A 56,428-nucleotide genomic window follows, 5' to 3' on the forward strand; every position below is an offset into this window, starting at 1 on the left:
TACCGGGCATGCAGTGACCGCGGCCGGGACCACCATCCGGATGCGTGATGCGATCCGAATGGCCTCCCACGCGGAGCAGTACCTCGCGCTCTTCGACGACGACGGCCGGCCCCTGCACCTGGCCCGCACCAAACGACTCGCCTCCGCTGATCAACGCATCGTGCTCATCGCCGCCGACCGCGGCTGCAGTTTCCCCGGCTGCACCCGTCCGGCGACGCGATCGCAAACCCACCACATCGAAGAATGGGCGCAGGGCGGGCGCACCGACATCGGGGATCTGACATTCGGCTGCGATATCCACCACCCACTGGTCGGGCCGGGAGACAACGAGTGGGCGACGACGAAAGCCGGACCCGATCACCCCTATCCCGGGCGGACACTGTGGCATTCACCGGTCTCGGTCGACCCCCAGCGCCGCGGGCGGGTCAATCACTTCCACCACCCGGGGGAGTACATCGTCTCCTCCGACACACCCCTACCCGGACTCGAAAACCACACGACCCACACCACCCGCATCACCGACACGACCGGCACCACTCGAAACGGCACCATCCGACCCCAGGACGGACAACCCACACACCCACCCACACCGAGCACCCCCACACCGAGCACCCCAACACCAAGCACCCCCACACCAAGGACCCCTGAAGCGAGCCCACCGGAACAGGACCCACCACCAGGTCGATGACCACCAGCAGGCTGCCAGCGACACCCACGCTCCGCGTGTGCCGCGCACAGCCATGCCCGCAACAGCAAGGCCGAACGAACGGGGGCGCAGTTCGAGGCGTAAGAGCATACGGGCGGAGCGGCGGCCAGTACAGTCAGCGAGTCGAGCCTGGCGGGCAGCAGTGCTGTTCCAGCAAGCAGTGGGTCTACCAGACCGGCAGTAGCAGAATGCAGCTGCTGAGACAGGCGCATTTTCGTCGACGGGCGGCCATAATCGGAGGCTATGCAGGCAGCTGGTCGGGCGGTGACCGTGGTGGTGCTGACGCTCGCGGCGACGGCGCTGGCACCCCAGCTGGCGCCGGGTGGGTTCGACGCTGTTCAGCCTCCGGTTGCGTTGCCTCCGGCACCACCACCAGCGCCCGCGGGGCCCCCGCTCACACCGGGGCAGTTGTCCGCCCGCGTGGATCCGACGGTGGTCACGATCTCCGCCGAGTTCGGCACGTACGGAGTGGCCGGAACGGGATTCGTCGTCGGCGCGGACGGGTTGGTTCTGACGAACTTCCACGTCGTCGAACAGGCGACGGATGTGACTGCCGTGCACATGGGCAACGGCCTGATCTACGACGCGTCGGTGCTGGGCTACGACAAGTCCCGTGACCTTGCGGTGCTGGAGTTGGCGACCGCGTCGGATCTCCCGCCGGCGCCCATCGGGTCCTCGGCGGACCTCGCGGTCGGTGACGCGGTCACAGCCGTGGGGAATGCGGCAGGCGGCGGAGTTCTCGTCCCGGCGCCGGGGAGAATCGTCGCACTGGATCGGGTTGTCACCGCGCAGAACTCGGTCGACGGAACCAGCAACGAGCTGACCGGGATGATTCAGATCGACGCCGACGTTCGCGCCGGCGACTCGGGCGGACCGCTCGTCGACGCATGGGGAGACGTCATCGGAGTGGACGCGGCCGGGCTCTCGGACGACGCCAGAGCCACGCAAGCTCCGGAGGCGTACGCCATCCCGATCGACGACGCCATGGCCGTCGTCGAACAGGTGCGGACCGGGCGCTCGGGTGGGACTGTCCACGTCGGCCCGACGCCGTATCTCGGGGTGTCGATCCGGGACGTGTCGGCTTTCCGTTCGGCGGGCCCGTCGCAGGGAGCTGCGGTGACGTCTGTTCGGAACGACTCTCCCGCAATGAGAACCGGCCTGGCCGACGGCGATGTGATCGTCTCCGTCGACGGCAGACCTGTTCGATCCTCGAAGGACATGTCGGCGGAGATGATCGGGCGCAGGCCGGGGGAGACGATGCGTCTCGAGTGGGTGACCGAGCAGGGTATTCGTCAGGAGCAACCCGTGACGCTCGAGCTGGGAACCCCCACCGCCTGATTCGCACCCGCAGTGTTCACGCCTGCAACACGGACAGGATGTTGCCGGACGGGTCGGTGAACCAGGCGATCAGCGGTCCGCCGTGGCGGAAGATCCCCTTCTCGTCGGTTCCCATGTCCGGATACTGCTGAAAGACAACTCCTTCGGCCGTCAACGCGTCGACGGCGGCGTCGATGTCCGCGACCGGAAAGTTGAGAATGGTGTACGGCGCGGGTTCGTGCCGCTCCCGCGGGTAGATCAGAATCTCGACGGCGTCGCTCAGGCGAAGGTGGAGCATGCCCATCTCACCTGTCTCGACGGTCAGCCCGAGCGTGTCCGCGTAGAACGCTCGGGCCGCCTCCATGTCGTCGACGGCGAATCCGGAGAACGGTGGTCCTGTGAGTTCGAGTGTCGGCATGGTCCGATTGTTCACCCGATGCACGTGTTCTGCAGCGAAAACCTGCTTCAGACCCGTTCCAGAATCGTCGCGTTCGCGAGCCCGCCTGCTTCGCACATCGTCTGCAGACCGAATCGGGCATCGTTCTGCTCCATGGCGTTGACCAACGTCGTCGTGATTCGTGCTCCGCTTGCCCCGAGTGGGTGGCCGATCGCGATGGCTCCGCCGTTGACGTTCACCCGGGACGAGTCTGCACCGGTTTCCTTCTGCCATGCCAGAACCACCGAAGCGAAGGCCTCGTTCACCTCGAACAGATCGATGTCGGCCAGGCCCAGGCCCGCCCGCTTCAACACCTTCTCGGTCGCTGGAATGACGCCGGTGAGCATGTACAACGGATCGGATCCGACGACAGCGACGCTGTGCAGGCGCGCGAGAGGCTTCAACCCCAAGCGCGTGGCGATCTCGCTCGTCGTGATCAGCAAAGCGGCGCTGCCGTCGCTGAGCGGACTACTGTTCCCGGCGGTGACGGACCAGTCGATCTGTGGGAAGCGTTCACCTACTGCATCATCGACGAATGCCGGCCGTAGAGCAGCCATCGATTCCAGCGTTCCGCCGCTACGGATGATCTCGTCGTGATCCAACTCCGCCAGGGGTGCCAATTCTTTCGAAAACCTGCCTCCGGTGGCGGCGGCGTAGGCCTTGGCATGACTGTTCAATGCGAACTCGTCCTGAGCGGTCCGGTCGAATCCCCACTTCGCTGCGATCAGCTCGGCGCTGTGACCCTGCGCCACAAGCCCTTCGGCGTATCGTTCGCTGAAGCCGATCCCTCGCGGATCGGAACCCGGCCTGATGTTGGAACCCATCGGCACACGTCCCATGGATTCGACGCCGGCAGCAACGACGATGTCGTACGCACCGGACATGACACCCTGCGCGGCGAAATGCACTGCCTGCTGGCTGCTTCCACATTGGCGGTCCACCGTAGTGCCGGGCACGGACTCGGGGTAACCGGCAGCCAGCAGTGCCGTCCGAGCGATGTTGAAGGCTTGTTCGTCCACCTGTGTGACCGCCCCGGTGATGACGTCGTCGATCATCGCCGGGTCGATCCCGCTTCGTTCGACGACGGCCCGGAGGCTGTGCGCCAGCAGATCGGCTGGATGCACACCGTGCAGCGCCCCGCTGGCCTTGCCTTTACCGACCGGAGTACGGACCGCTTCGACGATGACTGCGTCGCGGCCGAATGTGTGTGACATGGCAAGACCCCTTCGACTGGCTTTGGTTTACCCTAGCTAGCCTGACTATATCTTTGCATAGTCAACTCGTCCAGGTGGCATACGTCACCGACGGGAGTAGCGTTCAGTACGTGACTATTCGTCTCGGTTACCAGATGCCCAATTTCAGCTACGAAGGTTCCGTCAAGGAACTGTTCCCCACGGTCATCGCGCAGGCGCGCGAGGCAGAAGCCGCGGGATTCGACACCGCGTTCGTCATGGACCACTTCTACCAACTCCCCGGAATCGGCAAGCCGGACGAGCCGATGCTCGAGGCGTACTCCGCCCTCTCGGGGCTGGCCAGTGCCACGGAGACCATCCAGCTGTCGGCCCTCGTCACCGGCAACACCTACCGGAACCCGGCAATACTCGCCAAGACCGTCACCACGCTCGACGTCGTCAGCGGCGGACGCGCGATCCTCGGCATCGGTGCGGGCTGGTTCGAACTGGAGCACACCAGTTTCGGGCTCGAGTTCGGCACGTTCACGGACCGTTTCGAGCGTCTCGACGAAGCCCTCCAGATCATCGAACCCATGCTTCGCGGTCAGCGACCGACGTTCGACGGCCTCTGGTACCAGGTCGAGAACGCGATCAACGAGCCTCGCATCCGCGACGATCTGCCCATCATGCTCGGCGGCGGCGGCGAGAAGAAGACGTTCGGTCTCGCGGCGCAGTTCGCGGATCACCTCAACATCATCTGCAACGCAAGCGAATTGCCGCGCAAGGTCGCAGCCGTCGAAGCGCGCTGCGAAGAGGTGGACCGCGATCCCAAGGATCTCGAAACCAGCTTCCTCGCGTTCGTCATCATCGACGAGGACGGCGACAAGGCAGTGAAGCTGAGGAACGACTACCTGCTCTCCACCGGCGTCGACGTGTCCAACCTGTCCGACGACGATGCCGCGGCCGCCACCGATCGCATCTTCTGCGGCACTCCCGACGACATCGCCGGGCAGATCCAGAAGCGCGTTCTCGACCACGGTATCGACGGAATCATCATCAATCTGGTCACCAATGGACACGAGCCCGGCGTCGTCGAACTTGCAGGTAAAACCCTGAAGCCGCTCGTCGGGTAAAGCTGGCACGGGGGAACTGCGCGTGGCATAGTTCCCCCGTGGCTCAGCTGACTTTGAACGGGCACCGAGTGCTCGTCGCGAATCTGAACGGTGACTCGCTGCGCGCGATCACCGGATCGATGGTCGCGTACGAGGGCGACGTCGCCTTCAAGAACGCCGGAATGGGCGGTGGTGGAGGTCTGCGCGCTGCGCTCAAGCAGAAGGTGACGGGCGAATCCCTCTCTCTGATGGAGGTTTCCGGTAAAGGCACCGTCTATTTTGCCGTCGACGCCCAGGACGTCACCATCGTCGACATCTCCGGTGACTCCATGCACGTCGAAGCGTCGCAGCTACTGGCTCTCACCGGTCAGCTGAAGACCGAGGTCAAGTTCTCCGGCCTCCGCGGAGCGTCGTCGGGCCAAGGACTGTTCACGACGGTGGTCAGCGGAACCGGCCAGGTCGCACTGCTGTCGGCGGGCGGGCCGCTCATCGCGCTGGCCGTCGACCCGCAGTACCCGCTCGTCGTCGATCCCGACGCGTTCGTCGCCCACCGCGGGCAGCTGAACCAGAGCTTCGTGACGGACGTGACCTGGCGATCCGCCATCGGAGGCGGCAGCGGCGAAGCCTTCTCGCTGCGTTTCGACGGCCACGGCGTCGTCTACATCCAGCCCGAGGAGCGCTGACATGCCGCTGGAACTCGTCAACAGCAAAGTCGTCAAGTCGACCCTCGCACCGGGCCAGAACGTGTTGGCGCGCAAGGGTTCCATGCTCTACTACACCGGCGACGTCCATTTCATCCCGCACTCGATGGGTGGATCGGCGGGTGCCATGCCGTCCATGGGTGGCGTGGCGGGGATGGCGGGGAGGATGATGTCCGGCGAGCACGTCGCGATGATGGCGGCCGAAGGCCAGGGTGAGGTCTTCTACGGCCACGCGGGCCTGTACGTCGAAGTGATCCACCTCGACGGGTCGTCGATGCTGACCGTCGAAGCCGATCGACTGCTGGTGCACGACGGTTACCTCCAGAGCTCGATCGTCGCGCTCACCTCACAGGGTGGTGTGCGCGGAGCAGTTCGAGGAGCGATGACCGGCCAGGGCTTGTTCACCACTCAGCTGACCGGGCAGGGCAGCGTTGCCGTTCTGTCTCACGGCGGGGCCATTCCACTGCAGGTCGGGCCGGAGCACCCCCAGGTGGTGGTCGATCCCCAGGCGTACGTCTGTCACATCGGCAACATCGATGTCGACATCTCGGCCAACGTCGGATGGCGTGACGCAGTCGGTAAAGGCAGCGGCGAGGCCATCCAGTTGAAGATGACGGGCTTCGGGACCGTCTGGGTCCAGGCCTCCGAGCAGAAGTTCTAGGAGCTGACATGAGCCTCGAGATCCACACCCCACACACGCTCCCGGTCAACGACAACGTCCCCGGCAACGACTATGCCTTCTGCGTCGAACTCGCCGGCCAGCCCTGGTTCACGTCGAAGGGCGCAATGATCGCCTATTACGGCAACGTGCGCTTCGAACCGCTCGGCCAGACGTCGATGCCTGCCATCGTCGCCGCGCGATTCTCCTCGCCGCTGTACTCGAACGACTGGGTGCTCGCACAGGGTCAGGGCAAGCTGATCCTCGGCGACCGCGGCTTCAACATCAACTCCTACGACCTCGACAACGGCAATCTGACCATCCGGGCGTCGAACCTCCTGGCGTTCGAGCCGACCCTCGATCTGAAGCAGTCGATCGTTCCTGGATTCCTGACCTTGCTGGGTACCGGCAAGTTCCTGGCGTCGTCGAACGGGCAGGTCATGTTCGCCGAACCTCCACTGCGCATCGACCCGGAAGCTCTCGTCGGATGGGCCGACTGCCCGTCGCCATCGCATCACTTCGACGCAGGCTGGATGCAGAACTTTCTGGGCGCAGCGCGCGGATTCCTCGGCGCGAACAGTGGTGAAGAACGCCAGTTCGACTTCACCGGCGCAGGCACCGTGCTGATCCAGTCCAGCGAAAAGGTCCTCGACGACGGTCACCTGCTGCGCCACATCGAGTCGCAGACCGTCACCCTCGGTCAGAACAGTCTCCGGGCCCTGCACAACACGATCGGTGCACGGCTTCAGCAGTAACTCCGCAGCAGGCGCACACTGGAGACATGACCAACAACGGACCGTTCAACATCGACCCCGAAGACTTCGATCGCTTCGCCAAGGAAGCGAGCGACGGACTGCGTGACGTCGTCGGCCAGGTCGGCAAGATCATCGGCCAATCCGGTGCGATCGGGCCATGGGGTGCATTCTTCGGTGAGGCGGCGGCGCCGACGAGGAAGCCCGCTCCGGAGCCCGAGACCACCGGCGACAAAGGCGACGGCGTCTGGACCATCTACACCGTCTCCGACGACGGTGCTGCCATCGACCAGGTGTTCGCCACCGAACTCGACGCTCTGCGAGCACACAAGGACAACACCGACCCGACGAGAAAGGTGCGTTTCCTGCCCTACGGAATGAGTGTCAGCGCGCTGGACTAGACCCCTCGACCGCATCGGCCGCCTTGTCGATCCCACCGCATCCGCGGACCTCGGCACCGATGTCGGCGAGGCGTCGGCGCATGTCCGCGGAGTCTGCGACCTTCCCGACGGCGTTGCGCAGCGATTCCACCGTCACCTCGTCGTTCTGGAGCTGGACGCCGACGCCGAGTTCCTCGAGCAACGACGCGTTTCCGAACTGATCCACCGCCTGCGGGATGGCGACCGTGGGGACCTCGAACCACAGTGCCTCCGTGCAGCCGCCCATTCCTGCGTGGGTGACGAACACCGACGCGGCACGCAGGACCGCGAGCTGCGGAACGCGCGCATGGATCTCGATGTTCGACGGCACGTCTCCTAATTCCGCTGCGTCGACACGGTTTCCGATGGAGATCACCACGTGCCAGTCCGTTCTGCCGAACGCCTCGATGCAAGTGCGGTAGAACTCCGGCCGCTCGTTGAACCCCGTACCGAACGAGATGTAGAGAACGCGTGCATTCGGGGCCGTCCAGCCTGTCTCGGCAAGACGCCCGGCATCGAGACACGGACCGACGAACTGCACCCGGTCCGGTACCCGGTCCGCATTGGGCTGCATCGCACGCGGAATCAGCGACAGAACGTGTTCGGGATGGGAGATCCAGTCCCAGGCGTCGACGTGAATATCGTTGTCGGTGAGCCATGTCGAGTACGCGGCGTGGTACTTCTGCCCCGTCTCGGATGCTCGTAGTGGACCGAGCATCTCGGACAGATCGTCCTCGTATCCATCCCATGCGACCATCGCGGGTGAGAGTTGGACGGCCTTGACGTCGTAGCGACGACCCAACACCGGTGCCGCCAGACCGCCGATGTCGTACAGGAACAGATCCGGGCGGTCCTCGTCGTAGAACGCCGTCAATCCGGCGAAGGATTCCAGCGCCTCGTCCAGGAACACGTGCATCGCCGACGCCGGGTCGTCCGGCCAGTCGTCCTCACCCTGCGGGAGGATGGAGGAGAACGAAACCACCTCCACCCCAAGGGGTTCGACCAGCCCGGCCAGCTGTTCACCGACGGCGTACGTGACCCGATGCCCGCGGCGCACCAACTCGGCGATCAGGCCGAGAGAAGGGTAGATGTGGCTCGGCGCCGTCGTGCCGATCATCGCGATGTGCATGTCGACGACGCTAACGCGTGCTCTCGCGCGGTGCTACCCGATTTACGGTGACTCGTTGGCGATGAGGTCCAGCAGGCCGGGGAACCGCTCGTTCAGTTCCGGCCTGCGCAGCGTGACCTTGCGACTGTTGCCCCGATCGACCTGGAACACCAACCCGGATTCGCGCAGAACCCGAAAATGATGCGTCAGAGTCGATTTGGTGACGCCCAAATCGAACGACATACACGTTCGCTCGGCGCCGTCGTCGTCGCCGACAAGCTCGGTGATCACCTTCCTCCGCAACGGATCTGCCAACGCGGACATGACTTTGCCCAGTTCCATCTCCGACACCTCGGGGTGCCCGTTCTCGTCCATGGTCCCACTTCCCTATGTGAGTGGTACGGCTTGCGCCGTACCTTTGTTTCTGCTTGTCTGGTACGGCAATCATCGTACCTAGGGGGAGCCGGTGCAATCCAAGAACACTCTCGTCGTCGTTCTCGCGGCGCAATTCGTCGTACCTATGTCGATCGCGGGAACGGCCATCGCACTACCGGACATCGCGGGCGACCTCGGCGACGCCCCCGGTCCGCTGCACTGGGTCGTCAACGGGTTCAACCTCGCATTCGCGCTGTTCACGGTTGTGTGGGGCGCAGTGTCGGACCGCATCGGGCACCACATCTCGTTTCGGCTCGGTGTCGCGCTGACCGGCCTGGCCGGCATCGTGAGTGCCGCCGCTCCCTCGGTGGAGATCCTCGACGCCGCCCGGGTTCTCGCCGGAATCGGCGCCGCGGCTGTGCTCGTCGGATCGACATCGATCCTGTCGCATCTCTACACCGGTGCCGACCGCGCAACGGCTTTCGCCGCGTTCGGCACAGTCAACGGGCTCGGACTTGCGCTCGGCCCCACGATCTCCGGCTTCCTCGTCGGCGGAATCGGCTGGCGAGGAGTCTTTCTCGCGCAGGCAGCGGTGTTGATCGTCGCGCTGGCGGGGACGGTCGTACTGCCGCGCGTCCGGCCCGAACGCGTGGGCTCGGCCCCTATTCTCGACGTCGGCCTCCTACGCAACCGCACCTTCCTCGGCCTGTGCCTGGTGCCCGTCGCGGGCGCGATCGGATTCGTCACCCTCCTGACCTACCTGCCGAATGCACTCAGCGGCATCACATCGATGGATCCGACGTCCGCGGGCCTGTTCATGCTGACGATGACGGTCCCCGTTCTGCTCGCACCTGCCGTCGTGGCCAAGCTGATCACGACGGGGTCGGTCACGCCGAAGACGGTCATCGGCGTCAGTCTCGCCGCTCTCGTTCTGGGCGATCTCGGGATGCTCGCGCTGCGGCCCGACGCTTCCCTGTGGTGGATCGTGGTGCCGATGGTGGCCGTCGGACTGGGGTTCGGTCTGCCCATCGGTTTGGTCGACGGAGAAGCTCTCGCGGCGGTTCCCCCGGAGCAGACCGGCACGGCTGCGGGCGTCCTCAACCTGTTCCGCATCGGCGGCGAGGCTCTGCTCGTCGCCGGCTATGCGTGGACGCTCACCGCGTTCGTCACGGCCTCGATGCCCGACAACCCCGTCGCCGACGCCACCGCGGCCGGGATTCCCGGCCATCCGCACGAGTACGCGGCGGCATTCCACGATGTCGTGGTCGTCCTTGCGCTGCTGGTCGCGGTGACAGCCGCTGCGGTCGTGCTGCTCACCCGCTCGCGCAAGCGCACTGACGTATCGTCGGCCGCGTGACTTTCCTGCAGCCGGTGACGTTGACCAACGACGTCGTGACGCTCGAACCGCTGAGCCACGACCACCTCGAAGGACTTTCCGACGCCGTTCGCGACGGTGAACTCTGGAACCTCTGGTACACCTCGGTGCCGAGGCCGGAGAACATGGCCGCCGAGATCGATCGGCGACTCGGCCTGCTCGACGCCCAGTCGATGCTGCCGTTCACGGTGCGCCGTAACGACACGGGGCAGATCATCGGCATGACGACGTACATGAATGCCGACGCCGCGAACCGCCGACTGGAGATCGGGTCCACCTGGAACGCCGCCTCCGCTCAGCGCAGCGGAACCAACACCGCGAGCAAATTGCTGCTGCTCACTCATGCGTTCGAGGAAATGCACTGCATCGCAGTCGAATTCCGTACCCATTGGATGAACCTGCAATCACGCACCGCCATCGCACGGCTCGGCGCCAAGCAGGACGGCATCCTGCGTAACCACCAACGCATGCCCGACGGCTCCCTGCGCGACACCGTCGTGTTCTCCATCGTCGAGTCCGAATGGCCCGCTGTTCGTAACGAGCTGGTGCGTCGCCTGGCGCGGTAGTCGGCCGGTCGGCGGCACCGCCACGGTAAGTTGGCGCACGTGCGAGTCGACGGGCGGGACATTCCGGTCACCGGGAGTCTGTTGCAACCGCTCGTCCGACGGACAAGCGACATCCTGCGTGTGGTGCTGTCCGTGCTGCTGCTCGCGACGGTCATCGCGGGCTCGCTCATCACCCGTAATCAGTGGGACGCCCTCGAGATGTCGGTGTCGAACATCCTGGGTGTACTGAGCCCCGATCAGTCGAATCTGGTCTACCTTCTGTACGGCGTCGCGATTCTGGCACTGCCCTTCGGCATCCTCATCGGGTTGATCGCCGGACGGAAATGGAAGCTCCTCGCGGGGTATGCGGCGGCAGGACTCATCGCGGGCCTGTCCCTGTCCATCACCGGGACCGGTATCTCGACCCCGGACTGGCACCTCGACGTACCGGACCGTCTCGACACCTTCCTGTCCCAGTTCCTCGACGACTCCCGTTGGATCGCGATGCTGGCTGCCGTCCTCACGGTGTCCGGCCCGTGGCTACCCGCGCGGTGGCGTCGGGTGTGGTGGTTCCTGCTGCTCGCCTTCGTGCCGATCCACCTGTTCGTCAGTACCGTCGTGCCGGCTCGGTCGATGCTCGGTCTGTCCGTCGGGTGGTTGGTCGGCGCACTGATCGTTCTCGTCGTCGGCACGCCTGCGCTCGAGGTTCCGCTCGACGCCGCCGTCCGGCTCCTCGCCAAACGCGGTCACACCGTCATCTCGCTGGAAGTACTGAAGCCTGCGGGGCCAGGCCCGCTGGTTCTCTCGGCGGCAGCGGAAGGACCGGAGCCGGAGATCATCGTCGAGATGTACGGGCAGAACCAGCGCAGCGGGGGAGCCCTCCGGCAGGTGTGGCGATGGCTGTCGTTCCGTAACAGCGAGAGCGCGCCTCTGCACGCGTCGATGCGCCGAGCCGTCGAACACCGCGCACTGATGGGCATCGCCATCGGCGACCTCGGCGTCGCCAGCAGCAGGCCTCTGGCCGTGTCGGCACTCGACCGAGGATGGGCGTTGTACGCCCACAGCGCACCCCGCGGCGTCCCCGTCGACGAGACCTCACCCGACGAGTTGGCGTCGAGCATCTGGAACGGACTCCAGACACTGCACGAGGTTCAGATCTCCCACGGCGATCTGCGCAGCGCGGAGCTCCGCAACGACGACGGCACGGCCCTGTTCGGCGGGTTCTCCAGCGCCGAGCTGGGCGCATCGGACGCGCAGATGCAGTCCGACGTCGCGCAACTTCTGATCTCGACATCCGCGCTCTTCGGTGAGGAGCGGGCAGTCCGGATCGCCGTCGACACCCTCGGCGAGGACATCGTCGTCACTGCAGCCGGGCGGTTGACCAAGACCGCGATTCCCACGCGCGTGCTCGAGTCCGTCCCCGACGGCAAGGGCATCATGAAGTCGGTACGCGACGAAGTCGTGAAGCAGACCGGCACCGAGAAGATCGCCACCGAGCAGGTCACTCGCTTCACCCGGAACCAGATCATCCAACTGGTCCTGCTGATCGGTCTCGTGTACGTCGCCTACCCGTTCATCAGCGCCGTCCCGACCTTCGTCACCGAGTTGCAGACTGCCAACTGGTGGTGGGCACTGCTCGGACTCGCGGTATCGGCGCTGACGTACGTCGGTGCGGCCGCGGCACTGTGGGCGTGCGCATCCGGACTCGTCAGCTTTCGGAACCTCACGATCATGCAGGTGGCCAACACGTTCGCCGCGACGACGACGCCTGCCGGGGTCGGTGGCCTCGCGCTGAGCGTCCGCTTTCTGCAGAAGGGCGGCCTCGGCGCGGTACGTGCGACCGCCGCTGTGGCACTGCAGCAATCGGTCCAGGTGATCACGCACGTCTCGTTGCTCGTCTTCTTCTCCGTCGCCGCAGGCACATCGGCCGACCTGGCGCACTTCGTACCGGACGCGACGGTGCTCTACCTGATCGCGGGTGTCGTCCTCGGCATCCTCGGCACCGTCCTGTTCGTCCCGACGCTTCGGCGCTGGCTGCGCAATGCCGTGCGCCCGCAGCTGAAGGAGGTGTTCGGTGAACTCGGAGATCTGGCCAAGGACCCCAAACGATTCGCGATCATCGTCCTCGGCTGTGCGGCAACCACTCTGGGCGCCGCACTGGCCCTGTGGGCGAGCGTGGAAGCGTTCGGCGGCGGCACCACGTTCGTCACCGTCACCGTCGTGACGATGATCGGCGGAACCCTCGCATCGGCAGCGCCCACACCCGGTGGCGTCGGCGCCGTGGAGGCCGCCCTGATCGGCGGGCTCGCGGCGTTCGGACTCCCCGCGAGCGTCGCTGTCCCGTCGGTGCTGCTCTATCGCGTGCTCACGTGTTGGCTGCCGGTCTTCTGTGGGTGGCCGACTCTCCGATGGCTGACGAACAAGGACATGGTGTGACATGCCCACTGCCGACGAACTCCTCGGCGCCGGAGTCGTTACCGAATTGGTCCGGCACCTCGGCGGGCGAATGCCCGCGACACTGGCCACCACCAGGGACTTCGACGGACTGAGCCTGAGCGACCGTGCCCGCGTCGTCCGGGACGCCCTGCTCGCGGAACTGCCGGCGGCCTACGCGCCGTTCGAGAAGAAGATCCGCACTGCGCTGAAGAAGAGCACCTTCACCGGATGGATGATCTGGCCCGTCACCGAGGCCGTCGCCGTCAGGGCAACCACTTCCGGCAAGCCCGGCCCGGAAGGAGAGGCACCGACAACGGCGGACACCGCCACGTTCGATTCCGGCTTGGCGCTGCTCGCCGACCTCACCCCGCGTCTGACGTCCGAGTTCGCCGTCAGGACCTTCATGGACGCGAACCTGGACCGCACGCTCCAGGCCGCCCTCACGTGGACCTCACACAAGGACGAGCATGTCCGCCGACTCGCCACCGAGGGCACCCGTCCGTTCCTGCCGTGGGCGAGGAGAGTCAAGGCACTCACCGCCCGGCCCGACGCGACCGTCCCGATCCTGGACGCGCTGTACCGCGACGAGTCCGAGTACGTGCGTCGATCGGTAGCCAACCATCTGAACGATCTGAGCCGCACGGACCCGACGCTCGTCGTCACGACCGCACGCCGCTGGACCGAGGCGCCGGACGACAACACCCCGAGACTCGTTCGGCACGCGCTGCGCACCCTGGTCAAGAAGGGCGATCCCGACGCCTTGGCGCTGCTCGGTTTCGCGCCGCCCGACGGCGTCACGGTGCACGACCTGACGGTGACCCCGACGAACGTGATCAGCGGCGGCGAGCTGACGTTCCGGTTCGAGCTCGCGTCGACGTCGGAGCAGGCGGTCGCTGTCGACTACGTCCTTCACCATGTTCGAGCGAACGGCACACGCAGCCCCAAGGTCTTCAAATTGACCACACGGACGCTCGCACCCGGCTCGCCCGCGGTTCTCACACGGTCACATTCGTTCCGGCCCATCAGCACTCGCCGGTACTACCCCGGTGAACATGTGCTCGAGATTCAGGTGAACGGTTCGACCCTCGCTCGTACCGTTTTCAACCTGGGCTGATCGAGCAGATACCATGCTCGCGTGACGAAGGTACTGCATGAACTTCCTGTCGGTGAGCGCATCGGCATCGCATTCTCCGGCGGCCTGGACACGTCCGTTGCCGTGGCGTGGATGCGTGAACACGGCGCTGTCCCGTACGCGTACACCGCCGACATCGGCCAGTACGACGAACCGGATCTGTCCGACGTTCCCGCCCGTGGCCGCGCCTACGGTGCCGAGCAGGCTCGCCTCGTCGACTGCCGCGAACCGCTGGTGGAAGAGGGATTGGCCGCGCTGACGTGCGGCGCCTTCCACATTCGTTCGTCGGGGCAGACCTACTTCAACACCACACCCCTCGGCCGCGCCGTCACCGGCACTCTGCTGGTCCGCGCGATGCAGGAGGACGGCGTCTCCATCTGGGGCGACGGTTCCACCTACAAGGGCAACGACATCGAGCGGTTCTACCGCTACGGTCTGCTCGCCAACCCGGAACTGCGAATCTACAAGCCGTGGCTGGACAAGGCCTTCGTGACCGAGCTGGGTGGCCGTCAGGAAATGTCGGTCTGGCTCACCGAGCACAACCTGCCCTACCGCGACTCCGCGGAGAAGGCGTACTCCACCGACGCCAACATCTGGGGCGCGACGCACGAGGCCAAGAGCCTCGAATACCTCGACACGTCGCTCGAGATCGTCAACCCCATCATGGGTGTCCGCTTCTGGGACCCCGAGGTCGCCATCGACACCGAGGACGTCACGGTCGAGTTCGAGCGTGGCCGTCCCGTCGCGATCAACGGCAAGCGCTTCGATAATGCCGTCGACCTGGTGATGGAAGCGAACACCATCGGCGGACGTCACGGTCTCGGCATGTCCGATCAGATCGAGAACCGCATCATCGAAGCCAAGAGCCGTGGCATCTACGAGGCACCGGGCATGGCGCTGCTGCACATCACCTACGAGCGCCTGATCAACGCGGTCCACAACGAGGACACCGTCGCGTCGTACCACAACGAGGGCCGTCGACTCGGTCGGTTGCTGTACGAGGGCCGCTGGTTCGACCCGCAGGCCCTGATGCTGCGTGAAGGCCTGCAACGGTGGGTCGGCAACGTCGTCAGCGGAAGCGTCACCGTACGTCTGCGCCGCGGCCAGGACTTCACGATCCTCGATACCCAGGGATCGAACTTCAGCTACCACCCCGAGAAGCTGTCGATGGAGCGCGCGAAGGACCAGGCGTTCTTCCCCGGCGATCGCATCGGTCAGCTGACCATGCGCAACCTCGACATCGCGGACTCGCGCAGCAAGCTCGAGCAGTACGCGTCCCAGCATCAGGTCACGGCGTTCGAGGATCTCGTCGGTCAGGTTCCCGCCGGTGGGGCAGCAGCCATTTCCGCGGGCGGGAACTCCGACCAGGTCAATTCGGACGCCCTCGACCACGCCGCCATCGAGTCCGGTACCGACTGACGTCCGACTGCCCGAAACCCCGTCGCATAACCTGATCGCTGGTACGGTTCGACCAGGTCGATTCGACGGGGTGGGGGCCCTCGAAGTACAGGGAGTGCGCCTGCCTCGCTCGACGCAGGCTCGATCGGCGTCGAGCGAACGAGAGGTCCAGTGACCGTGGAGGGTGTCACCGAGTCCGGTTCGGATTCGCAGACCGATCGGTCGCACCCCCAACCGCCGACTCGGCACGGCATCAACACCTACGAACCCGACGTCCCGGTCGCCGAAGCGCCCGAGGGTGAAGCCTGGGGACGAAAGCTGATCGGGCTTCTCACCGCGTCCTTCGGTATCGCCGGCCTGTTGATGATCCCGTCGGGGCAGTTCACCGACGTGGAATCGGTGTTGGTGGCGCTGGCGTCGGCGTCGACGGTTCCCGTTGCTCTCGCCTGGATCCTGGGCCGGTGGCCCAGCCGGCGGATGGCCAACGTGTACGTCCTGTGGGCGGACATCGGCATCCTCTTCGTTCTCCTCGCGCACGAATCACCGTTCGTGGCCATGCCTGGGTGCGCGATGTTCGCCATCGTCGCGCTGTTCGCCATCGTCGGAACGTCGCCGCGAGTACTCACTGCGCACCTGATTCTCGCCGCCCTCGTTCTTGTCTATCTCGCTGTGATGGCGGCCCGCAGCGGTATGGAACCGTGGTCGGTCGCCTCACGCGTCGTCACGATCGGCTCTCTCTTCATCACACCGTTCGCGCTGCGCCCCTACATTCGCTTCCTTCGTCAACGCGCACAGGTCGGACTCCGCGACTCGTTGACCGGGTTGTGGAACCGCCGCGGACTCTTCGACATGGTCGACCAACTGAACTACGCCCGAGCAGGCACGAAGGTGGAATCCCGAGCAATCGGCGTGGTGGTCGTCGACATCGACCGGTTCAAGGCCATCAACGACCGCTACGGACACCCGACCGGTGACGCCGTTCTCGTCGAGGTCGCAGACCGGTTGCAGCAGGCGGCGTCGACCGGGAGTGGAGACGGCAGAAACGACCCGACCACGGACTCGGTGGTGTCACGGCTCGGCGGAGACGAGTTCGTCTGCGTGCACATCGGCACTCGCGCCGAGGTCGACGACGCCGAGCAGCGGCTACGCGCCGCGCTGGAAGAATCGTTCAGCGGTCCGCCCTTCACGACCAGCGTCGGATCGGCCGGAGACACGACCATTCGCGGTGACGCCACCGGCACCCTCGTCCGAAAATTGATCGCGTTGGCGGACATCGAGCTGTACCGAAACAAACAGGAACACTCCGACGGAGATCCCCGCCGCTCGCACGATCCACTGCTGGTTCGGGACCGGATCGAAAGTCTCGTCTCCGACGGCGGCCTGACGGTGGTGTTCCAGCCGATCTGCGAGACTGCGACCACTGCCGTCGTGGGATACGAAGCGCTGTCGCGCTTTCCGTTCGGACACGGATCCCCACTGATGTGGTTCAAGGACGCGACCGCGGCCGGAGTCGGACCACAACTCGAACTGGCCGCGATCGACGCCGCATTGAGTGCGATGCACGTCCTGCCGGAGACGGCGTTCGTCTCGCTGAACGCGTCCGCGTCCACCATCCGCTCGACGGATCTGCTGTCGCGGCTGCGCCCCCACCTTCACTCTCGGGTGCTCTACCTCGAAATCACCGAACACGAACGCGTGGACGACTACCGGGCCATTGCCCGATCGGTCGAGGGGCTACGAGCGGCAGGCGTTCGCATTTCCATCGACGACGTCGGCGCAGGATTCTCCGGCCTCAGGCAGGTCGTCGAACTCAAGCCCGACACACTGAAGATCGACTACACCCTCGTCCATGGGATCGACACCGACCCGACACGGCGAGCGGCGACAGCGGCTCTCGCCGCGTTCGCGCGTGAGGTCGGTGCGACCTTGATCATGGAGGGCGTGGAGACGGAGGAAGAACTCCGCGTCGCCGTCGAACTGGACGTCGACATGGTGCAGGGTTTCTACACCGGTCGTCCGGTGACCACCTAGATGTCGGACACCGTGTACTTGGTCAACCCGGGCACGGCAGCCAACAGTGGACCCAACTCGGTGGTCTTGCCCGGACCTGCCCTGAACTCACGGTACTTGGCGTCCGCCTCCGCCGATTCCCAACGCTCGTAAGCGATCCAATGGGTCTCGTCCTCCTCGTCGACGAGGACGTCCACCCCGAGGCACCCCTCGAACGCCCGCGTCTCGGCGAGCACCCGTCCGAGAACCTGCTTGCCCTCGTCGAGGGCTTCGGGCTTCAGTGTCACATCGAGCAGGGCAACCAACGTCATGGTGAATCTCCTGGGTAGTTTCTTTTCGAGCATTCGGCTGTGCAGCTGTTCGGCCCAGCCTATGCCTCGTCGTCGGACAGCGGCTTCGCATCGCGGCAGAACGCCCGCACCCGCTCGTCCGTCCAGACCTGAGCGGGGACTGCGCCGCCCAGCAACTCCCGGGTCAGTGCCGGGTCGTCGCCGAGTGGGACGTCGCTCCCCGCGATCACGACGTTGCCGTAACGACGGCCCTTGAGCATCGCCGGATCGGCGACGATCGAGGTGTACGGGAAGATCTCACCGATGGTCGCGGCCTCACGCTTCGCCATCGTCAAGTCCCGGGTGTCACCGCAGTTGACCACATACAGCCCGCCGGGGGACAGAACCCGTCGGACATGCTCGGTGAACTGCCGGGTGGTCAGTGGCCGCGGAGTCACCGCACCGGCGAACACATCTCGCACAACCAGATCGCGACTGTTCTCGGACAAGGTTTCGGTGACGGCACGCGCCTCGCCCACCCGGATGCGGAGCAGCGGTGCACGAGGTAGATCGAACCAGTCACGTACCAACTCCGCGAGCTTGCCGTCCAACTCGACTACCACCTGCCGCGCATCGGGATACACCGCCGAGAAGTACCGCGCGAGGGTGCACGCGCCACCGCCGAGATGCAGGGCCCGCAGCTTGCCGTTCGAGGATGCGGAGCGCGAAGCAGACGTGCCCGAAGAATCGTGATGCTCGACGAGAGACGCGATCCACCTCATGTACTCGAAATCGAGCCGCTGAGGATCCAGGGCGTCGATGTGCGAGCTGGGTACGCCGTTCACCTCGAGCGTCCACCCGTCGGCGGACAGGGAATCGCGCACGAGTGTCGCTGTCCCGGTGTCGATTCGATACTCGCCGGCCTCGGCCGTTCCCGAGCGCGCCGCGGGCGGTCGACGGGATTTCGGACTGCGCGCCTTCGCACTCATGGTCGTGGTCTCATGGTCGCCGTCTCATGATTGCGACACACAGAACGCGCGTCGGACGGTCTCGGCGAGAGCCGATTTGCGGCGCTCGTGTACGGCGTCGCTCTCGTCGGAGTCGGCGACGTGGACTATCGCGGCCTGCGCCCACGTGGCTGCCAGTGCAATCACCATCGACCAGAGATCCTCCACGGCAACGTCGTTCACGACCGTCCCGCGCTTCTGCGCGTCGTGCAGCGGAGCCAGCTTCTGATTGTCGTGGTCCTCGCCGCGGTGGTGGAACAGATTCCCGGTCGGGGTTCGTTCCAGCCGCGCCCAGGTCAGCAGACGAACCAGCTGAGGGTCGCCCAGGTACATGTCGTACAGCGACGTGACGTAACCCGGCAGATCGTCGGCATCGAGGGGAACCCCGGCAATGTCTTCGTCGACGCGGGTGTCGAAGACCGTGTCGAACAGCTTGTCCTTGCTGCCGAAGTAGCTGTAGATCTGAGACTTGTTGATGGACGCGTTCGCCGCGATTCGATCCACCCGCGCGCCGGCGATTCCGTAGCGCGCGAACTCCTCGGTCGCGGCATGAAGTATCCGCTCCCGCGTTGCCACTGCGTCACCCATGCGCGCCAGCCTAGCCTGCTGTCACCAACTGGTTGGTTGCATCCTCGGCAAAAGCAGCTACGGTGGTGTGACCAACTAGTTGGTTGGAACCATCCGCCGAACACATCGACACCTCGGGAGACGCCATGCGAGCCACGACGGGATACCGCGCCACAGCACCGAACACCCCGCTGGAGAGGGCCGTTCTCGAACGACGAGAACTGCGGCCGGGCGACGTCGCCGTCGAGGTGTCGCACTGCGGCGTGTGCCATACCGACCTGCATCTGACGAGCGATCCGTCCGGCACCTACCCGGTGACACCGGGCCACGAGTTCGTCGGCACCGTCGCCGCCGTCGGCTCCGACGTCACGGACTTCTCGGTGGGCGACGCCGTGGCGGTGGGCAACATCGTCGACTCCTGCGGTCGATGCGACATGTGCGTCGCCGACCAGGAGAACTTCTGCCGCGAGTTTCCGACACTGACTTACGGCGGAACCGATCGAATCGACGGGACGACGACGATCGGCGCGTACTCGCGGGAATACGTGGTCCGCGACGCGTTCGTCTACCGCCGCCCGGTCGGCCTCGATCCGGCCGCCGTTGCCCCGCTGATGTGTGCAGGTGTCACCGTCTGGGAACCGCTGCGGCGATGGAACGTGGGTCCGGGAGTACGCGTCGGGATCGCGGGGATCGGCGGTCTCGGTCACCTCGCCGTGAAGTTCGCTCGAGCACTGGGCGCCGAGGTCACGGTCATCACGACGTCGGCGACGAAGGTCGGCGAGGCCGCCGCACTGGGCGCCGACAGCACGGTCGTGTCCACGAACACCGAGCAGATGTCCGCCGCGCGCGGGAGCCTCGATCTGATCGTCGATTGTGTACCCGTTCCGCACGACGTCGCGCCCTACCTGTCGCTTCTCGCCTTGGACGGCACCCTGTGCTCGCTGGGTTTCCTCGGTCCGCAGTCCATCGAGATCATGGACCTTCTCGTGGGCCGGAAGTCCTTGAGCTCGGCGGGAAGCGGTGGACGTCGCTACACGCAGGAGATGCTGGATTTCTGCGGAGAACACGGGATCACCGCGGATGTGGAGACCGTGCCGTCCGCCGAGGTGGGCCACGCGTTCGATCGGTTGAGGAAGGGCGACGTTCGCTACCGATTCGTCCTCGACATGTCCGATCTGGACTGAAGCCCCCACTGCGACGAGGAGTCGCCTTCGGGTCGACTTTGCGGGAATGGGAGCCGAGGCGCATACTGACTTGCATCGTGCAAGTCACTAGCCGCTAGGGGTAGCCATGCTCACCGAGGAACACCAGCGTTCGCAGACTTTCTCCTGGGTCAGCCCCCGAGAGGTGCTGCGTCACGCTTCGACGCTGAGCGGATTGGACGTCATGCAGGCGGTGGCCTCCGGCGAACTGCCACCACCGCCCATTGCGGTCCTCATGCAGTTCGCTCCCGTCGAGGTGAGCGACGGCAAGGTCGTCTTCGAGTGCACACCGTCCGAAGCGCACTACAACCCCATCGGTACCGTGCACGGCGGGTTGGCCTGCACCTTTCTGGACACCCTCGTGGGCTGCGCCGCGCACACGACGCTGCCCGCCGGCGTCGGCTACACCTCGATCGATCTGAACGTCAGCTACCTCAGAAACATTCTCGACACCTCCGGTCCGCTGGTCGGGACGGGAACGGTCACCAAGCGGGGCTCACGCGTGATCTTCGCCGAAGGTTCGATCGTGGACAAGGACGGTAAGCTCGTCGCTACCGGCACGAGCTCACTGCTGGTCATCCCTCCGAGGTAAGGCCGAGGTACAAACCGTGCAGCGCAACGCTTTCGACACGATGGGCTGCCCTATCGCGTCCGCGCTCGAACAGGTCGGCGAGTGGTGGACGCTCCTGATCCTGCGCGACGCCCTCGACGGCTTCACCCGGTTCGACGAGTTCGAGCAGAACCTCGGCATCGCGCCGAACATGTTGACGCGCAGGCTGAAATCGCTCGTCGAATCCGGGTTGCTCGAGCGTCGCCGGTACAGTGATCGGCCTCCGCGATTCGAGTACGTCGCCACGCAGCGCAGCCGTGAACTCAGCTCGGTCATCGTGGCGTTGTACGCGTGGGGCAACGAACACATCGAACACGAGGACCGAGAGGTCGTTCTCGTCGACGCCGACGGCGAAACCATCGACCCGGTCTTCGTCGATCGGCGTACCGGACGCACTCTGGCCGAGAGCAGAGCTCACTTCGTCGCCGGGCCTGCCGCGTCGGACATGATGCGCGAACGGCAGGATCCGGACAAGCGACGCTCACGCAGGAGCCGGGCGGCTTCCGTCGGTCGCGAGCCGAACAGCCAACAGCCCCAACACAGTTCCCATGACGTAGCGCTGCATCCTCATCCAGGTCGGACGTAACGCCAGGAACCGAGAGATGGACCCGGCACCGACGACGATCAGCGCATTGACGGTCACCGCGACACCGATCTGCACCCCACCCAGGGCGATGCCCTGCAGGAACACCGAACCCGCCGCGGGATCGACGAACTGTGGAATCACCGAGATGTACATGATGGCCATCTTGGGGTTGAGCAGGTTGGTGAACAGCCCCATCGTGAACAATCTGCGGTTCGAATCCCGATGCAAGCCCTCGACTTCGAACACCTTCGTCGTACCGCGCACAGCCGAGACAGCCAACCACAGCAGGTAACACGCGCCGACGATCTTGATCACGAGATACAGCGTCGGGACCGCCGCGAACACAGCAGCGAGGCCGAGATTGGTGGCGATCACGTACACCACCAACCCCAGCGCGACACCGCCCAAGGACACCAGTCCAGCACTGCGTCCCTGAGAGATGCTGCGCGACACCAGATACACCATGTTGGGGCCGGGAGTCAGCACCATCGCCAGAGCGACAGCGAAGACACCCAGCACAGCTGCCGTGGACACCATGCCTCCCACAGTGTCACCGACGGACGCCGATGTATCGGTCCACTTCTACGATCCTGGCCCGCTCACTCTTCGGACAGCTGATCCGGTGCACCCCCGTCGGGCGCAGTCAGCTAGAGACCGATCGAATCCGCGACGACCCGGGCGAATGCCGCCATTCCCGCGGCAGTGGGATGCAGCGGCGCTGCGGGATTCGCCGGAACGACACCTTCGAGGTACCTCTCCGCGGGTGCGGCACATGCATCGTGTCCGACGCTGACCGGACGCACGTCGACGAACCGAGCACCGTGCTCGGTTGCCTGCTGGGCCAGTGCGTCGTTCATCCGGTCGACGCTCGCCTGCAGATAATCCGCATCGCGGGCCCACACCGCCTGCGTTCCGTAACACCCACCGGGGCGAACGTACGTTCCGTATCCGACGACGACCACCTGCGCGTTCGGCGCCCTCTCGCCGATGGCCTCGAAAACCTCACCCCACCCAGGAGCCGCCGCGGCGATGGCGTCGGCAAGCACATCGGTGCCTCCGGCGGTCGATGCGTCCGCGCACGACTCTCCGTTCGGCTCCGGTGAGAAGTTGACGCATCCGCGGGCCTGCCCGACGAGGTCGACGTCGTTGCCGCCGATGGTGACGGTCACCAGATCGGTGTCCGACGACAACGCATCGAGCTGCAGCGGGATCGGCCCACTGTTGGTCTGTTGTTGCTCGGTGACGATGTTCTCCGACCGCGCCCCGGAGCAGGAGACGTCCGTGAACGACGCCGCACCGACGAGCCCGGCGAGGACATGCGGATAGTTGGAGTCGGACTGCAGGCACCCGGGCGTCCCCGTCGACCGGGGAATCAACGGCCCCGATGCTGCCGAATCACCCAGTGCCACGTAGTCGATGTCCGTGCCGCCGGAGACCGTCGGCGTAAGCGATTCGAGCCCGGGCGATTCGAGCACGGACGACTCGAGCCCGGACGACTCGAGCCCGGACGACTCGACCGCGGAGGACTCGGGAGCGTCGGGGGATTCGGTGGAGCAGGCGGCCAGCATGCTCACCGCGCCCAGGACGAGTGCAGCAGTGAACCTGGTGGATACAGAAATCCCCGGTGCTGCGCGCCGCATAGTGGACGACGTTACTCCCGCGCGACGATTTCCCGGACGGCGTCTGCGACCAACTCGTTCATGGCCGCGGCGTCGGGATCGTCGTTCGCGGTTCTCGACAGCACGACCAGGAGAATTCGCCGCCCGTCGGGCCCGAGCAGAAGACCCGCGTCGTTGGAGACTCCATAGGACCCGGTGCCGGTCTTGTCCGCCGTCGTCCAGCCGGCTGGAACTCCGGCTCGGAAACGGGTGTCCGACGTCTGCGTGCCCGCCATCCAGTCCAGGAGCGTGGCTCTCGACGAGTTCGACAGCGGCCCGTCGGTGAGCAGGGACCGATATCCCGCGGCGAGGCCGGCCGGGGTCGTGGTGTCGCGGTCGTCGCCGGGCAGGGCGGTGTTCAGGTCGGGTTCGATGCGGTCCAGACGGAACTGAGCGTCGCCGAGGGATCGCGCGAACGCCGTCAGCTCGCCGGTCCCGCCGCCTGCGTCGATCAACAGGTTGCCTGCGGTGTTGTCGCTGCGGGTCAGTGCGGCCACGCACAGCTGTTCCAGAGTCACCACCTGGCCGGCCTCCCAGTCGATCGCCGATTCCGGCACCTTGTCCTCGGCCTCGACGATGCGTGTATCGGTCAGCGACAACGTCCCGGCGTCGGCAGCGGCGAGTACGGCACCGGCCGCATACACCTTGAAGGTCGAGCAGAACGCGAATCGCTCATCCGCCCGATAGGTCGTGGTCACCTCCGAACCCAGGTCGACGGCGAACACTCCCAGCCGCGCGTCGAACCGCTGCTCGAGCGCGGCGAACTGCTTCTCGGCGCCGGTCGGCTGTTGTTCGGAGGCATCCGACTGCCTGGATCCAGCGGGGTCGGGGGAGGGGTCCGTGCCACAGGAGACCGCGAGAGCCGCCGAACCTGCGATGACGAAGAACTGCCTACGAGATCGTGTGTGCGCCATGCGTCCCAGGAGACCACGAGTACCGATTCACAGGAACCTCCCAGTGCCGACGGGCCCGTGTACCTGGTCGGGCCCGCATTCGCCCGGTACCCTCGACCGGGTTCACCTGGAATACATACGAAAGACGAGACACCTATGATCACGAACTTCATCAACCTGATCCTCGGCGGCGTCGGCACCGCGTCCGCCGGCAGCAGCGGCTTCGAGTTGCAGCCGGGCGTTCTCCCCTTCGGTCTCTGACAGTTCGCTCTCCTCTGACAGCCCTCCTTCGGGTGTCCGTCACGGGTGATCGGCTGCCGATCTGCGCGACCTGCGGAGTCCAGTACGACCACGACTCCGCAGGCCGCGACGTTCTTCCCGCCACGTGCATCATCTGCGAGGACGAGCGGCAGTACGTCGGCTACGACGGCCAGCGATGGACGTCGCTCGCGGAACTCCGGGAGCAGGGCCACAGCGTCGAGATCCGTGAGGAAATTCCGGGTCTGTGGGGACTCGCGACCTCCCCCGCGCTCGCCATCGGACAGCGTGCACTCCTCGTCCCCGGCCACGGCGGGACCGTCATGTGGGATTCGGTCACCTACATCGACGACGATGCCGTCGACCGAGTCGCCCAGTTGGGCGGCATCTCCGCGATCGCACTGTCGCATCCGCACTACTACAGCTCGATGGTCGAGTGGTCCCACGCCTTCGACGACGCCCCCATCTACGTTCACGAACGTGACGCCCGTTGGCTGACGCGGACCGACAACGTCGTCCTGTGGTCCGGTGAGCGCACGGAAGTACTGCCCGGCCGCACCCTCCTCCGTGCAGGCGTCCACTTCGACGGCGGAACGGTCATGCACTGGGCCGACGGCGTCGACGGGCGCGGGGCGCTGTGCGCGGGTGACATCTTCACCGTGGTTGCCGACCGCCGCTGGGTCGGTTTCATGTACAGCTATCCCAACTTGATTCCCGAACATCCGGACACCATCCTGCGCGCCGTGAACATGGTTGCCCCGTTCGGCTTCGAATCCCTCTACGGCGCATGGTGGGACCGGATCATCACCGACGATGCCCACGCGGCGGTCGTTCGCTCGGCCCGACGGTACTTCGAGCACATCGGCGCGCGCGAACATGCACTCGCGCTGGCGAAACCGGGCACTGTGGACCGCGGCGTGATCCACAACCGTCCCGACTGACGCGGTCGTCGTTGCCGTCCACTGCTTCTCGCCGCTCGCGAACTACGGAATCGCCGTCGTCACGATCTTGACCCTGTACATCGTCAACGGAACGGTGAAGAACGTTCTCATCGCGACCATTACGAGCTCACAGAAACTGGCCGACGAAGGTAGCCACCCTGGCGATGAGCAGACCAATTGTCGGTAGTGAGTTCCGCAGTGAGGTCCGTTCCAGCGAGCTGTAAATCGCCAGGCAGTTCATTCTGCTCGAGAACGTTTGCGGTCAGGTCACACCGCGAGATTGGCTGCCGCCCAATTCATGTGCTGACATGCTCCTTCCGCGGCAGCGCGAGAATCGCCGGGTGCAGACGGCGTCGACTGGATAGTAGTTTCCCCCGGTGTCCGTGTTGCCCAATGCTTTTACTCGCCCGGCAGCCTCTATTGACAGCGGATCGAACCCTCGAGATTGCTCCACGAGTGCAGGAGAGTCTCGCTGTCCGCAGATCTGCAGAGTAGACGGTGGAAGTCCAACTCGGCTTCGATTCGGCGGCCGCATTGTCCCGAACCGTGATGCCGCGATCGCGCAGTACTCCGGTGGCTCTTGTTGCTGCGAAGCAGTTCTCCGCAAAGTAGCCTTGGCGCGTCGAGCATGACAAACCCAGCCGCAATCCACTATCTCCGACATTGGCCATGGTTCCGGTGATGCGTCCGAGACATGGCAGCTTGATTAAAGTTGTCGGCGTCAGCGTGCATGATCCCTGCCACACTTGTTCGATGACGTCCACTCTCAATGAACAGTCTCGCATTACGATGCCTCGCCCGGTTGACATGGAACCGCCACTCCAGTATTCGTCCTCTTCGACGCGAATGACGTTTCGACGCTTGGTAGTAGCCCTGAGTTCGCAGCACAACAACGACTCGCATGTGCGGCAGATCCGTGCCGCGGATCTGGGAACTGCAACATCCATACGCAGACAGGTCACTGCCGAAGACGACCAAGCGGTGGTACTACTCGATCTCGAGTTCCTGATCGCACCGACTGCACGCGCTGCACGGATCACCTATGCCGGTCTCGCTGACGCAGGCGATCCCGTTACCTCCACCGTTCGATACATAGGAACGCCGTCTGGTTTGGCCTGCCTCATCGCCGACATCGGTGCGGCACACGTAGCGGACGGGGTCACCCTCACCGATCTAGGAGACTCGGAGTCCGCTGATCTGTTCGTGACGGAAACTATCGCGGTTCTGGTCAGGGACGGCACCCTCGACATCGAAACGGCCGAAGCGCTGCGAACCGCCGCGATCTCGTGACTTCCTCTGCCGGGCATGAGGCAGAATGTGTGCACAGTATTACATCCGCGGTGAGGAAGTGACGGTGCCATGGAAGTTCGTGAACTCGAATGGTTCGTCGTTCTGGCGCGCACAGAGAATGTCACCAACGCCGCGGTCCAGTTGCATGTCAGTCAGCCGACGCTGTCGCGTGCGTTGGCCCGGATCGAACGCCAGCTCGGCGTCAAGTTGTTCGACCGGAACCAGAACCGTCTCCGGTTGAACAAATACGGCGAAATCTATCGTGCCCATGCGATGCGAGCTATTCAGGAACTGGCCCAGGGTGAGGAACGAATCAGGACCCTGGTGGATCCCGAGCGCGGAGTGGTCTCGATCGGCTTTCTCCACTCCTTCGGGTCCTGGCTCGTGCCGTCATTGTTGGACCGATACCGCGCGGCGGCGCCGCTCACCACTTTCGAATTGGAGGGCGGTGCGGCCGATTCCATAGTCGAAGCCGTGCGAAGTGGGCGTATAGACGTGGGTTTCGTGGCACCGCGGCCCAGCGCCGACGATCTCGCCTGGGTGGCGCTCGGGCGCGAACTGCTCTGCCTCGAAGTGCCCCCGGGCGACGAGTTCGCCGATCGGGAGTCGATTTCGATCGCTGAGATCGCCACCCGCCCGATGATCGCCCTAGGACCGACGTACGGCCTGCGCCACGTCGTGGACAGACTGTTCGACGATGCCGGATGCGTGCCGTCGATCAGCATCGAGGCAACCGAACTGTCGACTTTGCGTGCGCTCGTGCGACACGGAAGCGGTATAGCGATCGTCCCGGTTCCGCGCGCGGATCAGCAGTCCCCCACGGTGACTGTTCCGATTTCCGACGCCAATGCCTTCCGCTTCTACGGCGCGATCACCCGCATCGACGGACCGACCGGACGTGCAGCGCAAGCGTTCTTGGACTACGTGACCGGGGAGTTCGCGACCTCGGTTCTCGAGGACGAGTGACGGTCTCCAGAGGGTTCCGGTGGCGTCGTCGGGCCGGTCGCTCGAGCGGCCCGACGGCGCACTCGATTGCTCTAAGCCGGAGCTAGGACGATGTCGAACGTGACGTCGGTCCACGACGACACCGACCGACCTTCGGGCGCCGGGCCGGACGAGTGGCGCGTGAATGACTTGATCAAGGACTCCTTGACTCCGAACACAGCGTCTTTCCAGCCGATTTCGTCACCGTCCACGAAGATATGAGTTACCAGTCGGCGGAATGCCGGCGCGGTAACCATGAAGTGCAGATGACTTGCTCGCATGGGCGAACGACCCACTGCAGCAAGCATTTCTCCCACCGGCCCATCATGCGGGATCGGGTACGGCGTCGGCGTCAAACCCCAGAATCGGAACTCGCCGTTGCCGTCCGCAAACAGATGTGCTCGGGCCGCCGTTCGATCATCGCTGTACTGGACGTCGTACCGTCCGTCCTCGTCTGCTTCCCAGACCTCGATCCTTGCGCCGGGAACCGGATTGCCTTCGGTATCACGAACGCTACCGGTTACCCAGCACGGCTCGCCTGAGGCGCCGAAGGCCATGTCTCCTCCGAGTTCGATGTGCGGCGCACCGTCTACGAAAAATGGCCCGAAAACGGTTGCCTCCGTGGCATTTCCGCACGGTGGATTGTTCATGCCGATCACCTGCATCGATAGTCCGAGCACGTCGGACAGAAGGATGAACTCCTGACGAGTGTCCGTGCAGGCCTCCCCGGTTCGGGTGAGAAATGCAATCATGGCATCCCATTCGGCTTCGGTCAGACGAAGCTCCCGTGCGGCAGCATGGACGTGACGGACCACCGTCTCCATGATGGCCCGAAGCCGGGCGTCCGACGTACCGTCGAAGGAGCGGACGACGATGTCGACCAAACCCTGCTCACGAGTCGTCTGAACGTCGTTCTCGGTCATCACTTCTCCTGAGAATCGTTGTTTCCGAGCGGATCGCCCGCCCACGCGGCCGCTATCAACGAACGTAGATCTGCCCGATCCGCAGGTCGCGGATTCGAAGCCGGCACCAACTCGCACACAATGTCGGCAGCATGATCGATACCGTTCTCCGGCATACCCAGTTCGCGCAGCGAATCGACGACTCCCAGTTCGCGACGGAAATCGTACAGACCTTGTGCCGCCGGTGCGACACCCAGCGCATGCGGTGCACTACCCAGTGCATCCGAAACCCGTTGCGCAGCAGTCGGTGCTGCAGCGCCGTTGAAGTCCATCACGTAGGGCAACACCACCGCGTGCGTTTCAGCGTGCGAGAGCCCGAAGGCGCCCCCGAGGACATGACAGATCTTGTGATGAAGCCCGCTTCCCGCGGATGCGAACGCCACTGCCGCGAGGTACGCGCCATAGATCGTGCCTTCTCTGGCGTCGAGGTCGTCTGTGTCGGCGGCAATCCCGCGTAGGCCCGGCACGAGGGCCCGCAAACCTTCTGCACCCAGAGCAGCATTGATGGGATCGGCATTCGGCGCCCAGAATCCGTCGACCGCGTGAGCCACGGCATTGAGGCCGGACGCCACCGCCATCGGTCCGGGCAGGGACGCGAACAGCGTCGCATCGTAGATCACGATGCGCGGCAGCACATTCGGGCTCGTTCCGGTGGTCTTCCTATCTCCGTCGGTGTGGCCCCACACACTCGTTGCCTCCGACCCGGCAAACGTGGTCGGAACGGCAACGATCGGTATACCGGTCTCGCGGGCGACGTATTTGGCCAATCCTGTGGCCGAACCCCCACCGATACAGACGACGGCGTCCGCCGACGCGCTGCGGGCCGACACAACCGCGGCCTCGCCACTGGCCACCGGCACGTGTTGAATTACCTCGCCGACCCGAGCGACGACTGGGACTCGTCGGGCGACGCCGTCGGCGATCTCGCCGACGAAGGAGTCCGCGACGAGCAGGACGCGTGAGGCACCGAGCGCATCGACCGCTGCTGCAATGTCGTCGACCGCACCTCCGCGCCGAAACATCACACGCTGCCCGGAGGTGGTGTGGTCGAAGGACTTCACTGCCCAACCTCGGCAGACACGTTCGACGTCGCTGCGATCCCGGCGATCCATCGACGAAGTACACCGGCGACGGCATCGGGCGCCTCGAGGGTCGAGAGGTGACCGACGCCGTCCAGGAGGTCGAACTCCGCGCCGGGCACCGAGTCGGCGACTTCCCGGCCGAGATCGCTCGGAGTGATCGAATCCTCGCTCCCCGCGATCACCACGGTGGGCACGTCGAGTGACGACAACTCGTCGCGGCGGTCGTCGCGCGTCATGACTGCTATCTGCTGCTCGACGAACACGTCGACGCCCAGATCGAGCGCCATCAGGGCCGCTGACTCGGCGATGTCCGACCGCCCCGGCGCGACCGCCGAGGTGATGAGTGCAACCGCCTGCTCGAACTGTCCTCGCCTGGCCATTTCGACGACGCGGAGGGAGTTGGCCCGACGGTGTTCGTCGGCCGCGATAGCGGAGGAGTTGAGCAGGGCGAGTCCGGCCACCCGCTCCGACTGCTCGCGTATCGCGACGTCCAGCGCCACGTATCCACCCATGGAGTTTCCGGCCAGGAGGAACCTCTCGGGACTGCGCTTCAACACGCTGTCGGCCATCGCTCGGATCGAGTTACCCTCACCCCGAACGACAATGGTTTCGAGGACGCCTGCAAGCCGGTCTGCAACCGGCTGCCACAGCCTGTCATCGCACCCGAGTGCGGGGACGAACACCAGCGGCGGGAGCGCCATCACGAGGCCGCCCCGTCCACAGCGAGAATGCAGCCGGAGGTGAATCCGGCATCCTCGGACACGAGGTAAGCGACCGCGGCCGCGATTTCCGTGCCGGTACCTGTCCGACCGACCGGGATCGCTGCACGTGTAGCCGTCTGCGCGTCCTCGGACAGTGCATCGAAGATCGTCGTCACGCGGCCTTCGTTGGGCAACACCAGGCCCGGCGACACCGCGTTGACGGTGATACCCGTCTTGCCTAGATCCTTGGCCAACTGCTTGGTGAAGCCGTTGATCGCAGCCTTGGAGGCGGCGTAGGGCAACCGGGCGCCGACCGTGCCCGACGGTCCGGCCAACCCGTTCGCAACTGCAGACGAGAAGTTCACGATCCGGCCGTATCCACCTCGCTCCATGAGGGACACTGCCTCACGACTGCAGAGAAAGGCACTGGTGAGGTTGTTCTCCAGCACCTTTCTCCAGACGTCGGCACCCAGTTCGCCGAGCTGCCGCACCGGATCTGTACCACTGCCGCCCGCGGTGTTGACCAGCGCGTCGAGTCGACCGAAACGTCGATCGATCGACTCGAAGGCTGCGACCACAGCGTCCTCGTCGGAGAGGTCGACCACTTCGGTGGACAGCTCGACACCGGGTGTCACCCGCGCGATGTGCTCGCGTGTCGCATCGAGCCCGGACTTCTGCATGTCGAGGAGAACGAGCGCGAAGCCCTCTCGCGCCAATCGCTCGGCAATCTCGGCGCCGAGGCCCTGCGCAGCGCCGGTAACCGCCGCGACGCGCTTGTCGATTCTGTGTTCAGGCACGTGTTTCCTTGGATTGCAGTGTGCGTGGAAGGGTGTTCGAGGATTCCGTCACCCGAGCGGTCCCCAGAACGTCTCGCCGCCGTACGTGTCGGACATCGGCTCCAGCGTCTCGGGCCAGATGCCGGCCTCGACGACGCGTCGACTCTCGGGAGGCCGAACTGCACCGTCCCAGCCAACCTGCTCCATGTAGTAATAGAGCTGCATGACGTGGCCGTCCGGCCCGACCGCATGTACGGCGTAGTCGATACCCGGGTGGATCTCGGGAGGCAGATCGATCAACTTGACGCCGCGCTGTTCGAGAAACTCCTTGGCCTTGCGGAGCTGCTCGTACGATCCGAGCTGAATGCCGAAGGACAGGAGTGTGGATCCGTCACCCAATCCGAGTGATTCGCGCGCCTCGACAGGGAAGAGCGCAATGCTGTGATGCTCGGTGTTGGCCCGCATGAACACCCCGCGATGCCCGAGGACGGTGGTTTCCTCGGACTTCACGAGCCCGAGAGTCTCGGTGTAGAACCGCTCTGCCGCGTCGAGATCGGCGACGAAGATGCTGACCGGTCCGATACGAACAGGTTTGAACGGACGGGCCAGGAGCACGCCGCCCACGTCGTATGTCTTGGGCAGCGTGTCGATCCACCGGTGACCGGAGGTCAAGTCGATGCCCTCGGCCTCTGCGTCTTCGAGCTCGGTCGCCTCGGATCGCGTGGGCAGATCGGGGTGCTCGTTTGCCCACGGCCACATCACCTCGGGTTTGCTCATCCCGTCCCAACCGACCTGCTCGATGCCGTACTCGAGCTCGTTGGTGTGTCCGGTGGGATCCGGAAAGTACGTGTGCCAATTGGATCCTGGGTCGCGGCCGTAGCGGTCGATCTTCGAACCCTGCTCCTCGAGCCACAGCCGTGCCTGCACCACCTCACGCAAAGATCCGACCTGCCAGGTGATCTGGTTGACCGTGATGTCGCTTCGAGCGGGGTTGTCGTTCTTGTCCACCCACGAGCGCGGCATGATGACGAAGGTGTGGTGGTCACTGTTGTGACGCAGGAAGTAGATCTTGGTGTCCGCAACGCCGTCCAGCCACGGGCCCGGATCGTACTTGTTCAGATCCAGCATGTCCGCGACGACGAAGCCGAGCAGATCGCGATAGAAGCCGACGGCCTCGCCGGTGTCGGCCACGCTGATACCGAAATGATTGAGCCTACGAATCTTGAACGGGCGCTCGTAGGAAACGCCGCCGACGGAATACTTCTTCTCTCCCATTTCTACTGCTCCCCACGCGTTCCGGAGACAGTATTGGTGATCGAACCGATCAACGACGAGCTGATCTCGACCACATCCCCGGGGTCGAGGAACTTGGAATCGTCGGCAAAGCTGCCGTCTGCGTCGCGAGCGCTCGAGTCGACGGCCGTCCCCTTCGGCGTACCGCCGCTGATCAGATCACCGGGAAACAGCGTGGAGTCTCTGGACAGGTACTCGCCGAGGGATGCGAAGTTGTGAATCATGGATTTGGTGTTGCCGCTTTGGCGGATCTCTCCGTTGATGCGGGCCTCGACCGGGATGTCCTGTGGATCGAGTCCCTCGTCCACCACGATCCACGGGCCGACCGTGGCAGCGCCGTCGAAGTTCTTGGAGTACTGGAAGTCCGGGCCGAACGAGACGTTGTCGCGAATGGACCAATCGTTGACCAGGGTGTAACCCCAGATGTAAGAACCGAATTCGGCGGCGGAGATGTCCTTTCCGCGTTTGCCGATCACGACTGCGACTTCGGCCTCGTAGTCGAGGAGATCGGTGCGCCGCGGAAAGGCGAGGTCGTCGCCATCGGACGACACCACCCGCGGGTCTTTGATGAAGTACTTCGGCCCACCGGCGACGAGCCGGTCCAGGGTCGCCTTGTCGTTTCCGCTCGACGTGTTGCTCGCCGCGGCTTGCATGTGATCGGCAAAGTTGGCCAGTGCCGCGAAAATTCGTGACTTGCCGTCGATCGGCGCATACAAGGCGACCGAGTCCAACGCGTGAATCAACTGTTCACCGTCGATGCCGGTCGTGACCGAGCTTTCTGCGAGGTGATCGAGTGCAGCGCGGGACCCCGCGAGCGCGTCGTCTCCCTGCTCGATGAACCCATTGAGATCTGCCGGAACCTCGTGTGCGGCTCTGGCTCTGGGACGAACGCTGTTCTCGACGTCGGCCAGGTATCTGGCGTATGCGCCGTTTATGTCGACGATGTCGTTGTCCAGAACGACGCCGACGCGTCTGCCCGGCCCGAAGACTGCGATTTTCATAGCTGGTTCCTCTACTGGTCTTTGCGTGAAGTACTGGATGAGGTCGGGTCGACGCCCACTTTGTTCAGGAGCCGTCCGCCGTCCGGGGACAAGCTGTAGATGGCCAGGCGGACGATCTTTCCGTTGCGAACAGTGAAGAAGTCACCGAGCACGACCGTCGACCCTGCTGTGTGGAGATCGATCTCCACGGCCACGTTCTCACCGTCGGCGATGACGTGCCGTGGAGACGGCGACATTGCGCCCGGTGCCAACCCACCGAAGTACATCCGCGATATCGCTTCCGCACCGGTGAGGGTCCCAGCTGCATTGTGCAACAGGGCATCTTCGGCGAACAGGGCACTCACCGCGCCGGCGTCACCTGCCCGCACTCCGGCGAAGTACGCGTCCACGACCTCGACGGGACTGGCCGCGGTCATGACTGCAGGTAGCGGGTCGAGGCGTACACGGACTGGTACTCGAGGTATGCGTCGATGGCTTCGGGTCCCAGTTCGCGCCCGATTCCCGAGTCCTTGAATCCACCGAACGGTGCGCCGAGATCCAGTGTGTAGTAGTTCAATCCGATGGTTCCGGTGCGAACGCGTCGAGCGACTGCCAGGGCACGGTCCTCGTCGGCACTCCAGACGGATCCACCGAGGCCGTAGTTGCTGTCATTTGCCATTCGTACCGCTTCGTCGTCCCCGCCATCGAACGGAATGAGTGCCATCACCGGGCCGAAGACCTCCTCCCGCGCCAATCGGTCGGAATTGTCCACATCGGCGAAGACAGTGGGCTGAACGAACCATCCACGATCGAGGCCGTCGGGACGTCCACCGCCGGTCACCAAGCGTGCATTCGAGTTCTTGGCGATCTCGACGTAGCCGAGCACCTTGTCGCGGTGGCCGCTGGTCGCCATCGGGCCCATGGTGGTTTCAGGATCGAGTGGATCGCCCAGGGTGTAGGCATCGGCGAAACCTGCGATCGCATCCACCACCTCGTCGTATCGAGAGCGCGCGATGAGAATGCGCGACTGCGTCGTACACGTCTGGCTGTTGTTGAGGAACGAGGCGTTGTCGAGACCCGCGAGCAGAGTGTCGATGTTCGCGTCGTCGAGGACGATCGCCGCGGACTTGCCGCCCAGCTCCAAGGTGGAACGCCGGAGCAAACGCCCGCATTCCTGTCCGATGATGCGACCGGCCTCGGTGGAGCCGGTGAAGGCAATCTTGTCGACCAATGGATGCGAGACGAGCGCGGCACCAGCGTCGCGGTCGCCGAGCACGATGTTCAGAACTCCAGCCGGCAATCCGGCCTCCTGAGCCGCGTCCGCGAACACGTACGAGTCCAGAGCCGTCTCGGGTGACGGCTTGAGAACGACCGTGCAGCCGGCAGCGAGCGCAGGGGCGATCTTGAACATCGCCAGAGCCTGCGGGAAGTTCCACGGGGCGATGGCACCGACGACACCGACAGGGAGTCTGCGAACGATGGTCGATCCGGCTTGGCTGGGACGAATTTCTTCGAGTTCAAGGTGTTCGACGACGTCTGCGTACATCCTCAGCAGTGCGCCGGGGGCTCCGCCGTTTAGTGCTTGGGACAGCCCGAGAATCATGCCGTTCTCGCGGCTGACCAAGGATGCGGTATCGCCTGCGCGGGCGTCGAGCGCATCGGCGAACGCGCGAAGAACGACTGCGCGTTCAGCGGCTGTCGTGCGCCCCCACGGCCCCTCGTCCAGCGCACGCCGTGCGGCGCGCACAGCGGCGTCGATATCGCCCGCGCCGCCGAGCGCGGCAACTCCGATGCGCTTTCCGGTCGCGGCCTCGATCTGGTCCCGTAACTCGACCTGGACCGGGTCAGTCCAGTTCCCATCGATGAAGAAGCGGGTGCGGTCCAAGCTGCTCGGCCGGTCGACGGTGACTGACATTGAATTCTCCTTGAGACGAGGACGGTGCGTGATCTCCCGACACCGAGTGGGGGTGCCCGACCGAGCTCGACGCGTGCTGCGTCGAGATCTCGATCACTGTCGATTTTGTGCCCTGCACCACAGCGTGCACAACGCCAGGATGTTCTCAGCGCCCATGCTCCTGACGTATCGCCGCAGGTTGAATGACATGACGGCAGATCCGACCCGTTGACACGGCGGATACTGTCGGGGGCATGTCAACGACGAGAATGCGCTACGTGCAGTGTCCGTGCGGAACGCTGATGGAAGGCGCCACCGACGATGTTCTGGTAGAGGAAGTCCATCAGCACCTTCGGTCTGAGCATCCTGGGCTCGAGTACCATCGTGACCAGATTCTGGCGATGGCGTACTGACCGTCGACCGTCGCAGCGGTGTTCAAGCCCGCCGACGGATCAGTTCGATGGCAGACCTCGTAGCAGGCGGTGCGCCGCTGCGAGTATCGGCGCGTCGACCATGCGCCCGTCGACCTCGACCGCTGCACCACGAGAGGCAGCAGCGACGATCCTGCGGGCTCTCTTCACGTCTTCCTCGCTGGGGCGCAGCGCATTCCGGATCGGTTCGACCTGCGCGGGATGGATCAGAAGTTTGCCTGCCATACCTAGCTCGACGCCGTGCAGCATGTCGTCGATCGTCGATGCCGAGTCGGTCAGCTCTGTGGTGACCCCATCGATCGGAGCAGGCTTTCCGGCCAACCGTGACGCAAGGACGAGCTGCGACCGGGCGTGCAGCATCGCAGTCCGGGTGGGATGGGCGGCGACGTCCACTGCGTAGTCCAGATGGCCGAAAGCCAGACGCGCGACGGAAGGATCGCGAGCGATGCCGTTCGAATCGTGCACGCCAGCAGCCGATTCCACGAGAGCGATCACCGGACAGCTCAGTGAGCGACGAAGGTACCCGTAGTCGACGATCTCCACGGCCTTGGGAACCATCACGGCAGTCAAGCCCCGCACACCTTGGAGCGCGTCGACGTCTCTGAGGTGATGAAGCTGATCGACGGCATTGATCCGAACACACCCTCTACCTCCTCCCGACAACCATGAAGCAACGTGGGCGCGTGCGCTCGATTTGTTCTCCGAGGCCACCGCGTCCTCGAGATCGAGCACGACGACGTCGGCGCCTGCTGCCGCAGCCTTGTCGAATCGGTCCGGCCTGTCACCGGGAACGAACAGGAACGTCCTGGCGTACGCGACGAGAGCGTCCTTGTCCGCCAGTGTCGGCACACTGGGAAGCTGCTCAGGCACTGGCTGACGCCACACTGGGCGTGGCGAGCCCGAACTCAGCAAGAACTGCGTCGGTGTGCTGTCCGACCTCCGGGATCGGTGCCATCACAGCCTCGAAGTCCGACATGGTCACCGGTGGAACCAGTGCGCGCAGTTCGCCGGCAGGCGATCCATACGACCGCCAACGGTTCCTCGCTATCAGTTGCGGGTGGTCGGCCAGGCCATCCATAGTGCGCAGCAAAGCATTTGCGATGGAAGCATCTTCGAGTTGCGCAGCGACCTTTTCTGCCGTCGAACTCCGGAACACCGCCTCGATGACGGCGCGAAGTTCCGCAGCGTGTTCGACCCTCAGCGAGTTTCGGCTGAAGCGAGGGTCGACGGCGAGCTCGGGTGAGTCGAGGATGCCTACGCAGAACGTAGCCCATTCACGTTCGTTCTGGATACCCAGAAAAACATCGTTCCCGTCGCCGCACGTGAATGGACCGTAGGGCGCGATCGCCGCGTGACGTGCGCCGGCCCGTACGGGCGAAGAACCGCCGTACATCGCATAGTTCAGTGGAAAGCCCATCCATTCGGCCAAGGCCTCCAGCATCGATACCTCGATGGTGGCACCTACTCCACTTCGCTCGCGCCTGATCACCGCCGTCAGAACACCCGTATAGGCGTACATTCCCGAGGCGATGTCTGCGATAGAAATCCCGACTTTGGACGGCTCGTCCTCGGTTCCGGTGATGGAGACCAGTCCCGCTTCGCACTGCACCAGAAGGTCGTACGCCTTCTTGGCCGAGTACGGCCCGCCCTCGCCGTAACCGGAGATCGATACGTGAATCAGCCTCGGATTGCGAGCTCGGAGCTCCTCGGCACCCAAACCCAGCCGTTCGGCCGCTCCCGGAGCCAGATTCTGTACGAAGACATCGGCCCGATCTATCAACGCGTGCACAGCAGCCTGCCCCTCGTCCGTCTTCAGATCAAGCGCGACCGATTCTTTGGAGCGGTTCAACCATACGAAGTGGCTGGCAAGTCCGTTGACCGTTTCGTCGTATCCCCGCGCGAAATCACCGACTACCGGTCGCTCGATCTTGATGACGCGTGCGCCGAGGTCGGCGAGTTGTCTGGTGGCGAAGGGGGCCGCGACAGCCTGTTCCAACGACACGATCGTGAGTCCGTCGAGAGGGTTCATGCTGGTGCTTCTTTCGTTTCGGGGGTGTTCGCCGCTCCGCTTCACACGGTCAGCAGCGACGGGCTTTCGAGCGTCTTGGTGAAATACAGTGCCTCGGCCGCGAATTCTCGGTCTCGCGCCATTCGACGAAAGACCTCGAGGTCCGTTTCGCGCTTGACCGGATCCGACGAGTGGAAGAGCAGCTTCTTGTTCGACGCCGCGCGTGGGCTCGCTTTGTCCACGAACACGGTTCGCCGCTGCCGCGCGTACTCGGTCAGGATCTCGTCGCTCGCTCGGCCACGCGAGACAGCTCCGAGACCTTCGATCAGCGCATACGAGTCGAACAAACCCATGGTCAGACCGAGCCCACCGGTAGGGTTGGTCGCATGCGCGGCGTCGCCCGCAAGCAGCGCGCGACCCGAACGAAAGGCGTTGGCGGCGCGTTGATGCATCCGATAGGGAGACGCTGCGACGACGTCGATACTCTCGGCCACCTCCGGTCCGAACACGGCGGCGAGGAAGGCCGGCATCCGCTGGTCTACCGAATCGGCGGGCAGCGCAGCGTCTTCCATGTAGGTGTAGCGCCACATTCCGTGATCACCGGACTCGTCGATCTTCGCGATGATCGCTCCGTACACGTCGTCGAGGTAGAACGTCGACTGAGCCCATCCGACGCGATCATCGGGAAATCTCACGTTGGTGGCCACGAATCGCTCGGGCCACGTCATGCCTTCGAAGTCGAGCCCAAGGAGTCGCCGAACGGTCGATCCCGCACCGTCGGCACCGACAAGCCAGTGTGAACGCAGCGTGGAGATGCCATCGGGGCCGCGCACCGCGACATCGATTCCCACCGCATCCTGTTCGATCCCGGTTACTTCGTGGCTCCACAGCACACGAACGTTGTCGAAGCCGCGTAGGTCGTCGAGAATGACGGCCGCCAGCGCACCCTGGCCGAGATGCAGGTTGTAAGGCCGGGCGACCTTGCCGTCGAGCGCAGCCAACCCATAGGCGATCGTCTCGCCGGTGGCCCGCACGCGGTAGGCGTAGTCCTGTTTGAGGAATCCGGCGGCGCTCGCTTTCTCCAGCAAGCCGAGGCGAGCGAGGCCGTCCAGTGTGGACCAGTGGTAGACGATGGCGCGCGGGGTGTCCTGCACGGCAGGTGCGCGCTCGACGACAGTGACACTGATCCCTTGTTGAGCAAGCCCCAGTGCGGTCAGCAACCCGGTCGGGCCGGCACCCACCACGATCACTTCTTGGTCTTCGGACACAGTTCCTCCAAACCGCATGCACGGCAGTTCGAGGCTGCCGGTTCGATGTTCACGATCCTTCACTTGGCCGCAGATGGCCAATACCATTGCAATGCCGCTGCCATACACTCGGCGCATGGACATCCGGACTGTCAAATACTTCCTGGCCGTCGCAGACGCCGGATCCGTCACCGAGGCAGCACGAATTCTGCATCTTTCCCAGCCACCGTTGAGCAGCGCGATGACAAAACTCGAGGCCGACCTCGCTGTCCAACTCTTCGAGCGTCACCCTCGCGGCATCACCCTGACCGACGCCGGGCGCTACCTGCAGAGCGCGGGTCGGCGTCTGGTCGCCGAGGAGAAACGCATCACCTCGGCACTCCGGTCGATGGGCCAAGGCCTCGAAGGCGACCTCCGACTCGGCGCCGAACCTATCGGCCTGTGGCACTTCGTCAGTGCCGCCGTCTCCGATTTCGTATCCGAGTATCCTAGAATCACACTGGAATTGGCCGACGCCAATCCGTTGGTGTTGCTCGAGAATCTGGCGAACGGATACCTCGACCTCGCCGTCGTTCCGGTGCTCGCACAGGAGCCGTTGCCGATGGTCAACGAAGTGGCCTTCACAACGACCATCCTCGCGCACTCCCCGCTCACCCTGGTGGTTCCACGCTCGTCCACGTTGAGTTCGCAACCATCCCTTCACCTCTCGGACCTGCGCCGAGAACGATGGATTCTCCCCTCGCGGCTGCCCGGCGCGCGTAGCCTGTCGAGGTTGATCGACGATCGTTTCGCCGTCGTCGGCGGCAGCCCAGATTCCGTCATCTCGGTACCGACCGTCGAGACGGCTGCCAGCTTGGTGACCGCTGGTGTCGGTGTGTCGGTGGTGAGCAGAACGCTCGCGGAACGACATCCGGGAGTGGTCGCGGTACCGGTCGAGGAGGGTTGGCCGGACCTGCCGTTGGGCGTGGTGACCCGACGCGACGGCGTCGTGACACCCGTGGCCGAACGATTCGTCGACATTCTTCGATCGCACGGTGACCGTCACGAGCCCGGAGACGATCACATCGACACAGCACCGGCGGGCAACATGGGCTGAACAGCCTTCCATAATGTCGGACGCCGCAGCAAAGCACGGAGTTTCACGAATTCTGCGCGCCGTTCGAAGGCGATAACGCCCGTGACCGTATCGCCCTTCCGGTACACGAACAACGAACCGCCGTCTTCTCGGCTCTCGACCACTTCTTCGGACCCGGTGAGGAAACCCGCGAACTGAATACGAACACCGTGTTGATCGGACCAGAAGTACGGGACCGTTGCACACTCGATCGAAGGCAGATCGGACACCGTATTTGCGGCATTGATGCCGGCCACGCGCCCGTGTTCGGCCGCGTTCGTCCAGTGTTCGATGCGCATGGTGGCGTCGAATCGCCCGTTCGGCCACTGCACCACATCACCCGCAGCGAATACCCGGTCGGCGGCCCGGAGCGTGGCGTCGCACAGGATCCCATTACCGAGCGTCAACCCCGACGGCTCCAACCACTGCGTCGCCGGGCGTACGCCGATACCGACCAGAATGACGTCGGCGGGTACAGTCCTGCCGCTGGCAAGTCGTAACACTCGGGCGTCGACGGAGTCCTCGACGCCCACCACCCCATCGCCGAGTTCGAGTGTGACACCGCGGTCTCTGTGCAGCGCTGCGTATTCCGCTGCAACCAGGTCGCCGAAACGGCCCAGTGGCCGTTCGGCAAGATCGACGATGGTGACGTCCCGGCCGTCCTTGGCCAGCGTCGCCGCGAACTCGCCACCGATGAAACCGGCTCCGATCACCGCGACAGAGCGACTTCGGTCGGAGACAGCCGCTCGCAGGTCGGCCGCGTCGCCGAATCGTCTCAATACGAACACATTCGGTAGATCTCGAAACATCGGTGGAAGGATCGGTTCGCATCCGATGGCCAGAACCACTGCACCGTAATCGATGTCGCCTCCGCTGGTGCCGACACGTCGACTGGTGACGTCGAGGTTCGTCACGCGGGTATTCAGCTCGAACCGAACACCGTGCTCGCGTAGACCTGCCACGGATGGATAGGTGAGTTCTGCCAGATCGAGGCTGTCGGTCAATGCGATCTTCGACAGCGGGGGACGCTCGTAGGGCAGGTGTGGATCATCGCTGGCCAACGTCACCGACAACTCGGGCGCATGGCGCGTGATCGCCTCCGCCGCGCGCACTGCAGCGACGGAGCCACCGACGATGAGGACGTCAGCGGTGTGTGTCATCGGGCGAGTCCTTCGGTCAGAGTTCCGCGGGCACAGACGACACCCGCGGCGCTTCGTACCTCGGCACCGCTGACGAGCCCCTCCCGAGCAGGCACGACTGTGAAGGTTTGCGGACGAGTCATCGGTGAGATCAGTCGATAGTCGAAAGTTCTGCTCTGCAGCGAGATTCCCTGTCGCCTCATGTGTTCGGCCATCATGAACGCCAACAGCGGGCCGTGTACCACGAGTCCGTCGTAACCTTCCTTACGACACCACTCGAGATCGTAGTGAATCCGATGCGAGTTGTAGGTCAACGACGAGAACCGAAACAGAAGCTTCTCGTCGACCGACAGAGACAGCGACGGTTCGGCCACCGGATCCGTCGCGGGAGCGGGCGTGGGCAAGGGCGCAGATCCACCGTCGCGATAGACGATGTCCTGCTCTTCGCGGATCATCAACTCACCGTTCTGCGTGATCTCGTGCAGCACGGTCGTGAATGTGAGGGCGCCGGTGCGTCCCACCTTGTCCACCGACTTCGCGATGGAGGTGACCTTCGTGGCGGGCTCGCCGATGCGGAGGGATCCGAACGTGGTGACCCGTCCGCCGGCGAACATCCGCCGTCGTCCCGCACTGGGAGGCGCGGGAATGCCGACAACGGCGTGGCCGTCCTCACCGAGGTCGCGCTCGGCATCGCGTGGCAGCAGGTACAGCCAATGCCAGATCGGTGGAACGACGTCGCCGATTCCGTGCGGGGTCTCGATGTCGAGGACTGCCGCCATCGACTCGGCCGGGACGGACGAGATCACCTCGCTACGTTCTATCGTGTTCGGAGAGTTCATGATGTCGGTGCCCTTTCGGCTGTCAGAACGGCAAGGAGTTCGGTCAGGTCGTCAGCGGTGTCCAAGTTCTCGACTGCGGAGACGAGACGGGCTGCCACGTCGGGTCCGACAGCCTCGAGCAGTACGGTCGCCTTCTCCACCACGTCCTCGTGGGTCATGGGTGTCACCGCGGATCCGCGGGCGTCGGTAGGATTCCCAGCGTCGACGGTGATCGTCTCGCCGTCGGTCAGCGCGAAGGTCAGCCTCGGGCCGTCTTCTATCTGGATCGACTCGTCGACGACCATCGACACCTTGTCGAACACAGCGGAGATGCGCGGCTCGGTCAGTCGGGGTGGATCGTAGTCCTGCAAGCCGAGATGACTCCCGCACAATGCGAGGCTGACGGCATAGGGGAGGCTGAACTGCGCGTCGAACACTGACTCGATCGGAGAGACCGACAGCATGTTCACTGCGGTGGAACCGGCGGTGATCGTCACCGATTCGATACTTTCAGGAACCAGGCTACGTTGGGCAACAACAGCTTTTACCGCATCTACCGCGGAGTGACTGCCTCGACAGCAGGCATAGGGCTTGAGGTAGGACGACGCCACGTTGAAGTCGGAGCCGAGATTGCGCAGTGCTCGATCGGCATGCCCGACACCCCCAGCCATCACGGAATACAACCCTCCCCATTCGGCTTCGAACACTCGCCGCGGTCCGGTGATTCCACCGGCTGCGAGAAGCGCTGCGTCGACACCGGTCTCGCCCGCTTTGCCGGGGTGCAACCGCTTGGTGAGTGCGCCGTCGTCGATGAACGCCCAGACACCACCGGTGAAGGAACCGGCGATCCCCAGCGCGTCCGCAAACGACTCGGCCTCTGCGCCGAGGCATTTCGCAGCCGCAGCAGCCGCACCGAGGCTGCCCATGGTTCCACTCGAGTGCCACCCGCGATCGGTATGCGCAGCGAAACCGCCGAGCGCACCGAGAGCGCGATATCCCACGTCGTATCCCGCGACAACAGCGGCAATGAGCTCGCGGCCGCTGCACCCCGCACGCTCCCCTACCGCGAGCGCAGCCGGAAGAACCGTCGAGCCTGCATGTCCGGCACCACCGCCGTCGTCGAAATCTCTTGCGTGAGCTGATGTTCCGTTGACCAGCGCGGCGTGCGCGGGTACGAATCTGTGATCGGTCCCCCAGACCAGTGAACCGGTAGGAGAGGACGAACACGACGCCAGTGCCGTCGTCACCGCTCGCACCTCCGGGGTGGCCGCTCCGACCAGCGCGACGGCGAGCGTGTCGAGGATGTGGTCCTTGACTCCGTCGATCACCTCGGACGGGAGGTCGCCGTATTCCGTCTTCGCCCACAGTTGCGCGAGGTGCTCTGTCACCGAAGGTTCGGGATTGTTCACGAGATGTCCTTCGACACCGACGGCCCGAGTTCCACCGCCAGCGACCCGACCAACCACCGTCCGCCGCCGTGCCCGATGTCGGTGCCCTCGTCGACGACGGTCGCCTCGGGATACCTGTCGAGGAGGAAGCGAACGACCTCTTCCATTTCCACTTTCGCGAGACTCTGTCCCAGGCAACCGTGAAGCCCGGTACTGAAGGTCAGCGGCTGGTTCCGTCGACGATCCAAATCGAAGTCGTCGGGGTTCTCGAACCGTTCCGGGTCGCGATTGGCTGACCAGACGGCCACGTGGACATCGGATCCTGCCGGAATCACAGTGTCGGCAAGTTCGATGTCGGCGGACGCGATCTTGCTGACGATGCCAGGCCTAGGGTAGAGGCGGCATGCCTCGACGACGGCGGCCGGGATGAGAGAGGGGTCGCTGCGCAGCCGCTTCCACGTGTCGCGCTCGCGAAGCAGCGTCCACACCACGAGGCCGGTCTGGTGAGCGGTGTTCACCGAACTGGCCTCGAGCATCGCGGTTGCTTCGCTCAGCAGCTCCTCCGAATCGAGCTTGCCCTCGTCCTCCTGGCGAATGAGGAACGACAGCATGTCGTCGCCGAGTCCGATCTCCCGTTTGCGTGCGATCAACGCGCGCAGATAGGTGAACAGCTCGTCGTACGATGCGAGGATCGAGTCGGTCAGACGTGGATCTCGCTGCAGCAGCGCGAGGGTTCCTGCGGACAGGCGAGCAACGAGCGGGGCATCCTCAGCGGGAGCCCCGGCCAGGTGGCAATAGATTCGAGCCGGAATCTTCTGCGCGATAGCCGCATTGAGGTCGACGGGCCCGCTCGCGCCCCGACCAGGGTCGATATCGTCGAGGATACCGCGTAGTACCGCGCGGATGTCCTCAACAGTGGTCGGTCCCATGAATCGGGCTAGCGGAGTACGCAAACGTATGTGCCGCTTGCCCTCGGCCATGATCACGCTCTTGGAACGGAAGTCGTGAACGGGACCCTCGGTGATACCGAACTGCTCCATCAACGTCAACGCGGCGTTGATGAATCGGTTGTCACGCAGGACTGCGGTCGCGAGCTCGAAGTCCAGAACGGCGAACCCGTAATCGCCCTGCACGAGCGACCGGCCGTCGACGGCACCGCCCGTGTGCTCAGAAGAATCGGGCGCAAAAGGATCGAAGGCGTGAACTGTACTCATGAGCGTGAAATCGCTCCCATCGGGCAGCAGAGCACAACCTCGTCGAGGTCCTCCGCGCGGTCGTCGGTGACGCTGGTCGCGAGCTGCTCGAGCAATCCGTTGTCGGCAATGGCGAACACGTCGGGCATGAGAGCAGCGCAGGTGCCATTGGCGTCGCATCGCGCGAAATCTATCGAGACTTCGATCATGACTGGGTCCTTCCTAACGTTGGCCGGTGCGGTAGGCGGTCGACACCGTCCTTGCGCCCACCGAGCCGGAAACTATGTCCTACGACACAGTCTCGATCTCCTCGGAGTATTTGACAAATATTAAACAGACGCCCCATGCATACATTTCACGTATGCCTGGGACGCCTTCGCCGGACGTGGCTGCAGCGTCATCACAGCTGGTAATGGACCACCCGGGGCGGCCCGGCACACAGTGGCTGCAGAAGCTCTCTCACCTGCGCACCGGCGTCGGACGCCGCGAACATTTCGGTGTGGTCCTCGAGTCGGTCCCAGTGCGCGACAAGCAGGAAAGTACGGGGTGTGTCCACGCTGCTCAACAGCCTGGCATCACTGCACCCGTGCGCACCCAGCAAGAGTGTGCGCACGTCGGAGAACGACGATTCGAGGTCCTTTCCCAGACCCGGTTTCACCTCGATCTCGACGTGTTCGGCGATCATCGCTGACCCGACATGTCGACGAAGCGGCCACGCAGGAAGATCAGCGGCTGCTCGGCATCCCGTTTCACAACGTCGAGTACCTTGCCCACAACGTGCAGGTGGTCCCCGATCCGGTCGACTCGATACGGCGCGCACTCGACGGTGACCGTCGCACCGTCGAGCAGCGGCACACCTCGGGCGGAGCGGGTCCACGCGAGCCCACTGAAGCGATCCCGCCCACGTCGCGAAAACGCGCGACACATCTCCTCCGATTGCGACCCGAGAACATTGATACCGAAAAACTCGGCTTCGGAAATCAGCGGCCACGTCGTGGACCCGAGGTCGACGTAGAACGCCACCAACCGCGGATCCAAGGAAACGGAGGTGAAGGTGCCCACCGTCATTCCAGCCGGACCTGCATCGGTCGTCGCGGTGATGATCGAAACCGACGTCGGAATGTGGCTCATCACTTGGCGATACGCCTCCGGACCGAGAGTCATCGCGGTCGTGCCGTCCGCTGCTGGGACCGTCATGTCAGAGGCCGATGGTCGGATCGTAGTTGCCGAGCAGCTGTCGGCCGTACGCTTCACGTCCGATCTCGGGAGTGACCAGCGCATGCCGTGCGGCAGTCTCGCTGTCTCGCCAGATCCGAGCGAGTACATTGACGTCGGCGAAGGAGCCGGCGCCGTTGGCGGTGAGCAGGTAGTCGATCTCTTCTTTGACCAGCTCAGCCACCACACCGGTGTCGTTTCGAATCCGCGCGAGAATCTCGGGGCTGGGCAACTCGTGCTCGACTGCGGCGCCGTCGATGTCCGAGGCCATCGCGTCGATCAGTAGTTCGGCGAGACGGAGCTTGGTAGCCGCGCGCGCCACACCCAGCTGATGCGTCGGCGAATCCTTGGCCTGGCCGTATGCGGTATAGGCCACGGGCTTCTTCGGCAGCTTCTCGCGAGTCAGCTCTAGCGCGTGACGCCCGAGGCCGATTTGAGGGGCCACGAGTATCCCTGCCGCTACTGCGTTGAACGGCATCGAGGCGATGTGCTCTTCGGTGAACGGCGAACGGAACTTAGAGGCGAACATGTCGGCCACCGGCTGGACGCGGTACTCGGGCACGAAGTGATCTTTGACCACGATTGTGTCGCTACCTGTTCCCTGCATGCCTGCCACGAACCACGTCGGCTCAATGGTGAAGGCCTCGGCCGGAATCAGCGCCATCCCCGGAGCGCCCCCCTCGAGCGTGATGGTCAGGCTCGCCCACTGAGCAGCGAACGACCCCGAGGCATACGGCCACTTTCCACTGACCAGGTAGCCGCCTTCGACCTTCTCGCTCTTGTCACCCGGCGAGAAAATGCCGCAGATTCGTGCACTCCGGTTCGATCCGAACACGTCTTCTTGCGCCTGGGTGGTGTTGGTGCTGCCGTATGCCGTGGCAAGCAGGGTGAGAGCCGTGACCCAGCCGGTCGAACCGTCGCCGCGCGCGATTTCGGCCACTACGTCGCAGGCGGTTTTGAACGTCGCACCCTGTCCACCCCAGCGTTTGGGCACCATCACGTGGAACAACCCCGCCGACGCGATCGCATCGATTACCTCGGGAGATACTTTGCGGTTCCTCGTGGCATCGGCTGCGTGTTCGCGAATGAGCGGAATCAGCGCGGTGGCTCGGGCCACCAGGTCTGCGTCGGACACCTCGATCGCGTCGAGATCGGCGAGTTCGTTGTTGGCGAGCTGGGTCATGATCGTGTCTCTTTCTGATGAGAGGACGGATCTCGATGGGGTTTGGTGACCCCGATCACGTCTGGCTACTCAAGAATGTGACGCGGCCGCCACTGTCGCAATGACACAAAGTTGGCCGATTCCATGCACCAAGCACATCGAGGCTGGTGATCGGGATCAAATGAAGCGATCGACAAGGTCGCAGACCCCGAATCATCGGCCACCCCGACCGACAGCAGAAGGGTACGAAGTGGTCGGACTGGTGGGGTGTGCCACCCGGACGCCCAGTGCCTTGTGTCGAAGATCGACAGGAGAGTCGACGTCACCAGGCTCGGCCTCGATCGCCCTTTCGTCGAATCCTGCATGACACCTACCGAAAACACTCGGCTTGCGCCATTGCACGAAGCTCGCGTCCGCTGGCACGCCGTTCGGTGCAGGCGAGCGATGCTCGCCGACCTTCTGAACTGGGTCGATGCTCGTTACGTATGGAGTGCACGACGATCTTGACTGTGGACCGCGAGGCTCGGCAGTGGTCGGATGTAACTCACGTCACAAGCAGTGGACGCGGAAGCGGTACGACATAGTCCTATCGCCCACCACAAGGAGCACACATGAGTCGAACAATCATCAGTGGAGCATCCGGAGATCTCGGACGCCGAGTTACCGGACTACTCCTCGCAGCAGACCCCGACCGAGAATTGATCTTGACCACCCGCACGCCCGAGAAGCTGGCTCACCTGAAGTCGGACAAAGTCCAGATCCGGCACAGCGATTACCAATACCCGCCGACGGTCCAGGACGCGTACGAGGGTGGTGACGTGCTCTTCCTCATCAGCGGTCTCAACCTCGGACGGCGTGTGTCCGAGCACCGTGCCGCAATCGCTGCCGCGCAGCACGCGGGCGTCCAGCACATCGTGTATACCTCGGTCGGCGGAGTCCAGCCGGGCAACCCGGCACTGTCGGCTCGCGATCACTTGCAGACCGAAGCCGACCTGCGAAACTCGGGAATCCGCTACACCTTCTTGCGCAACCATCTCTACGCAGAGATCGTCAGCAACATTCTAGTATCGCCGGCCGTGCCGTCGGGCGTCCTGTCGCAGGCCACCGGCGACGGCATGTTCGCTCCCGTCGCCAAGGACGACGTCGCCCGCTCCGCGGCGGAATGCCTCATGCACCCAGAGGCACATGCCGGCCGGATCTACGAGATTACCGGTCCTGAGCTCCTCGACTTTCACCAAATCGCTGCCCTCGCCTCTCACCTGCACTCCTCTCCGCTCGAGTACAAGCCGGTATCGGAAGAGGAGCGTCTGAGCTTCTTCGACGCCGTGGGAATACCCCGCACCTACGACCCGAACATGCCCCCCAGCCCCGATGGTCATCTATGGGCCAGCGACGAACTGGTCTCTGCCGAAATCGGTCTGGCACAGGGATTTCAGGCACTTCAGAGCCGCCACGTACAGCAGATCACGGGGCGTGAGCCGGAGCCGCTCGCCAGCGTCATGGAACGAGTTCGCGAAGTTCGCTACGACAAGATCGACGCGACCGTCGCGTGAGATTGCGCCAGGAGCGTAGCGACGACGACAGTCGTTGCTACGCTCCCGGCATCGTTCCTGAAAGACGGTCTCCTCCCGCCTCGCGCCTCCTACCCGAAGCCTCTCGGAGGCCTAGACACACCATTGATGGAGCCAAGGACATGAGTACCCCTGTCGACCCGACACGGACCGAGCAGTCCCCGCACGCTCGCGACCCCGGTGACGATCGGACGCGCGCGAAGCAGATACGACGCGTAGTGTTTTCCAGCTACCTGGGCAGCACCATCGAGTACTACGACTTTCTGCTGTACGCGACGGCTGCGGCCATCGTGTTCGCGCCTGTCTTCTTTTCCGATCTCTCGCCGGTGGCGGGCACGATTGCCTCGCTGGGGACGTTCGCGGCCGGATATCTGGCACGACCGTTGGGAGGCGTGATTTTCGGCCACTTCGGTGATCGCTTCGGACGCAAATCGATGCTGCTCGTGTCGATGTCTGTAATGGGCGGTGCGTCGTTTCTCATCGGCCTGGTACCACCCGCGTCTGCGATCGGCTCGTGGGGGGCGATCATTCTGGTGCTGCTGCGAGTGGCGCAAGGCATCGCCATCGGCGGCGAATGGGGCGGAGCCACATTGATGTCTTTGGAGCACGTAGGAGATCGCAGGCGCGGATTCGCAGCGGCATTCACCAACGCGGGAGCCCCGACTGGATCACTGCTCGGAACAATCGCTCTCGCGGTGGTGACGCGACTTCCTGAGGACCAATTCCTCTCGTGGGGATGGCGAATTCCGTTCCTGTTTTCCGCTGTTCTGCTGTTGCTCGGCTTGTTCGTCAGAAGCCGCGTCGCCGAGAGTCCGGTGTTCCAAGAAGCCATGGCGCAGCGTGAATCAACCGGTAGCGCATCTCTTCCCATCATGCAGATACTGCGTCGGCCACGAAATGTGATTCTTGTGGCCGGAGGCTGCATGGCCAGCGTCGCGATTCAGATCATGTTCGCCACGTTCGGGGTCGGCTACGCAACGAACTCCGGGGTCGACCGATCGGATGTTTTGGTCGGGTTCGCGATCTGCCAATTCATCGCGATTTTCGCGCTGCTCGGTTTCGCCAGACTTTCGGACCGCATAGGACGGCGGCCGGTGATGCTCGCAGGCCTAGCCGGCTTCGCATTGTTCGTGTTTCCGATCCTGTCCATGCTCGCGTCCGGTGATACCGCATTGGTCACTCTCGCATTCATACTGGGCTTCAGCATGTTCCAGTCCGCGACGTTCGGGCCGATGGCGGCATTCATCGCCGAACAGTTCGGTACGTCGGCTCGATACACCGGCGCTTCTCTGGGGTACCAGGCCGCGACACTTCTCGGAGCCGGTTTCACACCCGTAATCCTCGTGTCGCTGCAAGCAGCCGCGGACGGAAGCGTATATCCGGTCGCGGGATTTATGATCACACTTTCCGTAGTCAGCGCAGTTTTCATCGCTTTCACTGGAGAGAGCAATGATCGAGATCTAGCGACGTACCAACACTGACCGCATTCAACCCACGCACCTGTACCGATGGATTCTATGAACAGTGCCCACCGGGACCACATTCAGCCGTAGTGTCACCACGCGATGCAGAGTCGTACGATGCACGAGCCTCATCGATTTGGTCCGAATGTCGGAAGCCCCAGTCGATCACGGTCATGATCAAGTCGGACAGTTCCCGCCCTAAAGGCGTCAGAGCGTACTCGACGTGCTTGCGAGCGTCGGCAACCTCGGTTCTGGTGTACATACCGTCGCGTTCGAGCATCCGAAGATTGTGGGTGAGCATCTTCTGAGACAGCGGATGACCGGGATCCAGGGTCCCAAGTAGCCGTCTCATGGCCGACGGGCGCAGCGAACCGACCCGCGAGGTCACCAAACGCCAGTTCCTCCAATAGTTTCCGACGTGTCCAACGATCCCGACGACTGGGGCGTTTCTGTCCCTGTCGAACTCCAGAAGCAGCGCCGCCAGGTTGCGGAAGAGGTCGCGCGAAGCGTCTCTGCCATTCCGGCTGTGGGCTTGTACCCGCGGGATCCGCGCTGCATCGCTGGCAGAAAGAATCTGTTTCGGATTGGCGTCGTGTTGAGGACGAGTGGAGTGAAAAGCGGATCGGGTGTGCACCGATCCACATCCAACACTGTCGAATCTGGTTGCATGTGAGCACCTTTCATAGCGGCGTGAGACTTCGGTCACGTTACGTGCGTCACAGTTGCGTTGACAATTGGGAACCTTTAAGTGCCTTGCTCCCTCAGGTTCGTCGGTGCCTGCGACTCTCGCAACAGGCACCAATGGAGTCGGACCCGATCCTTCATGCTTGGCACGCATGACTGCAGCCAAGTACGTGATGTTGCCTAGGTCACTCCATCGCGTCACGATGGACCGCATTACAAGTTTCGACCTTGATGGAGGATCTTCGTGACCCGGATTGTTATCAGCGGCGCGTCAGGCGATTTGGCCCGCCGCGTCACCAAGCAGCTAATCGCCGCGGATCCGCTTCGCGACCTGACTCTCGTCACCCGAACTCCCGCCGGCATCGACGTCGACGGACCGAATGTCAGCGTTCGTCCCGGAGATTTCGCAAAGCCCGAGCTCTTCCACGAGGCATACCGCGGCGGCGATATTTTGTTCCTCGTGAGCGGCCTGAATCTGGGTCGTCGAACTATCGAACATCGAAACGCGATCGAAGCGGCGAAGAAAGCAGGAATCGGCCATATCGTCTACACCTCGGTCGGTGGAGTACAGCCGGGCAATCCGGCTCTGTCGGCCATTGATCACTACGAGACCGAGCAAGACCTGCGCACCAGCGGCTTGGCGTACACCATACTGCGAAACGCGCTCTACGCCGAGATCGTCAGTGCGATTTGGCTGGCACCCGCCGCGCGCGAAGGAGTGCTCGAGATGGCCACAGGGCAGGGGGCTTTGGCACCGGTATCCAAGGTTGATGTCGCACGGGCGGCGTCAGCCATCCTCACTGCCCCGGACAGGCACGTGGGGGCCGTGTACGAAATCACGGGACCCGAGCTTCTGTCGATGACCGAAATCGTACGTCTCGGATCGGAGGCCTTTGGCACAGACATTTCATACAGACCCGTCTCGGAACAGGAACGGCTCGACTTCTTCGACTCGGTCGGAATGCCGCGCACCTATGACCCGAACATGCAACCTAGTCCCGACGGTCATATGTGGGCGAGTGACGAACTGGTTTCAGCCGACGTAGCGGTTGCCTGCGGCTACCAGGCGCTGCTGTCCAGACACGTCGAACAAATCACCGGGCAGCCGCCCATTTCACTGCGCTCGGTGCTCGACACCATGAAAGGTGTTCGGTACGACCGGATCGGCACTCTGGTGTAATCCAGTTGCTACAGCTCGATCCACCTTCCGTCACTCGCTCACTCGTCACGGTGTCGAAACGGTACACAGTCCGCTGAGCTGGGGTTCCACCGTCGATCGACTTGGTTGGGGCGGTCCAAACCGACTCAGAATCCGAAGAAGGCATCCAGCGACGTACGAATACCTGTGGTGTCGACGATGCCCACGCGGCGGTCGTCCGCTCGGCCCGCCGGTACTTCGAGCACATCGGCGCCCGCGAACACGCACTCGCGCTGGAAGAACCGGGCGCTGCGGGCCGCGGCGTGATCCACAACCGTCCCGACTGACAAACGGCCCCGTACCGCGCCTTCGGTTCTACTATGTGACGATGCACTCGCTGCGGCTGTTCAGCTCGCGACTCGAACCGGCCGCTCTGTTCCTCGGCGTCGTGTTCTTCGCCTTCTCGATGACCCCGTCCCTGCTGCCGCGCGCCTGGTATCTGCAGGGCGTCGCGTCGGGCATCAGCATCGCCACGGGATACGGCGTCGGCTGCGCCGTGGTGTGGCTGGTGCATCGGTGCGGAATTCGTCCTCGATGGTCCGATGCGACGAAGCGCTACGGGTGGTGGGGTCTGGCGGTGTTCACCGCGATCGTGGTGCCACTGTTTCTGATACTCGGATCGTGGTGGCAGCAGATCGTACGACAGCTCGTCGAGGTCGACGTAGAAGGTCCGGGCCGAATCCTCTATTTGGCAGTACTTCTCGTCGCAGTCGTCGTTGCCGTCCTCCTGCTTCTCGCCGCTCGCGGACTACGCTGGTGCGCTCGTCGGCTGGCCGTTCTGTGCACGAGGTTCGTACCGATCCCCGCGGCGAAGGCAATCGGAATCGCCGTCGTCACGATCCTGACGCTGTTCGTCGTCAACGGAGCGGTGAACAACGTTCTCATCGCGACCATTGCCAGCTCGTCCAAACTGGCCGACAAAGGTAGCCACCCCGGCGTCGAGCAGCCTGACGCGATGGAGAAATCGGGTTCACCGGACTCGTACGAAGACTGGGATTCCCTGGGAATGGAGGGGAGGCGATTCGTCGCGTCCGGCCCGACTGCCGAACAGATCGAATCGTTCACCGGCGCAGATGCTCTCACGCCGATCCGGGCATACGTCGGGGCTGCGGAGGCCGATTCGATCGACGAGGCCGCCGACCGCGTCGTCGCGGAACTGGAACGTACCGGTGCGTTCGACCGGGCCGTCGTCGCCGTGGCCACCACCACCGGACGCGGCTGGGTCAACGAAGCCGTCGCCGGATCGTTCGAGTACATGAACGGCGGCGACACGGCGATCGCGTCGATGCAGTACTCGTTCCTGCCCAGCCCCATAGCGTTTCTCGCAGATCGCGATTCACCGCGTGAAGCAGGACGCGCGCTGTTCGACAAAGTGTACGACGCAATCCTCGAACGCCCCGAGGGCACGCGGCCCGAGTTGGTGGCATTCGGAGAGAGCCTGGGGGCGTACGGCGGGCAGGACGCCTTCGGTGGCGCACGGGACATGGTGGCCCGCACCGACGGTGCTCTGTGGGTCGGTAACCCCAACTTCACCAAGCAGTGGGCGGAGACGACGGCGGACCGCGACGCGGGTTCACGCGAGATCCTCCCGGTGATATCGGACGGCCGCTACGTCCGGTTCGCGGGCAGACCTAGCGATCTCGACATCGGCACTCCCTGGGCCGAACCCCGTGTGGTGTACTGGCAGCACGCGTCGGATCCCATCACGTGGTGGTCGCCGGATCTTCTTCTGCATCAACCGGACTGGCTGCGCGAGCCCCGAGGAGTCGACGTCGACCCCGGCGTTCGATGGTTCCCGTTCGTCACCTTCTGGCAGACGACGTTCGACATGGTGTTCTCCACCGACGTTCCGCCGGGATACGGCCACAACTACGGCGAGGACGCCGTCGACCTGTGGGCCGAGATCCTTCAGCCCGAGGGCTGGACCTCGCAGGACACCGAGCGTCTTCGCGAGATCATCGCGGGTTGAGATCCCGCACTCGGGGTAACCGGGCCGCATGAGTGAAACGAACAAGAACCCTGATCCCGCGACAACCGATACCGATACGTCGCCGACGGGTGCCGACGACGACGTTCAGTCCGACCCCGCTGCGGGCGAGGAGTCCGGGGATTGGTCCGGTGAGGGCGGCGCGACCCACGACGGCCCCGCCACCGACACCGAATGATCCCCGTGCGTCGGTGACCTCAGGTTCCGGTCAGCCGACGCTCGGCGGGCCTGAGCAGGTGTACGTCACTGTCGGTCACGACCTTTTCGACGACGCATCGACCGGAGAGCCAATCTCCGGCGATGTCGAATTCCACGCGTAGATCCCCGAGCCAGTCGATGTCGACCACCACCCCGACGGTTCCGGCCGGTACCCCGCTGCACCATGCGCGCTTGCCCAGGTTGCGCGCGGCCACCACTACGTCACCTCGCCGGTGCGAGTGCTGTCCTCTCCTCATGTATCCCCCCAACGTCGATCCCTGTGGTCCGTGACTACGGCGGTTCCCACGTCGAGTCAACCTCACCCCAGCGAGCCCTTCAAGTCGTAGACAGTCCGCTGAGCTGGGGTTCTACCGTCGATCGACTTAGTTGGGGCGGTCCAAACCGACTCAGAATCCGAAGAAGGCATCCAGCGACGTACGAATACCTGTGACGTCGAGTCCGTGCGCGCGCTCGTGCTCGGTCGGTGTTCCGTATTTGCGGAGCTCCTGCTGCCCGACGCCGACACCGAGTTGCCGGTGCGGTACGTCCACCAGCGCCAGCGCCACCTCGCGAGCCGAGGTACCAGCGAGGTACGGCTCGACGATCGCGACGCTGTTTCCGGCGAGGTGAGTGCGAAGACCTGCTCTGTCGAACGGCCTGACGCGTTCGGTGTAAAGGACGGTCACATCTCGATCGCGCACAGCGGCAAGTACGTTGTCGGCCGTCGGCCCCACCGCGACGACCGTGCCGCGACGCCCTCGCTGCAGAACCGTCAGACCGGGATGCTCGGCATACGGCCGCGCGTTGGATGTGCCGTCCAACCGGATGTAGACCCGATCGTCGCCGTCCATTGCGGACCGCAACGCGCTCTCGGCTTCGTCGGCGTCTCCGGGCACGTGCACTCGCCAGCCGTCCAGGGTGTCGAGCAGCGCCACGTCACGGTGCCCGAAGTGAGTCTCGCCGCCGGCAGCCATCGAATACGAGCCCCCTGCACTGACGAGCACTGCCCCGACGCCTTGATGACCGAGGTCGAGTTTCACCTGTTCGAAGGGCCGTTCCACCAGGAACGGTGGGAACGTGTGCACGATCGGGCGCATCCCTGCCAGCGCTGCGCCTCCCGCGAACGAGATCATCAGCTGCTCCCGTATTCCCACGTTGACAACACGATCTCGCACTGCATCGGTGACGTGGGGTGCGATGTATCCCGCCCCGATCTCGGCCAGCACGAGTAAGCGTCTGTCGTCCGCGGCCAGCAGGTCCGGGATCGTTCGGTAGAAGCGCTCACGCTGGTCGGTGATCGTGGTCGTCCTTGCCGCTGTGTCCAGCATTCTCACTCCTTGCTCTCGGTATGTGCAACAACAACATTGGGCACTGCGAACCGTCTGGAGAATGCGCGGTGCAGCGCGTCGTGGTCACGACCGTCGACGTCCTCGGCGGCCCATCCCTCGACTGCGAACCGCGCCCCGATTCCGCCTGGCCAGCCCAGGCCGGCCGATCGGTTGTCGATGACGACGACCGTCAGATTTCCCAACCCAGCGCGACCCGCATACTGGATCGCCTCGGCGTTGCTTCCCTCGTCCAGCTCCGCGTCGCCGACGAGAACGATCACGCGCGCGTCGGAACCTCGGAGCGCCAACGTCGTCGCCGTGCCGGTAGCCAGTCCGATGCCGTGCCCCAGCGAACCCGAGGAGATCTCCACGCCTGGTACGAGCGTGCGGTCCGGGTGATAACCGAGGGGGGAGTCGAACCGTCCGAATCCGTCGAGTTGTTCTTCGGTGAGGAATCCCGCCGACGCGAGGACAGCGTAATAGGCCATGGGCCCGTGGCCTTTCGAGACCAGAAATCGGTCCCGCCTCGGATCGGACGGGTTCGAGGGGTCCGTGCGCAGGATCGTCGAATACAGAACCCAGATGACATCGAGCGTGGACGTCGCACTCGCGTCGTGCTTTTCGTCGCCGGTCATGCGCGTCATCAAGCCGGCCAGTTCGTCGTATGTCGTGTGCATGC

At 64.2% G+C, this 56,428-nt stretch carries 59 protein-coding genes; 25 read left to right on the forward strand and 34 right to left on the reverse strand.

Features of this window, described 5'->3' with window-relative positions:
* Together H292_RS27795 and H292_RS0102915 are read left to right on the forward strand one after the other, a co-directional pair.
* Positions 1-688, forward strand: a 688-nt coding sequence (locus tag H292_RS27795) for an HNH endonuclease signature motif containing protein (RefSeq protein WP_155949752.1), incomplete at its 5' end; no start/stop codon positions are given.
* A 261-nt stretch (positions 689-949) separates the two neighbouring features.
* Complete coding sequence (locus H292_RS0102915) at positions 950-2,044, forward strand: S1C family serine protease (RefSeq protein WP_020110363.1); 1,095 nt, start codon at positions 950-952, stop codon at positions 2,042-2,044.
* 16 nt (positions 2,045-2,060) lie between these two features.
* Here the strand turns inward: H292_RS0102915 and H292_RS0102920 are convergent, their stop codons facing one another.
* The gene (locus tag H292_RS0102920; RefSeq protein WP_020110364.1) at positions 2,061-2,441 is read right to left on the reverse strand and encodes a VOC family protein; all 381 of its coding nucleotides are present in this window, start codon (positions 2,439-2,441) and stop codon (positions 2,061-2,063) included.
* Between the two features lie 47 nt (positions 2,442-2,488).
* Positions 2,489-3,673 carry a thiolase family protein gene (locus tag H292_RS0102925; RefSeq protein ID WP_020110365.1) on the reverse strand — a complete coding sequence of 395 codons (1,185 nt, stop codon included), beginning with the start codon at positions 3,671-3,673 and terminating at the stop codon, positions 2,489-2,491.
* A 110-nt stretch (positions 3,674-3,783) separates the two neighbouring features.
* Here H292_RS0102925 and H292_RS0102930 point away from each other — a divergent pair, with 110 nt between their 5' ends.
* From H292_RS0102930 to H292_RS0102950, 5 genes are read left to right on the forward strand one after another with little or no spacing between them, the layout of a single operon-like run.
* Positions 3,784-4,764 (forward strand): LLM class F420-dependent oxidoreductase, encoded by a 981-nt coding sequence (locus tag H292_RS0102930; protein ID WP_026347813.1) that lies wholly within the window; start codon positions 3,784-3,786, stop codon positions 4,762-4,764.
* A 38-nt stretch (positions 4,765-4,802) separates the two neighbouring features.
* A complete protein-coding gene (locus tag H292_RS0102935; RefSeq protein WP_371828038.1) occupies positions 4,803-5,426 on the forward strand; it encodes an AIM24 family protein in 624 nt (207 codons plus the stop codon).
* Between the two features lies 1 nt (position 5,427).
* Positions 5,428-6,105: an AIM24 family protein gene (locus H292_RS0102940; protein ID WP_020110367.1), complete on the forward strand. Its 678-nt coding sequence runs from the start codon at positions 5,428-5,430 to the stop codon at positions 6,103-6,105.
* Positions 6,106-6,113: 8 nt separating this feature from the next.
* Entirely contained in the window at positions 6,114-6,857 is a 744-nt protein-coding gene (locus H292_RS0102945) for an AIM24 family protein (RefSeq protein ID WP_019665266.1), read from the forward strand.
* A 26-nt stretch (positions 6,858-6,883) separates the two neighbouring features.
* Positions 6,884-7,255: a hypothetical protein gene (locus H292_RS0102950; RefSeq protein ID WP_020110368.1), complete on the forward strand. Its 372-nt coding sequence runs from the start codon at positions 6,884-6,886 to the stop codon at positions 7,253-7,255.
* Here H292_RS0102950 and H292_RS0102955 read toward each other — a convergent pair.
* Together H292_RS0102955 and H292_RS0102960 are read right to left on the reverse strand one after the other, a co-directional pair.
* Positions 7,239-8,402, reverse strand: a complete 1,164-nt coding sequence (locus H292_RS0102955) for a macrolide family glycosyltransferase (RefSeq protein WP_020110369.1) — start codon at positions 8,400-8,402, stop codon at positions 7,239-7,241. The two genes, H292_RS0102950 and H292_RS0102955, sit on opposite strands and share 17 nt — an antisense overlap.
* A gap of 42 nt (positions 8,403-8,444) precedes the next feature.
* Positions 8,445-8,756, reverse strand: coding sequence for an ArsR/SmtB family transcription factor (locus H292_RS0102960; RefSeq protein WP_020110370.1), 312 nt, complete (start codon positions 8,754-8,756; stop codon positions 8,445-8,447).
* 91 nt (positions 8,757-8,847) lie between these two features.
* Between H292_RS0102960 and H292_RS0102965 the strand changes: the two genes are divergently transcribed.
* From H292_RS0102965 to H292_RS0102990, 6 genes are all read left to right on the forward strand, one after another.
* Complete coding sequence (locus tag H292_RS0102965; protein WP_020110371.1) at positions 8,848-10,113, forward strand: MFS transporter; 1,266 nt, start codon at positions 8,848-8,850, stop codon at positions 10,111-10,113.
* Positions 10,110-10,697 (forward strand): GNAT family N-acetyltransferase, encoded by a 588-nt coding sequence (locus H292_RS0102970; RefSeq protein ID WP_020110372.1) that lies wholly within the window; start codon positions 10,110-10,112, stop codon positions 10,695-10,697. The genes H292_RS0102965 and H292_RS0102970 overlap by 4 nt, the downstream gene beginning before the upstream one ends.
* A gap of 39 nt (positions 10,698-10,736) precedes the next feature.
* Complete coding sequence (locus H292_RS0102975; protein WP_019665260.1) at positions 10,737-13,112, forward strand: lysylphosphatidylglycerol synthase transmembrane domain-containing protein; 2,376 nt, start codon at positions 10,737-10,739, stop codon at positions 13,110-13,112.
* Position 13,113: 1 nt separating this feature from the next.
* On the forward strand, positions 13,114-14,226 hold the full coding sequence (locus H292_RS0102980) for a DNA alkylation repair protein (protein ID WP_019665259.1): 1,113 nt from the start codon (positions 13,114-13,116) through the stop codon (positions 14,224-14,226).
* Positions 14,227-14,247: 21 nt separating this feature from the next.
* Complete coding sequence (gene argG / locus H292_RS0102985) at positions 14,248-15,663, forward strand: argininosuccinate synthase (RefSeq protein ID WP_019665258.1); 1,416 nt, start codon at positions 14,248-14,250, stop codon at positions 15,661-15,663.
* 150 nt (positions 15,664-15,813) lie between these two features.
* Complete coding sequence (locus H292_RS0102990; protein WP_020110373.1) at positions 15,814-17,673, forward strand: bifunctional diguanylate cyclase/phosphodiesterase; 1,860 nt, start codon at positions 15,814-15,816, stop codon at positions 17,671-17,673.
* Here the strand turns inward: H292_RS0102990 and H292_RS0102995 are convergent.
* Genes H292_RS0102995 through H292_RS0103005 form a run of 3 tightly spaced genes read right to left on the reverse strand, consistent with a single transcriptional unit; the run spans position 17,670 to position 19,516 of the window.
* Positions 17,670-17,963, reverse strand: a complete 294-nt coding sequence (locus tag H292_RS0102995) for a putative quinol monooxygenase (protein WP_019665256.1) — start codon at positions 17,961-17,963, stop codon at positions 17,670-17,672. The genes H292_RS0102990 and H292_RS0102995 overlap by 4 nt on opposite strands.
* Before the next feature lie 59 nt (positions 17,964-18,022).
* Positions 18,023-18,910 carry a spermidine synthase gene (locus H292_RS0103000; protein WP_020110374.1) on the reverse strand — a complete coding sequence of 296 codons (888 nt, stop codon included), beginning with the start codon at positions 18,908-18,910 and terminating at the stop codon, positions 18,023-18,025.
* Positions 18,911-18,934: 24 nt separating this feature from the next.
* Positions 18,935-19,516: a TetR family transcriptional regulator gene (locus tag H292_RS0103005; RefSeq protein ID WP_019665254.1), complete on the reverse strand. Its 582-nt coding sequence runs from the start codon at positions 19,514-19,516 to the stop codon at positions 18,935-18,937.
* A gap of 125 nt (positions 19,517-19,641) precedes the next feature.
* Between H292_RS0103005 and H292_RS0103010 the strand changes: the two genes are divergently transcribed.
* From H292_RS0103010 to H292_RS27800, 3 genes are all read left to right on the forward strand, one after another.
* Complete coding sequence (locus tag H292_RS0103010) at positions 19,642-20,679, forward strand: NAD(P)-dependent alcohol dehydrogenase (RefSeq protein WP_020110375.1); 1,038 nt, start codon at positions 19,642-19,644, stop codon at positions 20,677-20,679.
* Positions 20,680-20,785: 106 nt separating this feature from the next.
* On the forward strand, positions 20,786-21,289 hold the full coding sequence (locus H292_RS0103015; RefSeq protein WP_019665252.1) for a PaaI family thioesterase: 504 nt from the start codon (positions 20,786-20,788) through the stop codon (positions 21,287-21,289).
* A 16-nt stretch (positions 21,290-21,305) separates the two neighbouring features.
* The gene (locus H292_RS27800; RefSeq protein WP_080738073.1) at positions 21,306-21,893 is read left to right on the forward strand and encodes a winged helix-turn-helix transcriptional regulator; all 588 of its coding nucleotides are present in this window, start codon (positions 21,306-21,308) and stop codon (positions 21,891-21,893) included.
* Here H292_RS27800 and H292_RS0103025 read toward each other — a convergent pair.
* The 3 genes from H292_RS0103025 to bla all read right to left on the reverse strand — a co-directional run bounded on the left by H292_RS0103025 (position 21,789) and on the right by bla (position 24,465).
* The gene (locus H292_RS0103025; protein WP_019665250.1) at positions 21,789-22,430 is read right to left on the reverse strand and encodes a LysE family translocator; all 642 of its coding nucleotides are present in this window, start codon (positions 22,428-22,430) and stop codon (positions 21,789-21,791) included. The genes H292_RS27800 and H292_RS0103025 overlap by 105 nt on opposite strands.
* Before the next feature lie 110 nt (positions 22,431-22,540).
* Entirely contained in the window at positions 22,541-23,533 is a 993-nt protein-coding gene (locus tag H292_RS26725; protein ID WP_020110377.1) for an SGNH/GDSL hydrolase family protein, read from the reverse strand.
* A gap of 11 nt (positions 23,534-23,544) precedes the next feature.
* Entirely contained in the window at positions 23,545-24,465 is a 921-nt protein-coding gene (gene bla / locus H292_RS0103035; protein ID WP_019665248.1) for a class A beta-lactamase, read from the reverse strand.
* Positions 24,466-24,737: 272 nt separating this feature from the next.
* Here bla and H292_RS0103045 point away from each other — a divergent pair, with 272 nt between their 5' ends.
* The 3 genes from H292_RS0103045 to H292_RS0103055 all read left to right on the forward strand — a co-directional run bounded on the left by H292_RS0103045 (position 24,738) and on the right by H292_RS0103055 (position 27,899).
* Entirely contained in the window at positions 24,738-25,643 is a 906-nt protein-coding gene (locus H292_RS0103045) for a hypothetical protein (protein ID WP_019665246.1), read from the forward strand.
* Between the two features lie 861 nt (positions 25,644-26,504).
* Positions 26,505-26,933, forward strand: a complete 429-nt coding sequence (locus H292_RS0103050; RefSeq protein WP_231383736.1) for a hypothetical protein — start codon at positions 26,505-26,507, stop codon at positions 26,931-26,933.
* A 69-nt stretch (positions 26,934-27,002) separates the two neighbouring features.
* Positions 27,003-27,899 (forward strand): LysR family transcriptional regulator, encoded by an 897-nt coding sequence (locus H292_RS0103055; RefSeq protein ID WP_020110378.1) that lies wholly within the window; start codon positions 27,003-27,005, stop codon positions 27,897-27,899.
* Between the two features lie 71 nt (positions 27,900-27,970).
* On the opposite strand, the gene H292_RS0103060 is transcribed toward H292_RS0103055, so the two are convergent.
* The 11 genes from H292_RS0103060 to H292_RS0103115 form a co-directional block, all read right to left on the reverse strand.
* Positions 27,971-28,840 carry a dioxygenase family protein gene (locus H292_RS0103060; protein WP_020110379.1) on the reverse strand — a complete coding sequence of 290 codons (870 nt, stop codon included), beginning with the start codon at positions 28,838-28,840 and terminating at the stop codon, positions 27,971-27,973.
* On the reverse strand, positions 28,840-29,940 hold the full coding sequence (locus H292_RS0103065) for a maleylacetate reductase (RefSeq protein WP_019665242.1): 1,101 nt from the start codon (positions 29,938-29,940) through the stop codon (positions 28,840-28,842). Before H292_RS0103065 ends, H292_RS0103060 begins: the two co-directional genes overlap by 1 nt.
* Complete coding sequence (locus H292_RS0103070) at positions 29,937-30,662, reverse strand: alpha/beta fold hydrolase (RefSeq protein WP_019665241.1); 726 nt, start codon at positions 30,660-30,662, stop codon at positions 29,937-29,939. Before H292_RS0103070 ends, H292_RS0103065 begins: the two co-directional genes overlap by 4 nt.
* Entirely contained in the window at positions 30,662-31,459 is a 798-nt protein-coding gene (locus tag H292_RS0103075) for an SDR family NAD(P)-dependent oxidoreductase (protein ID WP_019665240.1), read from the reverse strand. Before H292_RS0103075 ends, H292_RS0103070 begins: the two co-directional genes overlap by 1 nt.
* A gap of 48 nt (positions 31,460-31,507) precedes the next feature.
* Complete coding sequence (locus tag H292_RS0103080) at positions 31,508-32,713, reverse strand: VOC family protein (RefSeq protein WP_019665239.1); 1,206 nt, start codon at positions 32,711-32,713, stop codon at positions 31,508-31,510.
* Positions 32,714-32,715: 2 nt separating this feature from the next.
* The gene (locus tag H292_RS0103085) at positions 32,716-33,732 is read right to left on the reverse strand and encodes a fumarylacetoacetate hydrolase family protein (protein WP_019665238.1); all 1,017 of its coding nucleotides are present in this window, start codon (positions 33,730-33,732) and stop codon (positions 32,716-32,718) included.
* 11 nt (positions 33,733-33,743) lie between these two features.
* Complete coding sequence (locus H292_RS0103090) at positions 33,744-34,148, reverse strand: nuclear transport factor 2 family protein (protein ID WP_019665237.1); 405 nt, start codon at positions 34,146-34,148, stop codon at positions 33,744-33,746.
* Positions 34,145-35,626 carry an aldehyde dehydrogenase gene (locus H292_RS0103095; RefSeq protein ID WP_020110380.1) on the reverse strand — a complete coding sequence of 494 codons (1,482 nt, stop codon included), beginning with the start codon at positions 35,624-35,626 and terminating at the stop codon, positions 34,145-34,147. The genes H292_RS0103090 and H292_RS0103095 overlap by 4 nt, the downstream gene beginning before the upstream one ends.
* A gap of 431 nt (positions 35,627-36,057) precedes the next feature.
* A complete protein-coding gene (locus H292_RS0103105; RefSeq protein ID WP_231383737.1) occupies positions 36,058-36,885 on the reverse strand; it encodes an HpcH/HpaI aldolase/citrate lyase family protein in 828 nt (275 codons plus the stop codon).
* A 13-nt stretch (positions 36,886-36,898) separates the two neighbouring features.
* Positions 36,899-38,065, reverse strand: a complete 1,167-nt coding sequence (locus H292_RS0103110; protein ID WP_019665233.1) for a CaiB/BaiF CoA transferase family protein — start codon at positions 38,063-38,065, stop codon at positions 36,899-36,901.
* Between the two features lie 41 nt (positions 38,066-38,106).
* The gene (locus H292_RS0103115; RefSeq protein WP_020110381.1) at positions 38,107-39,312 is read right to left on the reverse strand and encodes an FAD-dependent oxidoreductase; all 1,206 of its coding nucleotides are present in this window, start codon (positions 39,310-39,312) and stop codon (positions 38,107-38,109) included.
* 115 nt (positions 39,313-39,427) lie between these two features.
* Here H292_RS0103115 and H292_RS0103120 point away from each other — a divergent pair, with 115 nt between their 5' ends.
* Complete coding sequence (locus H292_RS0103120; protein WP_037187985.1) at positions 39,428-40,387, forward strand: LysR family transcriptional regulator; 960 nt, start codon at positions 39,428-39,430, stop codon at positions 40,385-40,387.
* Here the strand turns inward: H292_RS0103120 and H292_RS0103125 are convergent.
* The 8 genes from H292_RS0103125 to H292_RS0103160 all read right to left on the reverse strand — a co-directional run bounded on the left by H292_RS0103125 (position 40,351) and on the right by H292_RS0103160 (position 47,341).
* Positions 40,351-41,565, reverse strand: a complete 1,215-nt coding sequence (locus tag H292_RS0103125) for an NAD(P)/FAD-dependent oxidoreductase (protein WP_020110383.1) — start codon at positions 41,563-41,565, stop codon at positions 40,351-40,353. The genes H292_RS0103120 and H292_RS0103125 overlap by 37 nt on opposite strands.
* Entirely contained in the window at positions 41,562-42,383 is an 822-nt protein-coding gene (locus H292_RS0103130) for a hypothetical protein (protein WP_019665229.1), read from the reverse strand. The genes H292_RS0103125 and H292_RS0103130 overlap by 4 nt, the downstream gene beginning before the upstream one ends.
* On the reverse strand, positions 42,380-43,771 hold the full coding sequence (locus H292_RS0103135) for an MmgE/PrpD family protein (protein ID WP_020110384.1): 1,392 nt from the start codon (positions 43,769-43,771) through the stop codon (positions 42,380-42,382). The genes H292_RS0103130 and H292_RS0103135 overlap by 4 nt, the downstream gene beginning before the upstream one ends.
* Positions 43,768-44,964 (reverse strand): cytochrome P450, encoded by a 1,197-nt coding sequence (locus tag H292_RS0103140; protein ID WP_020110385.1) that lies wholly within the window; start codon positions 44,962-44,964, stop codon positions 43,768-43,770. The genes H292_RS0103135 and H292_RS0103140 overlap by 4 nt, the downstream gene beginning before the upstream one ends.
* Positions 44,961-45,152: a ferredoxin gene (locus H292_RS0103145; RefSeq protein ID WP_019665226.1), complete on the reverse strand. Its 192-nt coding sequence runs from the start codon at positions 45,150-45,152 to the stop codon at positions 44,961-44,963. Before H292_RS0103145 ends, H292_RS0103140 begins: the two co-directional genes overlap by 4 nt.
* Positions 45,153-45,343: 191 nt before the next feature.
* The gene (locus H292_RS0103150; RefSeq protein WP_019665225.1) at positions 45,344-45,628 is read right to left on the reverse strand and encodes an antibiotic biosynthesis monooxygenase family protein; all 285 of its coding nucleotides are present in this window, start codon (positions 45,626-45,628) and stop codon (positions 45,344-45,346) included.
* Positions 45,625-46,140, reverse strand: a complete 516-nt coding sequence (locus tag H292_RS0103155; protein ID WP_020110386.1) for a flavin reductase family protein — start codon at positions 46,138-46,140, stop codon at positions 45,625-45,627. The genes H292_RS0103150 and H292_RS0103155 overlap by 4 nt, the downstream gene beginning before the upstream one ends.
* A gap of 1 nt (position 46,141) precedes the next feature.
* Positions 46,142-47,341 carry an acyl-CoA dehydrogenase family protein gene (locus H292_RS0103160; protein ID WP_019665223.1) on the reverse strand — a complete coding sequence of 400 codons (1,200 nt, stop codon included), beginning with the start codon at positions 47,339-47,341 and terminating at the stop codon, positions 46,142-46,144.
* A 590-nt stretch (positions 47,342-47,931) separates the two neighbouring features.
* On the opposite strand from H292_RS0103160, the gene H292_RS0103165 reads away from it, so the two are divergent.
* On the forward strand, positions 47,932-48,873 hold the full coding sequence (locus tag H292_RS0103165) for an NAD(P)H-binding protein (protein WP_020110387.1): 942 nt from the start codon (positions 47,932-47,934) through the stop codon (positions 48,871-48,873).
* A gap of 140 nt (positions 48,874-49,013) precedes the next feature.
* Positions 49,014-50,372 (forward strand): MFS transporter, encoded by a 1,359-nt coding sequence (locus H292_RS0103170; RefSeq protein ID WP_020110388.1) that lies wholly within the window; start codon positions 49,014-49,016, stop codon positions 50,370-50,372.
* A 34-nt stretch (positions 50,373-50,406) separates the two neighbouring features.
* On the opposite strand, the gene H292_RS28505 is transcribed toward H292_RS0103170, so the two are convergent.
* Positions 50,407-51,252, reverse strand: a complete 846-nt coding sequence (locus H292_RS28505) for a winged helix-turn-helix transcriptional regulator (RefSeq protein ID WP_331271159.1) — start codon at positions 51,250-51,252, stop codon at positions 50,407-50,409.
* 30 nt (positions 51,253-51,282) lie between these two features.
* Here H292_RS28505 and H292_RS0103180 point away from each other — a divergent pair, with 30 nt between their 5' ends.
* Positions 51,283-52,218: an SDR family oxidoreductase gene (locus H292_RS0103180; protein ID WP_019665219.1), complete on the forward strand. Its 936-nt coding sequence runs from the start codon at positions 51,283-51,285 to the stop codon at positions 52,216-52,218.
* Positions 52,219-52,343: 125 nt separating this feature from the next.
* Here the strand turns inward: H292_RS0103180 and H292_RS28335 are convergent, their stop codons facing one another.
* Positions 52,344-52,508, reverse strand: coding sequence for a hypothetical protein (locus H292_RS28335; protein ID WP_020110390.1), 165 nt, complete (start codon positions 52,506-52,508; stop codon positions 52,344-52,346).
* A 56-nt stretch (positions 52,509-52,564) separates the two neighbouring features.
* Between H292_RS28335 and H292_RS0103190 the strand changes: the two genes are divergently transcribed.
* Both H292_RS0103190 and H292_RS28340 read left to right on the forward strand, forming a co-directional pair.
* The gene (locus H292_RS0103190; protein ID WP_020110391.1) at positions 52,565-54,205 is read left to right on the forward strand and encodes an alpha/beta hydrolase; all 1,641 of its coding nucleotides are present in this window, start codon (positions 52,565-52,567) and stop codon (positions 54,203-54,205) included.
* Positions 54,206-54,233: 28 nt separating this feature from the next.
* Positions 54,234-54,401: a hypothetical protein gene (locus tag H292_RS28340; RefSeq protein ID WP_019665217.1), complete on the forward strand. Its 168-nt coding sequence runs from the start codon at positions 54,234-54,236 to the stop codon at positions 54,399-54,401.
* 19 nt (positions 54,402-54,420) lie between these two features.
* On the opposite strand, the gene H292_RS0103200 is transcribed toward H292_RS28340, so the two are convergent.
* From H292_RS0103200 to H292_RS0103210, 3 genes are all read right to left on the reverse strand, one after another.
* Positions 54,421-54,636 (reverse strand): hypothetical protein, encoded by a 216-nt coding sequence (locus H292_RS0103200; protein ID WP_141216333.1) that lies wholly within the window; start codon positions 54,634-54,636, stop codon positions 54,421-54,423.
* Between the two features lie 192 nt (positions 54,637-54,828).
* Positions 54,829-55,749, reverse strand: a complete 921-nt coding sequence (locus tag H292_RS0103205; protein WP_020110393.1) for a transketolase family protein — start codon at positions 55,747-55,749, stop codon at positions 54,829-54,831.
* A 2-nt stretch (positions 55,750-55,751) separates the two neighbouring features.
* Entirely contained in the window at positions 55,752-56,426 is a 675-nt protein-coding gene (locus H292_RS0103210) for a thiamine pyrophosphate-dependent enzyme (RefSeq protein ID WP_019665214.1), read from the reverse strand.
* Between the last annotated feature and the right edge of the window lie 2 nt (positions 56,427-56,428).

It is taken from the genome of Rhodococcus sp. 114MFTsu3.1, from assembly GCF_000383555.1.
GTDB lineage: Bacteria > Actinomycetota > Actinomycetes > Mycobacteriales > Mycobacteriaceae > Rhodococcoides > Rhodococcoides fascians_E.

What these genes read in the sequence shown, in the direction of transcription:
- H292_RS0102995 (WP_019665256.1), bottom strand. Translation starts at nt 17,963, where the DNA reads ATGACGTTGGTTGCCCTGCTCGATGTGACACTGAAGCCCGAAGCCCTC.
- H292_RS0103140 (WP_020110385.1), bottom strand. Translation starts at nt 44,964, where the DNA reads ATGAGTACAGTTCACGCCTTCGATCCTTTTGCGCCCGATTCTTCTGAG.
- H292_RS0103090 (WP_019665237.1), bottom strand. Translation starts at nt 34,148, where the DNA reads ATGACCGCGGCCAGTCCCGTCGAGGTCGTGGACGCGTACTTCGCCGGA.
- H292_RS0102920 (WP_020110364.1), bottom strand. Translation starts at nt 2,441, where the DNA reads ATGCCGACACTCGAACTCACAGGACCACCGTTCTCCGGATTCGCCGTC.
- H292_RS0103060 (WP_020110379.1), bottom strand. Translation starts at nt 28,840, where the DNA reads ATGACCGAGAACGACGTTCAGACGACTCGTGAGCAGGGTTTGGTCGAC.
- H292_RS0103155 (WP_020110386.1), bottom strand. Translation starts at nt 46,140, where the DNA reads ATGACGGTCCCAGCAGCGGACGGCACGACCGCGATGACTCTCGGTCCG.
- H292_RS0103005 (WP_019665254.1), bottom strand. Translation starts at nt 19,516, where the DNA reads ATGGGTGACGCAGTGGCAACGCGGGAGCGGATACTTCATGCCGCGACC.
- H292_RS0103080 (WP_019665239.1), bottom strand. Translation starts at nt 32,713, where the DNA reads ATGGGAGAGAAGAAGTATTCCGTCGGCGGCGTTTCCTACGAGCGCCCG.
- H292_RS0103000 (WP_020110374.1), bottom strand. Translation starts at nt 18,910, where the DNA reads ATGAGTGCGAAGGCGCGCAGTCCGAAATCCCGTCGACCGCCCGCGGCG.
- H292_RS0103165 (WP_020110387.1), top strand. Translation starts at nt 47,932, where the DNA reads ATGAGTCGAACAATCATCAGTGGAGCATCCGGAGATCTCGGACGCCGA.
- H292_RS0103010 (WP_020110375.1), top strand. Translation starts at nt 19,642, where the DNA reads ATGCGAGCCACGACGGGATACCGCGCCACAGCACCGAACACCCCGCTG.
- H292_RS0103210 (WP_019665214.1), bottom strand. Translation starts at nt 56,426, where the DNA reads ATGCACACGACATACGACGAACTGGCCGGCTTGATGACGCGCATGACC.
- H292_RS0103205 (WP_020110393.1), bottom strand. Translation starts at nt 55,749, where the DNA reads ATGCTGGACACAGCGGCAAGGACGACCACGATCACCGACCAGCGTGAG.
- H292_RS0103015 (WP_019665252.1), top strand. Translation starts at nt 20,786, where the DNA reads ATGCTCACCGAGGAACACCAGCGTTCGCAGACTTTCTCCTGGGTCAGC.
- H292_RS0103150 (WP_019665225.1), bottom strand. Translation starts at nt 45,628, where the DNA reads ATGATCGCCGAACACGTCGAGATCGAGGTGAAACCGGGTCTGGGAAAG.
- H292_RS28505 (WP_331271159.1), bottom strand. Translation starts at nt 51,252, where the DNA reads ATGCGGTCCATCGTGACGCGATGGAGTGACCTAGGCAACATCACGTAC.
- H292_RS0103145 (WP_019665226.1), bottom strand. Translation starts at nt 45,152, where the DNA reads ATGATCGAAGTCTCGATAGATTTCGCGCGATGCGACGCCAATGGCACC.
- H292_RS0103130 (WP_019665229.1), bottom strand. Translation starts at nt 42,383, where the DNA reads ATGAACTCTCCGAACACGATAGAACGTAGCGAGGTGATCTCGTCCGTC.
- H292_RS0102960 (WP_020110370.1), bottom strand. Translation starts at nt 8,756, where the DNA reads ATGGACGAGAACGGGCACCCCGAGGTGTCGGAGATGGAACTGGGCAAA.
- H292_RS0103120 (WP_037187985.1), top strand. Translation starts at nt 39,428, where the DNA reads ATGGACATCCGGACTGTCAAATACTTCCTGGCCGTCGCAGACGCCGGA.
- H292_RS0102980 (WP_019665259.1), top strand. Translation starts at nt 13,114, where the DNA reads ATGCCCACTGCCGACGAACTCCTCGGCGCCGGAGTCGTTACCGAATTG.
- H292_RS0102915 (WP_020110363.1), top strand. Translation starts at nt 950, where the DNA reads ATGCAGGCAGCTGGTCGGGCGGTGACCGTGGTGGTGCTGACGCTCGCG.
- H292_RS0103070 (WP_019665241.1), bottom strand. Translation starts at nt 30,662, where the DNA reads ATGGCGCTCCCGCCGCTGGTGTTCGTCCCCGCACTCGGGTGCGATGAC.
- H292_RS0102945 (WP_019665266.1), top strand. Translation starts at nt 6,114, where the DNA reads ATGAGCCTCGAGATCCACACCCCACACACGCTCCCGGTCAACGACAAC.
- H292_RS0103160 (WP_019665223.1), bottom strand. Translation starts at nt 47,341, where the DNA reads ATGACCCAGCTCGCCAACAACGAACTCGCCGATCTCGACGCGATCGAG.
- H292_RS0102940 (WP_020110367.1), top strand. Translation starts at nt 5,428, where the DNA reads ATGCCGCTGGAACTCGTCAACAGCAAAGTCGTCAAGTCGACCCTCGCA.
- H292_RS28340 (WP_019665217.1), top strand. Translation starts at nt 54,234, where the DNA reads ATGAGTGAAACGAACAAGAACCCTGATCCCGCGACAACCGATACCGAT.
- bla (WP_019665248.1), bottom strand. Translation starts at nt 24,465, where the DNA reads ATGGCGCACACACGATCTCGTAGGCAGTTCTTCGTCATCGCAGGTTCG.
- H292_RS0103055 (WP_020110378.1), top strand. Translation starts at nt 27,003, where the DNA reads ATGGAAGTTCGTGAACTCGAATGGTTCGTCGTTCTGGCGCGCACAGAG.
- H292_RS0103110 (WP_019665233.1), bottom strand. Translation starts at nt 38,065, where the DNA reads ATGAACCCTCTCGACGGACTCACGATCGTGTCGTTGGAACAGGCTGTC.
- H292_RS0103125 (WP_020110383.1), bottom strand. Translation starts at nt 41,565, where the DNA reads ATGACACACACCGCTGACGTCCTCATCGTCGGTGGCTCCGTCGCTGCA.
- H292_RS0103190 (WP_020110391.1), top strand. Translation starts at nt 52,565, where the DNA reads ATGCACTCGCTGCGGCTGTTCAGCTCGCGACTCGAACCGGCCGCTCTG.
- H292_RS0103085 (WP_019665238.1), bottom strand. Translation starts at nt 33,732, where the DNA reads ATGAAAATCGCAGTCTTCGGGCCGGGCAGACGCGTCGGCGTCGTTCTG.
- H292_RS0102925 (WP_020110365.1), bottom strand. Translation starts at nt 3,673, where the DNA reads ATGTCACACACATTCGGCCGCGACGCAGTCATCGTCGAAGCGGTCCGT.
- H292_RS0103095 (WP_020110380.1), bottom strand. Translation starts at nt 35,626, where the DNA reads ATGTCAGTCACCGTCGACCGGCCGAGCAGCTTGGACCGCACCCGCTTC.
- H292_RS26725 (WP_020110377.1), bottom strand. Translation starts at nt 23,533, where the DNA reads ATGCGGCGCGCAGCACCGGGGATTTCTGTATCCACCAGGTTCACTGCT.
- H292_RS0103170 (WP_020110388.1), top strand. Translation starts at nt 49,014, where the DNA reads ATGAGTACCCCTGTCGACCCGACACGGACCGAGCAGTCCCCGCACGCT.
- H292_RS0102950 (WP_020110368.1), top strand. Translation starts at nt 6,884, where the DNA reads ATGACCAACAACGGACCGTTCAACATCGACCCCGAAGACTTCGATCGC.
- H292_RS0102955 (WP_020110369.1), bottom strand. Translation starts at nt 8,402, where the DNA reads ATGCACATCGCGATGATCGGCACGACGGCGCCGAGCCACATCTACCCT.
- H292_RS0103025 (WP_019665250.1), bottom strand. Translation starts at nt 22,430, where the DNA reads ATGGTGTCCACGGCAGCTGTGCTGGGTGTCTTCGCTGTCGCTCTGGCG.